54 protein-coding genes (2 of these 54 only partly in view) are annotated in these 56,740 nt (G+C 59.5%); 31 read left to right on the forward strand and 23 right to left on the reverse strand.

The window, feature by feature from the left end:
- From CKW38_RS21740 to pcaR, 4 genes are all read right to left on the reverse strand, one after another.
- A protein-coding gene (locus CKW38_RS21740) for a CoA-transferase subunit beta (protein ID WP_176472360.1) crosses the window boundary here: on the reverse strand, positions 1–218 show its 5' portion. Its footprint begins 565 nt before the window's first position; only the first 218 of its 783 coding nucleotides appear in the window; its start codon is at positions 216–218; its stop codon lies off the left edge, out of view.
- Entirely contained in the window at positions 215–1,072 is an 858-nt protein-coding gene (locus CKW38_RS21745; RefSeq protein ID WP_007917105.1) for a CoA transferase subunit A, read from the reverse strand. The genes CKW38_RS21740 and CKW38_RS21745 overlap by 4 nt, the downstream gene beginning before the upstream one ends.
- Before the next feature lie 262 nt (positions 1,073–1,334).
- On the reverse strand, positions 1,335–2,681 hold the full coding sequence (locus CKW38_RS21750) for an MFS transporter (RefSeq protein WP_095113837.1): 1,347 nt from the start codon (positions 2,679–2,681) through the stop codon (positions 1,335–1,337).
- A 294-nt stretch (positions 2,682–2,975) separates the two neighbouring features.
- Entirely contained in the window at positions 2,976–3,818 is an 843-nt protein-coding gene (gene pcaR, locus CKW38_RS21755) for a pca regulon transcriptional regulator PcaR (RefSeq protein WP_007917109.1), read from the reverse strand.
- A 650-nt stretch (positions 3,819–4,468) separates the two neighbouring features.
- Between pcaR and CKW38_RS21760 the strand changes: the two genes are divergently transcribed.
- Both CKW38_RS21760 and CKW38_RS21765 read left to right on the forward strand, forming a co-directional pair.
- Positions 4,469–4,669 carry a hypothetical protein gene (locus tag CKW38_RS21760; protein WP_008080067.1) on the forward strand — a complete coding sequence of 67 codons (201 nt, stop codon included), beginning with the start codon at positions 4,469–4,471 and terminating at the stop codon, positions 4,667–4,669.
- Between the two features lie 374 nt (positions 4,670–5,043).
- Positions 5,044–6,519 carry an inorganic phosphate transporter gene (locus CKW38_RS21765; protein WP_007917114.1) on the forward strand — a complete coding sequence of 492 codons (1,476 nt, stop codon included), beginning with the start codon at positions 5,044–5,046 and terminating at the stop codon, positions 6,517–6,519.
- 1,233 nt (positions 6,520–7,752) lie between these two features.
- Here CKW38_RS21765 and ccoM read toward each other — a convergent pair.
- The 3 genes from ccoM to CKW38_RS21775 form a co-directional block, all read right to left on the reverse strand.
- Positions 7,753–7,866, reverse strand: coding sequence for a cytochrome c oxidase subunit CcoM (gene ccoM / locus CKW38_RS30545; RefSeq protein WP_003222396.1), 114 nt, complete (start codon positions 7,864–7,866; stop codon positions 7,753–7,755).
- A 146-nt stretch (positions 7,867–8,012) separates the two neighbouring features.
- Positions 8,013–8,174, reverse strand: coding sequence for a hypothetical protein (locus tag CKW38_RS30230; protein WP_007918490.1), 162 nt, complete (start codon positions 8,172–8,174; stop codon positions 8,013–8,015).
- 96 nt (positions 8,175–8,270) lie between these two features.
- The gene (locus CKW38_RS21775) at positions 8,271–8,612 is read right to left on the reverse strand and encodes a hypothetical protein (RefSeq protein WP_003222394.1); all 342 of its coding nucleotides are present in this window, start codon (positions 8,610–8,612) and stop codon (positions 8,271–8,273) included.
- A gap of 252 nt (positions 8,613–8,864) precedes the next feature.
- Between CKW38_RS21775 and rapA the strand changes: the two genes are divergently transcribed.
- Complete coding sequence (gene rapA / locus CKW38_RS21780; protein WP_095113838.1) at positions 8,865–11,711, forward strand: RNA polymerase-associated protein RapA; 2,847 nt, start codon at positions 8,865–8,867, stop codon at positions 11,709–11,711.
- 186 nt (positions 11,712–11,897) lie between these two features.
- Here rapA and CKW38_RS21785 read toward each other — a convergent pair whose 3' ends face one another.
- A complete protein-coding gene (locus tag CKW38_RS21785) occupies positions 11,898–13,247 on the reverse strand; it encodes an MFS transporter (protein ID WP_095113839.1) in 1,350 nt (449 codons plus the stop codon).
- A 301-nt stretch (positions 13,248–13,548) separates the two neighbouring features.
- Here CKW38_RS21785 and CKW38_RS21790 point away from each other — a divergent pair, with 301 nt between their 5' ends.
- Both CKW38_RS21790 and CKW38_RS21795 read left to right on the forward strand, forming a co-directional pair.
- On the forward strand, positions 13,549–13,917 hold the full coding sequence (locus tag CKW38_RS21790; RefSeq protein WP_007918504.1) for a YkgJ family cysteine cluster protein: 369 nt from the start codon (positions 13,549–13,551) through the stop codon (positions 13,915–13,917).
- 149 nt (positions 13,918–14,066) lie between these two features.
- On the forward strand, positions 14,067–16,349 hold the full coding sequence (locus tag CKW38_RS21795; RefSeq protein ID WP_095113840.1) for a bifunctional diguanylate cyclase/phosphodiesterase: 2,283 nt from the start codon (positions 14,067–14,069) through the stop codon (positions 16,347–16,349).
- Here CKW38_RS21795 and CKW38_RS21800 read toward each other — a convergent pair.
- Positions 16,240–17,136 (reverse strand): NAD(P)-dependent oxidoreductase, encoded by an 897-nt coding sequence (locus CKW38_RS21800; protein WP_176472359.1) that lies wholly within the window; start codon positions 17,134–17,136, stop codon positions 16,240–16,242. The two genes, CKW38_RS21795 and CKW38_RS21800, sit on opposite strands and share 110 nt — an antisense overlap.
- A 197-nt stretch (positions 17,137–17,333) precedes the next feature.
- On the opposite strand from CKW38_RS21800, the gene CKW38_RS21805 reads away from it, so the two are divergent.
- Positions 17,334–19,532: a hypothetical protein gene (locus tag CKW38_RS21805; RefSeq protein WP_064119773.1), complete on the forward strand. Its 2,199-nt coding sequence runs from the start codon at positions 17,334–17,336 to the stop codon at positions 19,530–19,532.
- Between the two features lie 303 nt (positions 19,533–19,835).
- On the opposite strand, the gene CKW38_RS21810 is transcribed toward CKW38_RS21805, so the two are convergent.
- Complete coding sequence (locus tag CKW38_RS21810; RefSeq protein WP_095113841.1) at positions 19,836–20,156, reverse strand: DUF2288 domain-containing protein; 321 nt, start codon at positions 20,154–20,156, stop codon at positions 19,836–19,838.
- Between the two features lie 352 nt (positions 20,157–20,508).
- Here CKW38_RS21810 and CKW38_RS21815 point away from each other — a divergent pair, with 352 nt between their 5' ends.
- The 9 genes from CKW38_RS21815 (at position 20,509) to CKW38_RS21860 (ending at position 28,250) form a co-directional block, all read left to right on the forward strand.
- Positions 20,509–21,636, forward strand: a complete 1,128-nt coding sequence (locus CKW38_RS21815) for a branched-chain amino acid ABC transporter substrate-binding protein (RefSeq protein WP_007918518.1) — start codon at positions 20,509–20,511, stop codon at positions 21,634–21,636.
- A 231-nt stretch (positions 21,637–21,867) separates the two neighbouring features.
- On the forward strand, positions 21,868–22,791 hold the full coding sequence (gene livH, locus CKW38_RS21825) for a high-affinity branched-chain amino acid ABC transporter permease LivH (RefSeq protein ID WP_007918526.1): 924 nt from the start codon (positions 21,868–21,870) through the stop codon (positions 22,789–22,791).
- The gene (locus CKW38_RS21830; protein WP_038358181.1) at positions 22,788–24,044 is read left to right on the forward strand and encodes a high-affinity branched-chain amino acid ABC transporter permease LivM; all 1,257 of its coding nucleotides are present in this window, start codon (positions 22,788–22,790) and stop codon (positions 24,042–24,044) included. Before livH ends, CKW38_RS21830 begins: the two co-directional genes overlap by 4 nt.
- Positions 24,041–24,808, forward strand: a complete 768-nt coding sequence (gene livG / locus CKW38_RS21835; RefSeq protein ID WP_007918535.1) for a high-affinity branched-chain amino acid ABC transporter ATP-binding protein LivG — start codon at positions 24,041–24,043, stop codon at positions 24,806–24,808. Before CKW38_RS21830 ends, livG begins: the two co-directional genes overlap by 4 nt.
- Positions 24,809–25,510 (forward strand): ABC transporter ATP-binding protein, encoded by a 702-nt coding sequence (locus CKW38_RS21840; RefSeq protein WP_007918536.1) that lies wholly within the window; start codon positions 24,809–24,811, stop codon positions 25,508–25,510.
- A 293-nt stretch (positions 25,511–25,803) separates the two neighbouring features.
- Positions 25,804–26,109 (forward strand): DUF2282 domain-containing protein, encoded by a 306-nt coding sequence (locus CKW38_RS21845; RefSeq protein WP_007918537.1) that lies wholly within the window; start codon positions 25,804–25,806, stop codon positions 26,107–26,109.
- A gap of 25 nt (positions 26,110–26,134) precedes the next feature.
- Positions 26,135–27,022: a DUF692 domain-containing protein gene (locus CKW38_RS21850; RefSeq protein ID WP_095113842.1), complete on the forward strand. Its 888-nt coding sequence runs from the start codon at positions 26,135–26,137 to the stop codon at positions 27,020–27,022.
- Entirely contained in the window at positions 27,019–27,777 is a 759-nt protein-coding gene (locus CKW38_RS21855; protein ID WP_095113843.1) for a DUF2063 domain-containing protein, read from the forward strand. The genes CKW38_RS21850 and CKW38_RS21855 overlap by 4 nt, the downstream gene beginning before the upstream one ends.
- Positions 27,774–28,250 (forward strand): DoxX family protein, encoded by a 477-nt coding sequence (locus tag CKW38_RS21860; protein WP_095113844.1) that lies wholly within the window; start codon positions 27,774–27,776, stop codon positions 28,248–28,250. The genes CKW38_RS21855 and CKW38_RS21860 overlap by 4 nt, the downstream gene beginning before the upstream one ends.
- 115 nt (positions 28,251–28,365) lie before the next feature.
- Here the strand turns inward: CKW38_RS21860 and CKW38_RS21865 are convergent, their stop codons facing one another.
- Entirely contained in the window at positions 28,366–29,280 is a 915-nt protein-coding gene (locus tag CKW38_RS21865; RefSeq protein WP_095113845.1) for a LysR family transcriptional regulator, read from the reverse strand.
- A gap of 104 nt (positions 29,281–29,384) precedes the next feature.
- Between CKW38_RS21865 and CKW38_RS21870 the strand changes: the two genes are divergently transcribed.
- From CKW38_RS21870 to CKW38_RS21880, 3 genes are all read left to right on the forward strand, one after another.
- Positions 29,385–29,984 (forward strand): short chain dehydrogenase, encoded by a 600-nt coding sequence (locus tag CKW38_RS21870; RefSeq protein WP_095113846.1) that lies wholly within the window; start codon positions 29,385–29,387, stop codon positions 29,982–29,984.
- Positions 29,985–30,043: 59 nt separating this feature from the next.
- Positions 30,044–30,697, forward strand: a complete 654-nt coding sequence (locus CKW38_RS21875) for a COG3650 family protein (protein WP_007918549.1) — start codon at positions 30,044–30,046, stop codon at positions 30,695–30,697.
- Between the two features lie 97 nt (positions 30,698–30,794).
- Positions 30,795–32,408, forward strand: coding sequence for an NAD(P)/FAD-dependent oxidoreductase (locus tag CKW38_RS21880; protein ID WP_095113847.1), 1,614 nt, complete (start codon positions 30,795–30,797; stop codon positions 32,406–32,408).
- Between the two features lie 115 nt (positions 32,409–32,523).
- Here the strand turns inward: CKW38_RS21880 and CKW38_RS21885 are convergent, their stop codons facing one another.
- The gene (locus CKW38_RS21885; RefSeq protein ID WP_095113848.1) at positions 32,524–33,618 is read right to left on the reverse strand and encodes a PLP-dependent cysteine synthase family protein; all 1,095 of its coding nucleotides are present in this window, start codon (positions 33,616–33,618) and stop codon (positions 32,524–32,526) included.
- A gap of 251 nt (positions 33,619–33,869) precedes the next feature.
- Here CKW38_RS21885 and nhaA point away from each other — a divergent pair, with 251 nt between their 5' ends.
- From nhaA to CKW38_RS21905, 4 genes are all read left to right on the forward strand, one after another.
- Positions 33,870–35,054, forward strand: a complete 1,185-nt coding sequence (gene nhaA, locus CKW38_RS21890; protein ID WP_095113849.1) for a Na+/H+ antiporter NhaA — start codon at positions 33,870–33,872, stop codon at positions 35,052–35,054.
- 171 nt (positions 35,055–35,225) lie between these two features.
- Complete coding sequence (locus CKW38_RS21895; protein ID WP_095113850.1) at positions 35,226–36,455, forward strand: S-type pyocin domain-containing protein; 1,230 nt, start codon at positions 35,226–35,228, stop codon at positions 36,453–36,455.
- 8 nt (positions 36,456–36,463) lie between these two features.
- Positions 36,464–36,718, forward strand: a complete 255-nt coding sequence (locus CKW38_RS21900) for a colicin E3-like toxin immunity protein (protein ID WP_007918564.1) — start codon at positions 36,464–36,466, stop codon at positions 36,716–36,718.
- Positions 36,719–36,727: 9 nt separating this feature from the next.
- Entirely contained in the window at positions 36,728–36,961 is a 234-nt protein-coding gene (locus CKW38_RS21905; protein ID WP_007918565.1) for a hypothetical protein, read from the forward strand.
- A gap of 60 nt (positions 36,962–37,021) precedes the next feature.
- Here the strand turns inward: CKW38_RS21905 and CKW38_RS21910 are convergent, their stop codons facing one another.
- Positions 37,022–37,486, reverse strand: a complete 465-nt coding sequence (locus tag CKW38_RS21910) for a glycine zipper 2TM domain-containing protein (protein ID WP_007918566.1) — start codon at positions 37,484–37,486, stop codon at positions 37,022–37,024.
- A gap of 180 nt (positions 37,487–37,666) precedes the next feature.
- Here CKW38_RS21910 and CKW38_RS21915 point away from each other — a divergent pair, with 180 nt between their 5' ends.
- Positions 37,667–37,903, forward strand: a complete 237-nt coding sequence (locus CKW38_RS21915) for a hypothetical protein (RefSeq protein ID WP_007918567.1) — start codon at positions 37,667–37,669, stop codon at positions 37,901–37,903.
- Between the two features lie 5 nt (positions 37,904–37,908).
- On the opposite strand, the gene pdxH is transcribed toward CKW38_RS21915, so the two are convergent.
- The 5 genes from pdxH to dinG form a co-directional block, all read right to left on the reverse strand.
- Positions 37,909–38,556, reverse strand: a complete 648-nt coding sequence (pdxH, locus tag CKW38_RS21920; RefSeq protein WP_095113851.1) for a pyridoxamine 5'-phosphate oxidase — start codon at positions 38,554–38,556, stop codon at positions 37,909–37,911.
- Positions 38,557–38,579: 23 nt separating this feature from the next.
- On the reverse strand, positions 38,580–39,686 hold the full coding sequence (locus CKW38_RS21925; protein ID WP_095113852.1) for an OmpA family protein: 1,107 nt from the start codon (positions 39,684–39,686) through the stop codon (positions 38,580–38,582).
- A 113-nt stretch (positions 39,687–39,799) separates the two neighbouring features.
- Positions 39,800–40,945, reverse strand: a complete 1,146-nt coding sequence (locus CKW38_RS21930; protein WP_095113853.1) for a serine hydrolase domain-containing protein — start codon at positions 40,943–40,945, stop codon at positions 39,800–39,802.
- Between the two features lie 189 nt (positions 40,946–41,134).
- The gene (locus CKW38_RS21935) at positions 41,135–43,615 is read right to left on the reverse strand and encodes a beta-galactosidase (RefSeq protein ID WP_095113854.1); all 2,481 of its coding nucleotides are present in this window, start codon (positions 43,613–43,615) and stop codon (positions 41,135–41,137) included.
- Between the two features lie 95 nt (positions 43,616–43,710).
- Positions 43,711–45,855 carry an ATP-dependent DNA helicase DinG gene (gene dinG / locus CKW38_RS21940; protein WP_007918588.1) on the reverse strand — a complete coding sequence of 715 codons (2,145 nt, stop codon included), beginning with the start codon at positions 45,853–45,855 and terminating at the stop codon, positions 43,711–43,713.
- A 99-nt stretch (positions 45,856–45,954) separates the two neighbouring features.
- Here dinG and CKW38_RS21945 point away from each other — a divergent pair, with 99 nt between their 5' ends.
- Entirely contained in the window at positions 45,955–46,419 is a 465-nt protein-coding gene (locus CKW38_RS21945) for a CopD family protein (protein WP_095113855.1), read from the forward strand.
- A gap of 208 nt (positions 46,420–46,627) precedes the next feature.
- Here CKW38_RS21945 and CKW38_RS21950 read toward each other — a convergent pair whose 3' ends face one another.
- The 4 genes from CKW38_RS21950 to CKW38_RS21965 form a co-directional block, all read right to left on the reverse strand.
- Entirely contained in the window at positions 46,628–47,386 is a 759-nt protein-coding gene (locus CKW38_RS21950; RefSeq protein ID WP_007918591.1) for a hypothetical protein, read from the reverse strand.
- Positions 47,379–47,660, reverse strand: coding sequence for a DUF1145 domain-containing protein (locus CKW38_RS21955; protein WP_038358130.1), 282 nt, complete (start codon positions 47,658–47,660; stop codon positions 47,379–47,381). The genes CKW38_RS21950 and CKW38_RS21955 overlap by 8 nt, the downstream gene beginning before the upstream one ends.
- A gap of 163 nt (positions 47,661–47,823) precedes the next feature.
- Positions 47,824–48,546 carry an OmpA family protein gene (locus CKW38_RS21960; protein ID WP_007918595.1) on the reverse strand — a complete coding sequence of 241 codons (723 nt, stop codon included), beginning with the start codon at positions 48,544–48,546 and terminating at the stop codon, positions 47,824–47,826.
- A 91-nt stretch (positions 48,547–48,637) separates the two neighbouring features.
- A complete protein-coding gene (locus CKW38_RS21965; protein ID WP_007918596.1) occupies positions 48,638–49,333 on the reverse strand; it encodes an OmpA family protein in 696 nt (231 codons plus the stop codon).
- Positions 49,334–49,532: 199 nt separating this feature from the next.
- On the opposite strand from CKW38_RS21965, the gene CKW38_RS21970 reads away from it, so the two are divergent.
- The 4 genes from CKW38_RS21970 (at position 49,533) to CKW38_RS21985 (ending at position 51,331) form a co-directional block, all read left to right on the forward strand.
- Positions 49,533–50,030: a DUF6231 family protein gene (locus CKW38_RS21970; protein WP_095113856.1), complete on the forward strand. Its 498-nt coding sequence runs from the start codon at positions 49,533–49,535 to the stop codon at positions 50,028–50,030.
- A 4-nt stretch (positions 50,031–50,034) separates the two neighbouring features.
- Positions 50,035–50,511 carry a YchJ family protein gene (locus CKW38_RS21975; protein ID WP_007918599.1) on the forward strand — a complete coding sequence of 159 codons (477 nt, stop codon included), beginning with the start codon at positions 50,035–50,037 and terminating at the stop codon, positions 50,509–50,511.
- 122 nt (positions 50,512–50,633) lie between these two features.
- Positions 50,634–51,128, forward strand: a complete 495-nt coding sequence (locus CKW38_RS21980; protein WP_095113857.1) for an LEA type 2 family protein — start codon at positions 50,634–50,636, stop codon at positions 51,126–51,128.
- Entirely contained in the window at positions 51,125–51,331 is a 207-nt protein-coding gene (locus CKW38_RS21985; RefSeq protein WP_007918601.1) for an SEC-C metal-binding domain-containing protein, read from the forward strand. Before CKW38_RS21980 ends, CKW38_RS21985 begins: the two co-directional genes overlap by 4 nt.
- A gap of 148 nt (positions 51,332–51,479) precedes the next feature.
- On the opposite strand, the gene CKW38_RS21990 is transcribed toward CKW38_RS21985, so the two are convergent.
- The gene (locus tag CKW38_RS21990) at positions 51,480–52,037 is read right to left on the reverse strand and encodes a cysteine hydrolase family protein (RefSeq protein WP_095113858.1); all 558 of its coding nucleotides are present in this window, start codon (positions 52,035–52,037) and stop codon (positions 51,480–51,482) included.
- 146 nt (positions 52,038–52,183) lie between these two features.
- On the opposite strand from CKW38_RS21990, the gene CKW38_RS21995 reads away from it, so the two are divergent.
- From CKW38_RS21995 to CKW38_RS22005, 3 genes are all read left to right on the forward strand, one after another.
- Positions 52,184–52,828, forward strand: a complete 645-nt coding sequence (locus CKW38_RS21995; RefSeq protein WP_095113859.1) for a glutathione binding-like protein — start codon at positions 52,184–52,186, stop codon at positions 52,826–52,828.
- Positions 52,829–53,053: 225 nt separating this feature from the next.
- Positions 53,054–55,504, forward strand: a complete 2,451-nt coding sequence (locus CKW38_RS22000) for a penicillin acylase family protein (RefSeq protein WP_007918605.1) — start codon at positions 53,054–53,056, stop codon at positions 55,502–55,504.
- A 411-nt stretch (positions 55,505–55,915) separates the two neighbouring features.
- Positions 55,916–56,740: the 5' portion of a ligase-associated DNA damage response exonuclease gene (locus CKW38_RS22005; RefSeq protein ID WP_007918606.1), read on the forward strand. It continues 210 nt past the right edge of the window; the window shows 825 of its 1,035 coding nt (coding positions 1–825); it begins with the start codon at positions 55,916–55,918; the stop codon falls past the right edge of the window.

Raw genomic sequence — 56,740 nt, forward strand, 5'->3', positions numbered from 1 at the left:
TCAGCGAGTTCGCCGTCACCGATCGACAGCGGCAGCACACTTGGCTTGGCGCCAATCGGACCCGATTCGTAGATCAGCACCACGTCCGGCGAAGAAGTCAGGCGCGCAAGGTTGGCGGCTTTCGACGGCAGGCCGATGCCGACGAAGCACACCGAGCCGTTCTTCAGGCGACGGGCCGCGGCGACGGTCATCATTTCATTGGTGGTGTAAGTCATTATTTGGCCTCCGAAGCAGCGGCCAACTTGGCCTGGAACGCGCTGAAGTCAGCGCAGCCATGGATGTATTCGTTGATCCACGCAGTAAACGTCTCACGGTCTCGGGCGATCGGATCCCACGCCTGATAGAAACGATTGTCGCGCTCGTTGTAACCGTGGGCGTAGGAAGGATGTGCGCCGCCGGGAACATGGCAGACCGCGCTCAAGGCCCAGGTCGGCAATACACAAGAGTTCATCGGCGCGTTGAGGTCATCGACGATTTCTTCAACCGTGACGATGCAGCGCTTGGCGGCCAGTGCGGCTTCTTTCTGCACACCAAGAATGCCCCACAGCAACACGTTGCCCTGGCGGTCGGCTTTCTGTGCGTGGATCACGGTCACGTCCGGACGCACCGACGGCACCGCCGCCAGTACTTCACCGGTGAACGGGCAGGTCACTGTTTTGATCAGCGGATTGACCTTCGGCAGGTCAGAGCCAGCGTAGGCACGCAGCACCGCGAATGGCAGGCCGGAGGCGCCTGCGACGTAGGCATTGGCCAGGTCGGCGTGGCTGTGCTCTTCGATTTCGAGAGCGTGCGGCCATTGCTTCTCGACCGCGTCACGCAGACGGTGCAGCGAACCCACACCCGGGTTGCCGCCCCAGGAGAAAATCAGTTTGCGTGCGCAACCGGCGCCGATCAGTTGGTCGTAGATCAGGTCAGGCGTCATCCGCACCAATGTCAGATCTTTCTTGCCCTGACGAATGATTTCATGACCGGCGGCCGTAGGGATCAGGTGAGTGAAGCCTTCGAGTGCGACGGTGTCACCGTCGTTGACGAACTGCTTCACCGCGTCGTGCAGCGAAAGGATCTCAGCCATGGAGCGGGCTCCTGTTTTTGTAATGAATCGCCAGTGATAAAAAGGCGCGAGGTTCAGCGCCGGAGTGACTGAAGATTAAGCCTGGGAAAATTACCAAACAATCCGATAATCGACTGAGCGTTCGTTTATCGAACAGATTGTTGTCAACCTATCGGTTCGTGTTGCCTGCAAAAGATCGCAGCTTTCGGCAGCTCCTACAGGGTTACGCGTTCACATGTAGGAGCTGCCGAAGGCTGCGATCTTTTCGCTTTACATCGAAATATCAGGTCGCATCCGCATGACTGACCATGCCCTTGATCACTACCGCCGTCGTCGCCAACGCCGCCGGAATCACCAACGCCGTCAGCACCTGCTCGAAATTCCAGCCCAGGCCCAACAACGTCGCGCCCATCCACGCCCCGAGAATCGCACCAAAGCGGCCAATCCCCAGCATCCACGAGACCCCGGTCGCCCGCCCTTGGGTCGGATAAAACCGCGCCGCCAGTGACGGCATCGCCGACTGTGCACCGTTCACGCACATCCCCGCCACCAGCACCAACGTCGCCAGCAACGTGATATTGCCCAGGCTCTGCCCCACCGCGTAGGCAAACACCCCGGCCAGCAGGTAGAACGTGCCGATGACCTTGTGCGGATTGAAGCGGTCCATGGCCCAGCCCACCGCCACCGCACTCAACACCCCGCCAAACTGGAACAACGCACCGATAAACGCGGCTTGTTCCATGCTCGCGCCACTGTCACGCATCAGCGTCGGCAGCCAACTGGTCAGCAGGTAAACGATCACCAGGCCCATGAAATAGGTCAGCCACAGCAGCAAGGTGCCAGTGCTGTAAGTACCGGAGAAAATCACCGCGAACACGTTTCGCGCCTTGACGGTTTTCTGCTCCGGCACGCTGAAGCTGGAAGCCTGGGCCACAGTGAGCGGATCAATCGGCGCGAGGGTTTTGCGGATTTTGTCAGTGCCACGGTTGCGGACTACAAGGTAGCGCGCCGATTCCGGCAGCCAGAACAGCAGCACTACGGCGAGGATCAGCGGCAAGATCCCGCCGATCAGCAGCAGGCTGTGCCAGCCGAACGCGGGGATCAGCTTGGCGGAAATAAACCCGCCACCGGCCATACCAAGGTTGAAACCGCAGAACATGCTGGTCACCAGCAGCGATTTCTTGCGCTCCGGGGTGTATTCCGAGAGCAGCGTGGTGGCGTTGGGCATGCCGGCGCCCAGACCCAGACCGGTGAGGAAACGCAACACCAACAGTTGTTCGACGTTGGTGCTGTACGCCGACGCCAGGCTGAAGGCACCGAACAGCACCACAGCGCCGACGAGTACGACTTTTCGCCCGAAGCGGTCAGCCAATGGACCGGAACCCAGTGCGCCGAAGACCATACCGATCAACGCCGCACTCATCACCGGGCCAAGACTGGCGCGGTCGATGCCCCAGTCCTGCGACAGCGCCGGGGCAATGAAGCCCATCGCGGCGGTGTCGAGGCCATCGAGAAAGACAATCAGGAAACACAAGATCACCACCCGCCACTGATAGCGCGAGATCGGTTGGGCATTGATGAAGGTCTGCACGTCGAGGCAGTTACCTACAGCGGACTGAGGCTGGTTCATTATTTTTATTCCACGCAAAAAACGCAGTCGAACGGCGGCCGGCCAGAGAGAGGCACGGTCACAAGAATAGAAGGTCTGGATCAGGCGTTGCGGGAAACCCGGCAACAGCGGGTGGAGCGGAGACAGTCGGAGAGCGTGCGCATGGTGAGTTGCCTCTTGTCATTATTATGGGAGTCGACAGTCCGGCGGGCTCATTCACATCAGCGCCGGATGACGCTGCCGCGACATTAATGATCCGAGGGTTTTAGCGTCAATTCGATAAACGCAACACTGTGCGTTTATCGAACAGCTTCATCAGGCGAACAGCTGTGCGCTGAGGTCGCGACTGGCACTGAGCAAGCCCGGCAGGAAGCGCTGCTCCAGCTCGGTCCGACTGACGCGACCGGCGTGGGTACTGACGTTGAGCGCCGCCACCACTTGGCCCGAGGCATCGTAGACCGGCACGGCAATCGAACGCAGGCCTTGTTCCAGTTCCTGATCGACAATGCACCAGCCTTGCTGCCGCACTTCCTGCAGACATTCGAGCAACGCATCAGGGGTATGGATCGTGCGACTGGTCTTGGCGACCAGTTCGGCGTGATCGAGGTACTCACGCAACGACGTATCGTCGAGGGCTGCCAGCAGAATCCGGCCCATCGATGTGCAATACGCCGGCAACCGACCGCCCACCGACAGATCCACCGATATCAGCCGTTGGGTGGTCGCCGAACGCGCGATGTAGAGAATGTCGTCGCCTTCAAGCGTGGCCATGTTGCAGGCTTCGTGCAGTTGCTCGCTCATGCGGTCGAGGTAGGGCTGGGCGGACACCGCCAACGGCGTCGACGACAGATACGCGTGGCCGAGGGTCAGCACTTTGGGCAGCAACGAATAGGTGCGCCCGTCGGTGGTGGCGTAGCCGAGTTTGATCAGCGTATGCAGACACCGGCGCACAGCGGCGCGAGGAATTTCCGTGCGGTGACTGATTTGGGCGATGGTCAGATGACGCTTGCGCTCCTGAAACGCCTGCACCACCGCCAAGCCCCGGGCCAGCGAGGTCATGAAGTCCGGATCACCGGTCAACGCCTGGATGCGTTTGGCCGGCGAGGCGACGATCGGCGGCGCCACGGAGGTGAAAGAGTTGCGCATTTGATCGTTCATTTCTTGTCCTTTTATCCGGCACGGATCAATGGGCTATACAAGCGGCTCGCCAACAAATGCACAAGCGTCGGACCTGCAAGATTGGGCGATTATCGAACCGCGGGCCGATAATCGCAATCAGCCATGCGGCTCGCGTCAACGCTCCCAGGGTTCGGCTGAACTTTGGCTTTTATCTGAATCACGGCCTTAGTTGTTCGACTAAATGGCGCCAAAAACAGATCGCTCGCTAAATAGTGGGCGTCTGCACTTCAACTAGCGAGAAAAGTTGCGAGTCACAAAACAATCACACATTCAGAACCGTTTTTAACTTGGCAAAGATAGTCATTCCTGAATCGACCGCTATAATGCACCTCAGTGGCACCTCGTTTTTAAACGCCGAGGTCGTCACCCGCTGCGGCGATGTCCATCGCCAACAGCCCGGCCAGCGCCTGACGCGCATCACTCATGCAACGCCTGCGCTCGCTGAAACAGGAAACTGATGCTGCGTCAGTTTTTATCTGGTGCCGTAGCCGCCTGTAACACGGAAGTCTTGATCGCCCCACCGATTACACCAATGCCTGTTCAGGTGCTGGATGCTCGGTGGCTTCGTTCAATCGATTCGTTGCAGTGCGTTTCACCAGACACTTAACTCAACTCATACAGGTAGCACTGTGACGAAAGACGAACTGCGCGCGGAACTTGAGCGCCAGGAACAACGTTACAAGGAAGTTTACGGCGGGGAAGTCACCACCTACGCCGCTCAGCCCGAACCGGAACGCAAAGCGTGGCGTAAACGCCCGACCGTTCAGGATCAGGTCTTCAAGCAAGAAATCGAAAAGATCGAAAAGGAACTCAAAGCCGAAGAGCCTTGAGCCACAGTTTTTCGATCGTTGAAGGTTTTACGTCCACACCGGTTACAAGCGCGGTGGAACGACGAGGCCTTGCGCGCCCGCTACCCGCGGGCAGCGGCCATCATCCGATCTGGCAGACTGAGGACGGGCGTCCTACAGGTTTCACAGATATTTCAGACAAGCGTTCGAGACCTCTCCGCGACGATGAAATCGCTTGCGAAATGAGCCTTTTACTATATAAATCAATGACTTGAAAAACCCTGTGCTGTGCTGGGTTTTCATGCGCTGCAACAAATTAAATCGAAGAAGTGTGTAACCGATGAGCAGGTAGGGGATCGATTTCCAGTCTTTTCTGGCATAATCGCGCCCCCTTACGACCGGGTCAGAAAACCTTCATGATCGATTTATTCAGCGGACTGGATGCTTGGGTGCTTGTGAGCCTCTTGCTCGCCCTGACGTTTGTCCTCGCCTTCGAGTTCATCAATGGATTTCATGACACCGCTAACGCGGTAGCCACTGTTATCTACACCAAAGCCATGCCGCCCCACCTGGCGGTGTTCTTTTCCGGTGTGTTCAATTTCCTCGGCGTGCTGCTGGGCGGCGTTGGCGTGGCGTATGCCATTGTCCATTTGCTGCCGGTTGAACTGCTGATCAATGTGAACACCGGCCATGGCCTGGCGATGGTGTTCTCGTTGCTCGCCGCGGCAATCGCCTGGAACCTGGGCACCTGGTACTTCGGTATCCCGGCTTCCAGCTCGCACACCTTGATCGGCTCGATCCTCGGTGTTGGCCTGGCCAACGCCCTGATCAACGACATTCCGTTGGCCGACGGCGTGAACTGGCAGAAAGCGATCGACATCGGCGCCTCGCTGGTGTTCTCGCCAATGGCCGGCTTCCTGATCGCCGCGCTGATTCTGATCGGCCTGAAATGGTGGCGTCCGCTGTCGAAGATGCACAAGACACCGGAACAGCGCCGCAAGATCGACGACAAGAAGCATCCACCGTTCTGGAACCGTCTGGTCCTGGTGATCTCGGCGATGGCCGTGAGCTTCGTGCACGGCTCCAACGATGGTCAGAAAGGCATCGGCCTGATCATGCTGGTGCTGATCGGTATCGTCCCGGCGCAGTTCGTCCTCGACCTGAACAGCACCACGTATCAGATCGAACGCACCCGCGATGCGACCCTGCACCTGAGCCAGTTCTACCAGCGCAACGCCGATTCGCTGGGTGAATTCCTGGCCTTGGGCAAGAGCGTGGAAGGCGACCTGCCGGAGAAATTCCGCTGCAACCCGCAGCAGACCGAACCGACCATCAGCGCCCTGCTGCACACGCTTAAAGGCGTAGCGGACTACCACTCGCTGTCGTCGGAAAGCCGCATCGAAGTACGTCGCTACCTGCTCTGCCTGGACGACACCGCGAAGAAGGTTGGCAAACTGCCTGGCCTGGAAGCCCGTGAAAAGGCTGACCTCGACAAGCTGCGCAAAGACCTGACCACCACCACTGAATACGCGCCGTTCTGGGTGATTCTGGCGGTTGCACTGGCCTTGGGCCTGGGCACCATGGTTGGCTGGAAACGCGTGGTGCTGACCATCGGCGAGAAGATCGGCAAGCAGGGCATGACCTATTCCCAGGGCATGTCCGCGCAGATCACTACTGCCAGTTTGATCGGCATGGCCAACATCTTCAGCCTGCCGGTGTCGACCACTCACGTGCTGTCTTCGGGCGTGGCGGGCACCATGGTCGCTAACAAGAGCGGCCTGCAGGGTGGCACGGTTCGCACCATTCTGTTGGCTTGGGTGTTGACCTTGCCGGCGACTGTGGCGCTGTCCGCTGGGTTGTTCTGGCTGGCTTCGAAGGCGCTGGGTAGCTGATAGATAGCGGGACATGAGAAAGGCGCGATTCGAGAGGATCGCGCCTTTTTTTGTGTTTGGGGGTTTGGAATTGGGGGGGGCATATCCGTTGCTGCGGGTGTTGCCGCTGGCGGTTTCGCTCTTACAGCGAGTCACCTTTTCCAAACGCCGAAAAGGTAACCCAAAAGGCTTTGCCCCGGCGTACGGCACTTCGCTGAGGCTCAGTGTTCCCTCGCTACGGTGTCCATCCGGGGCATCGCCTACGGGTTGCTTCGCTGCACCTCCTCTCGATGTATGCGGCTGCGCCGCACGGCGCTGCGCGCCTAACCCCCGGATGAACACCTCCGCTCGGCCTGCCGAAGGGGCAAAAGATCAAAAGCCAAAGCCAGAGCAAGATCAAAAGCCCCTCACCCTAGCCCTCTCCCAGAGGGAGAGGGGACTGACCGAGGTGTTTGGGAGAGGCACGCCGACGTGAAATACCGTGCCGAACTCAGATTTTGAAGCCTTGAAGCAAGAGCCCCTCACCCTAACCCTCTCCCAGAGGGAGAGGGGACTGATCGAGGTGTTTGGGAGAGGCGCGCCGACGTGAAATACCGTACCGAACTCAGATTTTGAAGCCTTGAAGCAAGAGCCCCTCACCCTAGCCCTCTCCCAGAGGGAGAGGGGACTGACCGTGGTGTTTGGGGAAGGTACGCCGACGTGCGATACCGCGTTGAACTCAGATCTTGAAAAGCCCACAAATCGGCTCCCTCTCCCTCGGGAGAGGGCTGGGGTGAGGGGCAAACCCACCACAAATCCAAAGCCGACCACGCCCCGCTCTTCACCACTCAATAGGCCGAGTGTCAGCTCGCCTGCTCTTGATCTTGATCTTGATCCACGGGCGACGTCGGAAGGCTGAGTGGAGGGATTGATCCGGGGGTGGGAGCGCAGCGACCGTTTGGCGAAGCCAAACACAGCGAGAGGAGGTGCAGCGAAGCAAACCGTAGGCGCTGCGCCCGGATCGATCCCGCAGCGAAGGAACCCCGAGCCCCAGCGAGCGGGCCGCACGCAGGAGCAAGCCTTTTCGGTTACCTTTTCGGCGTTTGGAAAAGGTGACCCGCCGTAAGGGCGGAACCCTAAGCCGCCGTTACCGCAGCAACGGATATTCACAAAGCACACCCAAAGCATGGTCGGCCCAAAGGCCGCCAAGACACAAAAAAAAGGGGCAACCGAAGTCGCCCCAAAATGCCTTGCGTGCTCATCAATCCAGAAGAATCACTTCTTGCGCTTATTCGCATCCTTCCAGATAAAAAATCCAAACCCTGCAAAAAACAGAACCATCAGCCCTACAGTCAGGACCCCGGCAAACACCACGTTATCGAAAAACATGACTGGCCTCCTGGGCCTCTGCTCTGCTGCGATGGAACTAAGTTACCAAACACACAGGCGCACAAATTGACCGGGATCAATACCAGCAACGAAGGAGAGTAAAGGAGGGAAATTAAATGACCTGCATCAACGGATGCAGGCAGAGATCAACGCTTTTTCGGCTTGTTTTTCGACTTTTTCTTGGCTTTTCCCAACGGCATCGCCTGTTCGAACGCCTGGCGCACTTCGTTCAGCCGCTTCTCTTTAATGTCATGCACGCGCTTGGCGCGTTCAGTACTGAGGTCAATCAGTTTGTCGTCTTGGCTCATGGCGTCAGTAAATCACTTGAAAGAATCACAACTGCCACATCACCGGCAGGACTGCGCCAATAATGCAACGTCACACCAGCGCTGACCAGCCGAAGATCAGATCTCGATATCGACCCATAAGCCCTGACGCGGCTGATCTTCCATCAGCGGCACCACCGGCACGGTGTTATCGGCGTTCAACTCGGTGCCGGGCACGGCCAGGTGTTCTTCCGGGTCTTCATCGGCTTCGCGACGACGGCGATCACGTTCTTGCTGACGGCGCTGCTCTTCACGCGCCAGCAGTCGATCCTCTTCAGGATCGCGCTTTTGCAAATCGATCGTGCTTTCGTTGGAGCTTTCCTGCACCGGCACCACCGGAGGAATGTCCGGCCGCTGGCGGATCGGATCCTGCTGGGAAGTGATCGGCACAGCGCTCAGGGGGAGCATCGGTGGCAACATATAAAGGGTCTCCTGTCTGCAGGCTATCGGCTGCGGCAAAGGCGCCTTGAGCCATCCGTCGCAAATCTGTGACGCACTTGGCACGTGTAGGAGCTGCCGAAGGCTGCGATCTTTATCAGACAGCTCAAACCTCAAGGGTTCTCAAAGATCAAAAGATCGCAGCCTGCGGCAGCTCCTACGCCAGTAATCTTTGGCCCTGAAGCCCTCATTCCGTTAAGATAGCCCGCTTTTTCAAGGTGGGAGTCAGGCAGCATGGCGCAGCAGTATCAACCGGGGCAACGCTGGATCAGTGACAGCGAAGCAGAGCTTGGTTTAGGCACCGTTCTGGCACAAGACGGCCGCTTGTTGACCGTGCTTTACCCGGCCACTGGCGAAACCCGCCAGTACGCGCTACGGAATGCGCCCCTGACCCGCGTGCGGTTCTCGCCGGGTGACAGCATCACCCACTTCGAAGGCTGGAAGATGACCGTGCAGCAAGTCGACGATGTCGACGGCCTGATGGTCTATCACGGTCTCAACGGGCAGAACGAAGCCGTCACCCTGCCCGAAACCCAGCTGTCGAACTTCATCCAGTTCCGTCTGGCCAGCGACCGTCTGTTCGCCGGCCAGATCGATCCGCTGGCGTGGTTCTCGCTGCGTTACAACACTCTCGAACACACCAGCCGCCAGTTGCAATCATCGCTCTGGGGCCTGGGTGGCGTTCGCGCGCAGCCAATCGCGCACCAATTGCACATCGCCCGTGAAGTCGCCGACCGTATCGCCCCGCGCGTTTTGCTGGCGGACGAAGTGGGTCTGGGTAAAACCATCGAAGCCGGTCTGGTGATCCATCGCCAACTGCTCTCGGGCCGCGCCAACCGCGTGCTGATCCTCGTCCCGGAAAACCTCCAGCACCAGTGGCTGGTGGAGATGCGCCGCCGCTTCAACCTGCAGGTCGCGCTGTTCGACGAAGAACGCTTCATCGAAAGCGATGCCACCAACCCGTTCGAAGACACGCAACTGGCGCTGGTCGCGCTGGAGTGGCTGGTCGATGACGAGAAGGCTCAGGACGCACTGTTTGCTGCCGGTTGGGATCTGCTGGTGGTCGACGAAGCGCACCACTTGGTCTGGCACGAAGAAAAGGCCAGCCCGGAATACTCGCTGGTCGAGCAACTCGCCGAAGTCATCCCGGGCGTGCTGCTGCTCACCGCCACCCCGGAACAACTCGGTCAGGACAGCCACTTCGCCCGTCTGCGCCTGCTCGACCCGAACCGTTTCCACGACCTGGCTGCCTTCCGCGCCGAGAGCGACAACTATCGCCCGGTGGCCGAAGCCGTGCAGGAACTGCTCGACAAGGGCCGACTCTCGGCCGAAGCGCACAAAACCATTCACGGCTTCCTCGGCAACGAAGGCGAAGCCCTGCTGACCGCGGTCAACGATGGCGACACCGAAGCCAGCGCCCGCCTCGTGCGCGAACTGCTCGATCGCCACGGCACCGGTCGCGTGCTGTTCCGTAATACCCGCGCCGCCGTGCAGGGTTTCCCGGAGCGCAAACTGCACCCGTACCCGCTGCCGTGCCCGGACGAATACCTCGAACTGCCGCTGGGCGAACACGCTGAGCTGTACCCTGAAGTCAGCTTCCAGGCCCAGCCGGACGCCAGCGAAGAAGAGCGCTGGTGGAAATTCGACCCGCGTGTCGAGTGGCTGATCGATCAGCTGAAAATGCTCAAGCGCACCAAAGTGCTGGTGATCTGCGCCCACGCCGAAACCGCGATGGACCTGGAAGACGCCCTGCGCGTGCGTTCCGGCATCCCGGCCACGGTGTTCCATGAAGGCATGAACATCCTTGAGCGTGACCGCGCCGCCGCTTACTTCGCCGACGAAGAGTTCGGCGCACAAGTGCTGATCTGCTCGGAAATCGGCAGTGAAGGTCGCAACTTCCAGTTCGCTCACCACTTGGTGCTGTTCGATCTGCCGTCGCACCCGGACCTGCTCGAGCAGCGTATCGGTCGTCTCGACCGGATCGGCCAGAAGCACATCATCGAACTGCACGTGCCGTACCTGGAAACCAGCCCGCAAGAGCGCCTGTTCCAGTGGTACCACGAAGCGCTGAACGCGTTCCTCAACACCTGCCCGACCGGCAACGCCTTGCAGCATCAGTTCGGCCCGCGCCTGCTGCCGTTGCTCGAAGAAGCCGACGACAGCGAGTGGCAAGCGCTGATCGACGAAGCGCGCAGCGAGCGCGAGCGTCTGGAAGCCGAGCTGCACACCGGTCGCGACCGTTTGCTGGAGCTCAACTCCGGCGGTGCTGGCGAAGGTGAAGCGCTGGTCGAGGACATCCTTGAGCAAGACGATCAGTTCGCCCTGCCGATCTACATGGAAACCCTGTTCGACGCGTTCGGCATCGACAGCGAAGACCATTCGGAAAACGCCCTGATCCTCAAGCCGAGCGAGAAGATGCTCGACGCCAGCTTTCCGCTGGGCGACGACGAAGGCGTGACCATCACCTACGACCGCAACCAGGCGCTGTCGCGCGAAGACATGCAGTTCATCACCTGGGAACACCCGATGGTGCAGGGCGGCATGGATCTGGTGCTGTCCGGTTCGATGGGCAACACCGCCGTCGCGCTGATCAAGAACAAGGCGTTGAAGCCAGGCACCGTGCTGCTCGAACTGCTTTATGTCAGCGAAGTGGTAGCGCCGCGTTCGCTGCAACTGGGCCGTTACCTGCCGCCGGCCGCCCTGCGCTGCCTGCTTGATGCCAACGGCAACGACCTGTCGGCGCGCGTCTCGTTCGAAACCTTGAACGATCAGCTGGAAAGCGTGCCACGTGCCAGCGCCAACAAGTTCATCCAGGCCCAGCGCGATCAGCTGACGCCACGGATCAACGCCGGTGAAGACAAGATCGCCCCGCGTCACGCCGAGCGCGTGGCCGAGGCGCGTCGCCGTCTGGCGGCCGACACCGACGAAGAACTGGCGCGCCTGACCGCGTTGCAAGCGGTCAACCCGACCGTGCGCGACAGCGAACTGGTGGCGCTGCGTGAACAGCGTGAGCAAGGTCTGGCGATGCTGGATAAGGCTGCGTTGCGACTGGAAGCGATTCGGGTGTTGGTGGCGGGTTAAACCACCCTGCTCCAGCGCTGAAAACAAGAAGGCCCGCAGCGATGCGGGCCTTTTTTGTTGCCTGTGATTTTTCAGCTGATGCTGATGGCCTCATCGCTGGCAAGCCAGCTCCCACAGGTTTCGGGTCGTTTACAGATTATGTGTACGACTCGGTCACTGTGGGAGCTGGCTTGCCAGCGATGACGGCTATGCGGTCGCCGCAGCAACCTCTGGCTCAACCACAGCAACCAAGCCCTCCTTCATCCGCTGCGCATCGCGCACAAAACACCGCGCCGCCAGAAACAGAAACACCATGGTCAGAAACAGCGCCACCGGAATCAGGTACATCGCATCATGCAGGCCGACTGCCTTAAAGGCCTCGGTCATCTGCTCCGCACCGGCCGCCAACATCGCCGTGTGTGCAAAGTGATCCGATAAGCCACCAACAACCACCGGCCCCAACCCACCGCCGAGCAGATACAACCCGGCAAAGAACAACGCCATCGCCGTGGCCCGCAGGCGCGGTTCGACCACGTCCTGAATCGCTGTATAAACACATGTGTAAAAGTTGTAGGCAAACAGCCAACCAACACTGAACACCGCGACAAACACACCAATCTCGATACGCCCCGAATGCAGCGCCCACGCCGTACACAGCGTCGAGATAATCAGACTGAACGCGGCAAACAGCAGCCGCCCATTGGCCACGCGCTGGTGAATCTTGTCGGCAATCCAGCCGCCCAGGGTCAAACCGACCAGTCCGGTCACGCCGACAATCATCCCGGTCGCCACCGCCGCTTCCTGCAACGGCATGAGGAAATAGCGTTGCAGCATCGGCACCAGAAACGAGTTGCAGGCATAGGTGGCGAAGTTGAAGCACAACCCGGCCATCACCAGCCAGAGAAAGGTCGGCACCGCCAGAATCCGGCGGATCGGCTTGTCGACTTTCTCTTGCGAAACCTGCACGGTCTCCGCTGCGCCGCGCTTCGGCTCTTTGATAAAGAACATGAAAATCGCCAGAAGCAGACCCGGCACCGCTGCAATAAAGAACGGCGCACGCCAGCTGTCGAACGCCTTGACCATCCAGCCGATGGTGAAGAAAGCCAGCAACAGGCCCAACGGCAAACCGAGCATGAAAATGCCCATGGCCCGCGCCCGCCGATGAGCCGGAAACAGATCGCCAATCAGCGAGTTGGCCGCCGGTGCATAACTGGCCTCACCAATGCCGATGCCCATGCGCACGATCAGGAAACTCCAGAAACTGCCGACCAGACCGTTGACCGCCGTCAGCGCACTCCACGTCGCCAGGCCCCAGCCCATCAGTTTGCTGCGCGAACCGGTATCGGCCATGCGCCCCAGCGGCAGGCCGGCGATGGCGTAAACAATGGTGAATGCGGTGCCGACGATCCCCAACTGGAAGTCGCTGAGGTGCCATTCCATGCGGATCGGCTCGATGATGATCGCTGGAATGGTGCGGTCGAAGAAGTTGAACAGGTTGGCGAGGAACAGCAGGAACAGAATGCGCCAGGCATTCGCCGCTTGGGTCGAGTTCTGCATGGGTCCGTCTCTTTATTGTTATAGGGCTTCACTGCCAACGCATCCGAGCCCGGAACCTGCAATCTAGTCAGCCACGCAAAGGCTGTCTGTGATCATTCGTCTGCCTGATATCGGCCCATGGCACTGTAACGAAACGTAAGCCCTTGATAAGTCTGTAATCCCCCGAAAACCGGGGCTTTTGCGGCAAAACCTTGCCACAAAAAAATAGTTTCGCGCCCCCCTTCCCAAGTCTGCGGCAAAGCCTAGAATGGCCGCCGGATCCGTCCGGATCTCCCGATCAATCCCTTTGATACCCTCGCCCATGTCTGAAGTCAGTCCGTGTCTGAATTGCGGTGCCTGCTGTTCCCATTTTCGCGTGTCTTTCTTTTGGGGTGAGTGCTCATCTTCCGGCGGCACGGTGCCTGATGAACTGGTCACACAGATCAGTCCAAGCCGGGTGGCGATGAACGGCACCGACTGCAAGTCGCCACGTTGCACGGCGCTGGTCGGTGAAGTCGGCAGCGAGGTGAAGTGCTCGATTTATGAACTGCGCTCCAGCCCCTGCCGTGAATTCGAATCTTCATGGGAAAACGGCGAACAGAATGTCGACTGCGACAAGGCCCGTGCACGTTTCGGCTTGCCGCCGCTGCAGCCGGACTGGGCGCAAATCCCTTTCGAACAGATCGCGTAAGCCTTTAGCGCCAATCGCTATGGCGCTAATGCCGAAATCATTAGCGCCAATGTGCCACTACCACTTGCACCCCGAAATCGGCCTCTATACTCCTGACATTCAACTGCGTTCAACGCGCACTCGGGACGACTTCAGAGACGGGGCATGCTATGGAGTGGCTTGGTTTGCAGTTTGTTACCGAGCTGCCGGAGAGCGGGCAGGTCATTTTAGATTGCACACATAATCCCTTGTTGGTACTGGTGGCCTATCTGGTCGCCTGTGCGGCGAGCTTTGCCACTCTCGACATGGCCGAACGGGTCGCGCACGCAGAAGATCTCGGCTCGCAACGGCTCTGGCGCTGGATCGGCGCGACCTGCCTGGCCGGCGGCATCTGGGCCATGCACTTCATTGGCATGCTGGCGTTCCAGGCGCCGATCGAAATCCATTACGATTTGTCCATCACGCTGTTCTCCCTGCTGATCGCCCTGCTCGCCTCATGGCTGGCCATGCACACGCTGAGTGAAGCGCAGCCCAGTCTTTTGCTGTACCTGAAAACCGCCATCGTCATCGGCCTGGGTATCGCCGGCATGCATTACGTCGGCATGGCGGCGATGGAGTCGAGCGCCACGGCCTACTACCAGCCAACGCTGTTCGTGCTGTCGATCGCCATTGCCATCGGCGCCAGTTTCGCCGCGCTGTGGGTCGCCGGATATTTGCGTGAAAACAGTGGCCTGTTCCATCAGATGCTCAGGTACAGCGCGGCCCTGCTTCTCGGCGCCGGCATCTTCAGCATGCATTTCACCGGGATGGCCGCGCTGAATCTGGTCTTGCCCGAAAGCAGCCTGCCGATACCGGTAGCCGAAACCAACCATCTGCAATTGGGCCTTACCGTAGCGCTGATTACCTTGCTGATCCTTGGCAGCGCGATCAGTGCGGCGCTGGCCGACAAGAAACTGCAGAACAAGGAAGAAGACCTGCGCCGCGTCAACGCCCTGCTCAGCCAGCTCGATCAGGCGCGCATGTCGCTGCAACAAGCGGCCAACTACGACGCCCTGACCAACCTGATCAACCGCCGCGGGTTCAACCAGATCTTTGCCGAGAAACTCTGCCAGAAAGCCACCGAGGGCGGCATGCTCGCGGTGATGTTTCTCGACATCGACCACTTCAAGCGGATCAACGATAGCCTCGGCCATGACGCTGGTGACGAGCTGCTCAAGGTCATCGCCAATCACATCAAAGGTTCGGTGCGCAGCCATGAAGACGTGGTCGCGCGCTTCGGCGGCGACGAGTTCTGCATCCTCATCAACCTGCATGACCGCGAAGAGGCCCGCAACATGGCCCAGCGCATCATGCTCAAGATGAAGGAGCCGATCGAGCTGGCCGGGCGCCGCATGGTGATGACCACCAGCATCGGCATCAGTCTGTTTCCGGAGGACGGCACCACCTGCGAAGAACTGCTCAAGCACGCCGATCTGGCGTTGTATCAATCCAAGGGCGCAGGACGTAACGGCCTGCACTTTTTCAGTTCCAACCTCAAGACCCGCGCCAGCTTCGAGCTGCAACTGGAAGAAGAACTGCGCCATGCCCTGCGCGAAGAAAACGGTTTGATGCTGTATTACCAACCGATCTTCGAACTGAAAACCGGCCGCGTCACCAAGCTTGAAGCGCTGATTCGCTGGCAGCATCCGCTGCATGGCTTGCTGACCCCGGATCGTTTCATCTCGATTGCCGAAAACAACGGCTTGATCGCCGAACTGGACAACTGGGTGCTGCGCCGCGCGTGCAAGGATCTGGGTGAACTGTCGCGCCATGGCTGCGAAGAACTGAAAATCGCCTGGAACTGCTCGCCACTCAACCTCACCCGGGAAGAGTTGGCCAACGAAATCGAAAGTGCCTTGCGCACCGCCGGGGTGGCACCGGAGCGGCTGGAACTAGAAGTCACCGAAAACGCGCTGATGGGCAACATCGCCAACACCCTGGTGTTACTGCGGCAGATTCGTGCCCTGGGTGTATCGCTGTCGATCGACGACTTCGGCACCGGCTACTCGTCGCTGGCCTACCTCAAGCGCCTGCCGCTCAACACCTTGAAGATCGACCGCTCGTTCATCCTCGATATTCCCACGGCGACCGCCGACATGGAGATCGTCCAGGCGATCATCGTCATGGCGCACACCCTGCATTTGCAAGTGGTCACCGAAGGCGTGGAAAGCCTGGAACAGTACGAATTCCTTGAACGCTCAGGCTGCGACTTCATTCAGGGTTACCTGCTCAGCCGTCCGGTGCCGCTGGACGAGCTGCGCCCGGTGCTGGAAGAAATCAATCAGCGCAAACATTCACACGCGGTCAATCCGTTGATTCTGGCGCGCGGTACATTTGCACCAGTGTCGCTGGATCCTGCGCCAAATAACCTTGCGCCCCATGCAGGCGCATCAGTTGTGCGGCCAATCCGCTGATCGGCGTCGCCGAACCCTGTTCGCGGGAAAACTTCACTGCCGTATCAAGATCCTTGAGCAAGGTGCGCACGTGCCATTTGATCGGTTCGAAACGGCTTTCGGCCATTTGCGGGGCGAGGATCTGCAACGGTTTCGAATCGGCAAAACCACCCGCCAGCGCCTCGGCGATCAGACTCGCATCGACCCCAGCCTGTTCGGCGAGTGCCACCACTTCAGCGATGACCAAAGCATTGCAGGCGACGATCATCTGGTTGCAGGCCTTGGTCACCTGTCCCGCGCCGATGCCGCCCATGTGCGTGACGCGCTGACCGAGGTTGAGCAGCACCGCACGCACGCGCTGAAGATCTGCGGTATCGCCGCCGACCATGATCGCCAGGCTGCCCGCCTCCGCACCGACCACGCCGCCGGACACCGGTGAATCCAGCCAGGCCATGCCGGTTTTCGCCAGCAGTTGCGCCGCCATCTCGCGAGTGGCCGTTGGTTCAAGGCTGGAAAAATCCACCAGCAACTGGCCGCTTTTCGCGCCTTCGGCGATACCGCCCGCGCCAAACACCACCTCGCGAACCACTGCCGTATCGGCCAGACACAACATCACCACGTCGGCGTGTTCGCACAATTCAGCGGCAGTCGCCACCTGCCGGGCACCGGCCTCGACCAGTGGCGCGCACTTGGCCGGGTTGCGATTCCACACGGTCAGCGGGTAACCCGCCGCCAACAAACGGCGGCACATGGGCAGGCCCATCAGACCGATTCCGGCGAACCCCAACGAAGGTAGCGTTGACATCATTTTGCCTCTTTTCGATTAAAGATCGCCGAATAATGGCCGATTCATCAACGATCAGGAAAGGATTCCCCCCAGCGACAGTCAGGCCAAAACCCTGACGCTCGGGCTCAATTCGCGCAATTAAAAGACGCGAGATCTTATTCCGTGAGGTTCGCAGGCAACTGGCCAGCGAGCCAACCAGTCCAGGTATATGGCGCACAATGACTTCTAAAAATAATCCCGCCACTGCGGTATCCGATCTGACTTTGAGCCCCGCCGCCAACAGCCCGTCATCGTCGAAGCCATTGGTCCCGTCGCGCCCGCTGTCAACCCAGCAATACCTGTACTTCACCGAAACCAATACCGACCGCATCCTCGACAACCTCGACGGCCTGCGTGATCTGGTGTTCCCGCGCCCACCGCACCTGGAAGGCGACAACGAACAGCACAACGACCAGGAATTCCCCTCGGTGTGCCTGATCGGCCTCGGTCGCTGCGGCTCGAACATCGCCCTTGATGTCGCGGAGCTGGTGTACAACGCGCGCAAGTTCTACCTCAACGAATTCAATAACGAAGACCGCGCGGCGGATCGCCGACTGGCCGACAAGGGTTACAGCCCGGCGCAGTGGATCAAGAACAACCTGCGCATCGGCCCGAACAAATCGACCAAACCGGTGTTTCTGGTCGAACCGCTGGTGATGCTCGGCGACCTCGACAAGGACATCGCCGGGCGCATCCGTTTCTCGCGCAAGGGCGAGAAAAGCGGCTTCCTGCGCGACTACAGCAAAATGAAGATCATGGACTTGTCCGAAGTCCACGCCGGTGGCGCCGGTAACGCGCCGATCCTCGGCCAGTACCTGGCGAAGATCATCCTCAACAAGGACACCCAGCGCTTCTCCAGCCCTGACTGGAAAATGATCCACTCGTACCTGATCGACAGCTGCGGCATCAAGGCCAACCAGTCGCGCCTGTATTTCTCGATCTTCAGTGCCGGCGGCGGTACCGGTTCCGGCATGGCTTCGGAGTTCGGTCTGGCCCAGCAGCACTCGTACATGAACAAGACGTTCGACACCAAGCCGATGGACGAACATGACGGCAAGAGCGGTCATTCGTTCGTGTTCGAGCCGATCTTCACCAGCGGCATCTGCGTGCTGCCGAACATTTCCGATCACCGCAGCGAAATGTCCGAGGCGCTGCACATCAACGCCGGGCGCCTGCTGTGCAAATACCTTTCGGAAGAATGGGATTTCTCCTACAACTTCGCCAATGAAGACAGTAGCGAAGCCAGCGTCATGGGGCGTATCCGCCCATGGAACGCAATGATGCTGATCTCCAACGACATCATGCGTTACGCCGAAGAAAGCGATGACGGCAACATCCAGAATATTGATGTCAATGCGATGGAAAAGCACGCCAACCAGTACATCTCGCAGCAGATCTTCAACATTCTCACGGCGCAGGCAGTCACCACTGACTACGACCAGAACTACTTCCGCCGCGCCGGCATCGACATTGGCGAAACCATTCGCCTCGACGCCAACGACCTGTTCATGAGTCTGGCAGGCCCGGTGGCGATTGCCTACGCAGAATCGGTGGTACCGGAAACCCCGCCGCCGAGCAGCGACAAATTCAAGGTGTTCGATAAAGAGCCGCAGCGTCTGAACATCGATGACCTGTTCTTCCGCTCGATCGATCTGCCGCATTTCAACAAAGTGACTCAGGCCATCGAAGGCATCAGTCTGCTGCCGATCGAGTCCAAGCGTTATCGCGCTTCGCTGGAGCAGTACAAGAACTCCGGCTACGACGCCGCGGCCCTGCACGACCTGCACTTCTTCAAGAACTGCTCGTCGGTGGTCTCGATCGTTTCGCTGCCGAAAGACTACAAGCTGTCGTACATGGACCTGAACCGGTTGAAGACGCACCTCAACAGCCTGTTCCCCAACACCACGCTCAAGCGTTACGCACTGGTAATCGGCGCCTCGGCCAACCTGTCGCTGACCACGTTGATTGCGAAGAGCCCGTGCCTGTCGGACGACTTCCTGACCCTGATCGTCGCGTTTATCAAGCGTTGCTTCGCGAAGAACCCGTACCGCTTCGACGAGACCCTCGACAACTCGATTCTTGATTTCATCATCAACGAAGAATTCGACGAAGATCGCATCGACGACCTGCTCAACGAATTCGAGAACCCGGCGAAGATCCTCGACACCAACTGGTACGCGATCAAACCGATGTACGAGAAGAAGTACCGCGAGCTGATCAACGACAAAGAGAAGTTTGTCTCGATCAATGACATTCGCCTGTCGCGTGATTGCGTGAAGAAGTCGATCAAGTATTTGCGCGAGATCTATCGTCACCGGATTGGCAAGACCAAGGTTATTTCGCTGAATAACCATACCGGCAAGTCGTTTACGGTCTGATCGAAGGCCGAGTCGCCGCCATCGCTGGCAAGCCAGCTCCCACAGGGTCCGGGTGAACACAATTATTGTGTAAACCACAAAACCTGTGGGAGCTGGCTTGCCAGCGAAGAGGCCCTGAAATTCACTGAAGATTTCAGCCTTTCCAATATCCAGAAACAATTAAGCAGCCGTTAGGCTGCTTACTAAACTGTTCCCGTTACGTTTACGTCACCGTGAGGTCACCCGCGCTTGTGGCGATTCTTCACGGCAACGTGCCATCACGCTACTCCGCTACACACTTTCCGCTGACGGCCGGTCGCACCATCAAGGTGCGACGCCAGCAGCGACCGCCCTTTCCTGGATCAGAATCCACGGCGAAACCACCACTGCCCACAGCTGTGGATCACGTTCGAAAAGATCCAGCGCCCGCGATTCAGACAGCTTGGCGACTTTGTCTGCGGCCAGCCAGGCAGCCACTTTCTCGCCTTCATCCGACGCCACGGCCTCGGCAGCGGCGATCAAATCGAGCGCGGGGTCGACCCACAATAGGGCACCCTTGGCGAAGAACGGCTCCAACTCTTTCCAGGTAATAGATGCGGTTTCACCAAGCAGCTTGGCATAGAGGGTGCTAGGTTCTTGATTCATGGGAGCTGTCCGGAAAAGAAATCGACGCGAATAATAACGTCGGTGGTCCGTCAGCAAAACCCGGTTGCAAATGGCTGTACCGAACGAAAAGAGCAGGAACGCCAGGGAATGCTGCTGATTGGGCTATATGCCCACCAACGCCCCGCCGCAATTCTGTCTTTTTCATTCAAAAATGCGACACCCCCAAGTTTTGCCCCTCGGCGCCCGCTTCCCAGGCTGACAACCGGCGCTCTACACTGTACCGGTACAGTTGCCGGGGGCATTTCCGGAGGGTATCGCAAAGATATCTGACCCGGTTCTGCTGCTACGGCGCCAGAACTCAAAAAAATTACAACAGTAAGAGTGGAGCACTATGACTAAGGCTACTAAGCAGATTTCCAAACTGTTTGCCGCTATGGTTCTGGCCGGGGTTGCCAGCCATTCGTTCGCAGCTGACACCATCAAAATCGGTATCGCCGGTCCTAAAACCGGTCCAGTAGCCCAGTACGGCGACATGCAGTTCAGTGGCGCAAAAATGGCCATCGAGCAAATCAACGCCAAGGGCGGCGTCGACGGCAAGAAACTTGAAGCCGTTGAATACGACGATGCCTGCGATCCAAAACAAGCGGTAGCGGTTGCGAACAAGGTCGTCAACGACGGCGTCAAGTTCGTCGTCGGTCACCTGTGCTCCAGCTCCACTCAACCGGCTTCGGACATCTACGAAGACGAAGGCGTGATCATGATCACCCCGGCTGCCACCAGCCCGGACATCACCGCCCGTGGTTACAAAATGGTCTTCCGCACCATCGGTCTGGACAGCGCCCAGGGCCCTGCCGCCGGTAACTACATTGCCGACCACGTGAAACCGAAAATTGTCGGCGTCCTGCACGACAAGCAACAGTACGGTGAAGGCATCGCCACCGCGGTGAAATCGACCCTCGAGAAGAAAGGCACCAAAGTTGCCGTGTTCGAAGGCGTCAACGCCGGCGACAAAGATTTCTCGGCGATCATCGCCAAACTCAAGCAAGCCAACGTCGATTTCGTCTACTACGGCGGCTACCACCCGGAGCTGGGTCTGATCCTGCGTCAAGCACAGGAAAAGGGTCTGAAAGCCAAGTTCATGGGTCCGGAAGGCGTGGGTAACGACTCGATCACTCAGATCGCCAAGGACGCGTCCGAAGGCCTGCTGGTGACCCTGCCGAAATCCTTCGACCAGGATCCAGCCAACATCGCCCTGGCCGATGCCTTCAAAGCGAAGAAAGAAGATCCAAGCGGTCCGTTCGTGTTCCCGTCCTACTCGGCGGTTGAAGTGATTGCCGAAGGCATCAAGGCAGCCAAGTCCGAAGACGCGACCAAAGTGGCTGAAGCCATTCACGCCGGTACCTTCAAGACCCCGACTGGCGACCTGAGCTTCGACGCCAAGGGCGACTTGAAAGACTTCAAATTCGTGGTCTACGAGTGGCACAACGGCAAACCTAAAACTGAAGTATCGCCTCAGTAAGGCGCTGCCTGACTGACTGCCAATAAAGCCCACGGCGTGCCGTGGGCTTTGTTTTACGAATGTATTGGGCCGCGCTGGCGTGATCCGCCAGTCTCCCCACCTGAAAATCTCAAAACCGTCATCAGCGGTTCGCTGGCAAAACCCGGATTCGAAGTGGATAAAGATCCACGGGGCCGGGCGGGAAAATGACTCCACCAGTGAAATGCGTATCAGGTTTTTAGGAGCGCTGTAATGCCTGACATCTATCACTTCTTCCAACAGCTGGTTAACGGCCTGAACGTTGGCAGCATGTATGCCTTGATCGCCATCGGCTACACGATGGTTTACGGCATCATTGGAATGATCAACTTCGCCCACGGCGAGGTGTACATGATCGGCTCTTACGTGGCGTTCATCGCCATCGCCGGGTTGACCATGATGGGACTCGACAGTGTCCCGCTGTTGATGACGGCGGCGTTCATCGCCAGTATCGTCGTCACCAGTTCCTACGGTTACAGCATCGAACGGATCGCCTACCGCCCCCTGCGCGGCAGCAACCGTCTGATTCCGCTGATTTCCGCGATCGGTATGTCGATCTTCCTGCAGAACACGGTTCTGCTGGCGCAAGACTCCAAGGACAAAGCTATCCCCAACCTGATTCCGGGCAACATTGCCTTCGGCCCAGGTGGCGCACAAGAAGTGCTGATTTCCTACATGCAAATCGTGGTGTTCGTGGTGACCCTGATCGCCATGCTCGGCCTGACGCTGTTCATCTCCCGCTCTCGCTTGGGTCGCGCCTGCCGCGCCTGCGCCGAAGACATCAAGATGGCCAACCTGCTCGGCATCAACACCAACAACATCATCGCCCTGACCTTCGTCATTGGTGCCGCGCTGGCAGCCGTTGCGGCTGTGCTGCTGAGCATGCAATACGGGGTGATCAACCCGAACGCCGGTTTCCTCGTCGGCCTCAAAGCCTTCACCGCTGCGGTACTTGGCGGTATCGGCAGCATCCCCGGCGCCATGCTCGGCGGGCTGGTGCTTGGGGTGGCAGAAGCCTTTGGTGCCGATATCTTCGGCGACCAGTACAAGGACGTCGTGGCATTCGGCTTGTTGGTTCTGGTGCTGTTGTTCCGTCCGACCGGCATTCTGGGCCGTCCGGAGGTTGAGAAAGTATGACTAGGAATCTTAAACAGGCACTGTTCAGTGCCTTGCTGGTGTGGGCCGTGGCCTACCCGGTACTCGGTTTGAAACTGACCATCGTCGGCATCAACCTGGAAGTGCACAACACCAGCCCGACCGTGCTGGCGACCATCGCCATCTGTTCGGTGCTGATGTTCCTGCGCGTGCTGTTCAACCAGCAGATCAGCAAAGCCTGGCGTGCGTCGCCGGGCCTGCCGCTGATTCCGGCCAAGGCGAGCAACTTCCTCACCCTGCCAACCACCCAGCGCTATTTCATCATTGCGCTGATCCTGGTGGCGCTGGTGTGGCCGTTCTTCGGCTCCCGTGGCGCGGTGGATATCGCGACGCTGATCCTGATCTACGTGATGCTCGGCCTCGGTCTGAACATCGTCGTCGGTCTGGCCGGTCTGCTCGACCTCGGTTACGTCGGTTTCTACGCCGTCGGCGCCTACAGCTACGCGCTGCTGTCGCACTACTACGGCCTGAGCTTCTGGATCTGCCTGCCGATTGCCGGCCTGATGGCGGCGACGTTCGGCTTCCTGCTGGGCTTCCCGGTGTTGCGTCTGCGCGGTGACTATCTGGCGATCGTGACCCTCGGCTTCGGTGAGATCATCCGTCTGTTCCTGCGTAACCTGACCGACATCACCGGTGGCCCGAACGGCATCAGCAACATCGAGAAACCGACGTTCTTCGGTCTGACCTTTGAACGCAAGGCTGCGGAAGGCATGCAAACCTTCCACGAGTATTTTGGCCTGCAATACAACTCGATCAACAAGGTGATTTTCCTCTACCTGGTTGCGCTACTGCTGGCGCTGGCGGCGCTGTTCGTCATCAACCGTCTGCTGCGCATGCCGATCGGTCGTGCGTGGGAAGCGCTGCGTGAAGATGAAATCGCTTGCCGTGCACTGGGTCTGAATCCAACGATCATCAAGCTCTCCGCGTTCACTCTCGGCGCTGCATTCGCCGGTTTCGCCGGTAGCTTCTTCGCTGCGCGTCAGGGTCTGGTGACGCCGGAGTCGTTCACCTTCATCGAGTCGGCGATCATCCTCGCCATCGTTGTGTTGGGTGGCATGGGCTCGCAGTTGGGCGTGATCCTGGCGGCCGTGGTGATGATCCTGTTGCCGGAAATGATGCGTGAGTTCAGCGAGTACCGCATGTTGATGTTCGGTGCCCTGATGGTGTTGATGATGATTTGGCGTCCACAAGGTCTGCTGCCGATGCAACGCCCACACATGGAGTTGCGAAAATGAGCCGCGAGATCCTTAAAGTCGAAAACCTGAGCATGCGCTTCGGCGGTTTGCTCGCGGTCAACGGTGTGGCCCTGACAGTCAAAGAGAAACAGGTGGTTGCATTGATCGGGCCGAACGGCGCGGGCAAGACCACCGTGTTCAACTGCCTGACCGGTTTCTATCAGCCCACCGGCGGCAGCATCCTGCTGGACGGCGAGCCGATTCAAGGCCTGCCGGGCCACAAGATCGCCCTCAAAGGCGTGGTGCGTACCTTCCAGAACGTGCGCTTGTTCAAGGACATGACGGCGGTCGAGAACCTGTTGATCGCCCAGCACCGTCACCTCAACACCAACTTCCTGTCCGGCCTGTTCAAGACCCCGGCGTTCCGCAAAAGCGAGCGCGAGGCCATGGAGTTTGCCGAGTACTGGCTGGAAAAGGTCAACCTCAAAGAGTTCGCCAACCGTACCGCCGGCACCCTGGCCTACGGTCAGCAACGGCGTCTGGAAATCGCTCGTTGCATGATGACCCGTCCGCGGATCCTCATGCTCGACGAACCGGCCGCTGGTCTGAACCCGAAAGAAACCGAAGACCTCAAGGCGCTGATAAGCGTGCTGCGTGAAGAGCACAACGTCACCGTGCTGTTGATCGAACACGACATGAAACTGGTCATGAGCATTTCCGACCACATCGTCGTGATCAACCAGGGCACGCCTCTGGCTGACGGCACGCCGGAACAGATCCGCGACAATCCTGAAGTGATCAAAGCCTACCTGGGGGAAGCGTAAATGCTGCAGTTCGAAAACGTTTCCACCTTCTACGGCAAGATCCAGGCCCTGCACAACGTCAACGTCGAAGTCCGTCAGGGCGAGATCGTGACCCTGATCGGCGCCAACGGTGCCGGCAAGTCCACGCTGCTGATGACGCTCTGCGGTTCGCCGCAGGCGCACAGCGGCAGCATCCGCTACATGGGTGAGGAACTGGTCGGCCAGGACTCGTCGCAGATCATGCGCAAGAGCATTGCCGTGGTGCCGGAAGGTCGTCGGGTGTTCGCCCGTCTGACCGTTGAAGAAAACCTGTCCATGGGCGGCTTCTTCACCGACAAGGGCGACTATCAGGAGCAAATGGACAAGGTTCTCGGCCTGTTCCCGCGCCTGAAAGAACGCTTCAACCAGCGCGGCGGCACCATGTCCGGCGGCGAACAGCAGATGCTCGCCATCGGCCGTGCGTTAATGAGCAAGCCGAAACTGCTGCTGCTCGACGAGCCGTCGCTGGGCCTGGCACCGATCATCATCCAGCAGATTTTCGACATCATCGAAATGCTGCGCAAGGATGGTGTGACGGTGTTCCTGGTCGAGCAGAACGCCAACCAGGCGCTGAAAATCGCTGACCGCGCCTACGTTCTGGAGAACGGCCGCGTGGTCATGCAAGGCACCGGTGAAGCGCTGCTGACCGACCCGAAAGTACGCGAGGCGTATCTCGGCGGTTGATGCATGTCGCCAAACAAACAAACGGCCTTCGGGCCGTTTTTTTGTGCCTGCACAATTTTCAGATTCTCCAAAAATCCCTTGTAGGAGTGAGCCTGCTCGCGATGGCGTCGTGTCATTCAACATCGCCAGTATCTGACATGACGCCATCGCGAGCAGGCTCACTCCTACAGGGTTTTGCGTTTTTCCAAAAAAGATTATGAGCGGGCTGTAACGCAACGCCACCTCGTTTCTCTAGAGGGACAAGCAAGCGCAAACGCGCTTGTAAAAACCCTGACCAAGACTGGAGAAACATCATGACTGCTACCACTCGCACCCTGTCCGCCACCGCCCTGGTTCTGGCCCTCGGTTCTGCCCTGAGCATGGCTGCTGTATCGACCGTCCACGCCGCTGACGCCGACATGGAAAAATGCTTCGGCGTGGCCATGAAAGGTCATAACGATTGCGCCGCCGGTGCAGGCACTACCTGTGCCGGCACGTCGAAAATGGACTATCAGGCCAATGCCTGGAAACTCGTTCCAAAGGGCACCTGCGCCACCACCGAGAGCAAGACTTCGCCGACCGGTTTCGGTCAGATGGAAGCCTTCAAAGCCAAGTCCTGATCGTTGGTCTGCCTGAGTGACGATCATGCTCACAATCAACGACCATGTTCCCTCCGGCACTCAGGCAGCCCGCACCGGGCTCCCGTCCCGTGCCGGGCTGGGACTCAAGACCGGGCACTTTCGTGAAGTGCTCGGCTCACAACCGGACATCGGTTTCTTCGAAGTCCACGCCGAAAACTACATGGTGGCCGGCGGTCCGTTTCATCATTTTCTCGGTTTGATCCGCGAGCAGTATCCGCTGTCGCTGCACGGTGTTGGCTTGTCCATCGGTGCTGAAGGGCCGCTGGATAAACAGCATCTCAAGCGCCTTGCCGAACTGATGCGGCGCTATCAACCGCAAGCCTTTTCTGAGCATCTGGCCTGGTCGAGCCACGGCCCGGTGTTTCTCAATGACCTGCTGCCACTGGCCTATGACACGCCGACGCTGAACCGCGTTTGCGAGCATATTGATCAGGTGCAGAACACACTCAAACGTCCCATGTTGCTGGAGAATCCAGCGACCTATCTGGCCTTTCAGCGTTCGACCATCGATGAGCCTGACTTCATCGCCGAGGTCGTACACCGCAGCGGCTGTGGACTGTTGCTGGACGTCAACAATGTCTACGTTTCCTGCGTGAACCATCAGCGTGATCCACTGGCGTATCTCGATGCGCTGCCATTACACACGGTGGGTGAAATTCATCTGGCCGGGTTCGCCGAAGATAGCGACAGCCTTGGCGATCGCTTGCTGATCGACGATCACGGCGCGCCGATCGATCAAGCCGTCTGGGGTTTGTACCGGCAAGTGCTGCAACGCATCGGTCCGGTGGCGACGTTGATCGAGCGCGACAATCAAGTGCCGGCGTTTGCGGTGCTGCTGGCGGAAGCTCAGCAAGCTGATGCACTTTTGCTGGATGCTGGAGCACGCACATGAGTACTCAACGCGCTTTCGCTGCCGCGCTGATCGACACCCGGTTACCCTGCCCCGAAGGCCTGTGCAGCGCCAACGGTGCTGATCCGGCGAGCCGTTTCGCGGTGTATCGCAACAACGTACAGGCTTCGCTGATCAATGCGTTGAGCGACAGTTGCCCGGTGGTTGCGCAATTGGTCGGCGATGAATTCTTCCACGCCATGGCGGCCGTTTTCGTACAACAGCTGCCGCCGCAGAGTCCGTTGATGAGTCGCTACGGAGAAACATTTGCGGACTTCATTGCAGCGTTTGAACCGGCCGGCGGCGTGCCTTATCTGGCAGACGTGGCGCGTCTTGAGCACTTGCGCACCCTCGCCTACCACGCGGCCGACGCCCTGCCCGTGCGCGCGGAACAGATCACGGCAGCACTGGCTGATGCGCAAACGCTGAGTGAGCTGCGCCTCAACCTTCATCCCTCCCTTCACCTGCTCGACTCAGCCTATGCCGTAGTCGCGATCTGGGGCGCACATCAACACGACTCGACGCTGGAGGGGATCGACATCAACCAAAGGCAACACGCGCTGGTGTTGCGCAACGGCCTGGACGTCGAAGTGTTTGCCCTCGACCCCGGCGCCAGCAGGTTTATCCGCAACCTGATCGAGGGCCAGCCACTGCTGGCAGCGGCTGAAAACAGCCCTGAGTTCGACCTCGCGCAAACCCTCGGCTTGCTGATCGCGCGCAACGCCATTACCCAATTGAATAACAAGGAACTGCCATGAAAACGCTCATCACCCGCGCCATCGCGCTGCTGGAAAAAATCCCCCACAGCCTGATCGCGTTCATTGCACGTTTCTCGATTGCCGCGGTGTTCTGGAAATCAGGGCAAACCAAGGTTGAAGGCCTGGCCATCGATCTGATCGACGGCAGCTTTCAACTCGGCTGGCCACGTCTCGCCGACTCGACGATTCCGTTGTTCAAGAGCGAATACCACGTACCGCTGCTGTCCCCAGAGATTGCCGCACACATGGCGGCGTTCGCCGAGCACTTCTTTCCGATGCTGATTCTGATTGGCTTCGCTACGCGGTTTTCGGCGCTGGCGTTGTTGGGCATGACCCTGACCATTCAACTGTTTGTGTATCCCGATGCCTATCCGACTCACGGCACCTGGGCGGCGGTGTTGCTGTATTTGATGGCGACGGGGCCGGGCAAGTTGTCGATTGATCATCTGATCGCCCGCCACTTCACCAACTGAACGCCGACCTGTAGGCGCTGCCGAAGGCTGCGATCTTTTGATCTTGCTTTGAAAAAAACAAAATCAAAAAATCGCAGCCTTCGGCAGCTCCTACATGGGGTTTATATTCATATGATCAGTGCTGAAGTCGATCCAGCGCCTCGCCGCTGCGCTTGAACCAACCGATCAGATAATCCGCGAGCACTTGCGTGCGTTTTGGTAATCCACCCTGATACGGATGCACCAGGTACATCGGCATACGTCGGGTCTGAAAGTCACGCAGGAGCCAGCGCAATCGGCCGTCAGCCAATTCCGCCTGCAGCAAGTAGGAAGGCAACCGCGCAATCCCGGCGCCACTGAGTGCGGCTTTCTTCAGCAAGTTGTAATGGTTGCTGGCAAACGGTCCTGATACTCGCACCCGTAACAATTCATGCTGCTGGTGATACAGCCATTCCTCACGTCCGCTGTAGTGGCTGTTGAGCAAGCAGCGATGCTCGGCCAGAGCCTGTGGCGTCAGCGGTTCACCGAAACGCTCGAGATACGCCGGGCTGGCGCAGGTCATTTCCTGCCAGGCCAACAACGGCTTGGCCACCAGCCGTTCGTCATTGGCCACCTCACTGCGGATCGCCAGATCAAAGCCGTCCCGTGACAGATCGCGGTAACTGTTGTTCAGCTCCAGCTCAATCTGCACCTCAGGGTATTGATGCGAGAACTCCAGCAACAAACCATCGAAGAAGGTTTCCCCCAACGAAACCGGCACCGTCATGCGCACCGGGCCGGCCATATCGTCCTTCAACCGCGCTAAGGCCTGACGCGCCCTTTCCACCTGGACGACCAGCGCCTGCGCTTGTGGTAACAATGCTGCGCCGGCAGCGGTCAGGCTCAAGCGTCGAGTGGTGCGTTGCAGCAACACCACAGAAAACCGCGCTTCGAGCTGGCTGATGCGCTTGGACAACTGCCCTTTGCTACAGCCCAATTGCTGCGCCGCCAAGGTAAAACTGCCCGCTTCGATCAGCACCGCGAACGCCGCCAGATCATCCATTTCGCTCATGGATTGTTTCCATTTGAAAACCAAAGGTTGCCTATTAGCGCGCTTATCCACAGAAAAAACCACTCTAGACTGAAACCTCGTTCAATCACTTGAGGTACAGCTCGATGAAGATTCTGTTGATAGGCGCTGGCGGCACCATTGGTTCGGCGGTGGACAAAGAACTCTCGGAACGCCACGAAGTCATCCGCATCGGCCGCAACAGCGGTGACTTGCAGGTGGATATCAGCGACAGTGCATCGATCCGCAAGCTGTTCGAAAAAACCGGCAAGTTCGACGCACTGGTGTGCGCCGCCGGCAACGTCACCTTCGCACCGCTGGGTGAGATGACGGAAGACAGCTTCGCTCTCGGCCTCAAAGACAAACTGATGGGCCAGGTCAATTTGCTGCTGATTGGCCGCGAGTTCGCCAACGACGGCGCGTCATTCACCTTCACCACCGGCGTGCTCAGCCACGATCCGATCCGCAGCGGCGCATCGGCAGCGTTGGTCAATGGTGCGCTGGACAGTTTTGTACGCGCAGCGGCCATTGAATTGCCGCGTGGCCTGCGAGTGAACTCGATCAGCCCGACCGTACTGCTCGAAGCCATGGGCAGCTACGCTCCGTATTTCCGTGGTTACAAGCCGGTTCCTGCGGCAGATGTGGCATTGGCCTACGCGAAAAGTGTCGAAGGCCTGCAGACAGGTCAGACATTTCACGTGGGCTAAACCCTTGTGATGAACGGTCAGGCTGCGTAACGTGGCGGCACTTGTCTGGAGAGCCGAAGATGCGTGTTGCCCGTTCGTTAGTCCTTGTTGCCCTGCTGCCGTTGTTTGCCGCTTGCCAGTTGCTCGATGGCCAGCGAGAAAGTGCCTCGCACGTCGGGCAGACACGGATGCAGGGTCAACTGACCGCCGCTGACGGCAAACTGGTGTTCCAGCCATGCCAGGATCAGCGCCAACTCGTCGTCAATGACATTGGTGGCACCAGCATTCTGCAAGAGGCTGCAACCCTCGCCGACGAGCAAGGCAAACTGTTTGCCGACGTTCGCGGCAAAGTCGCCGGTGATCGACTCGACCTGACGCAGCTGTATCGCGTCGAGCGTTCCGGCACTGCCTGTGATGATCCGAATTTCAAACTGCTGATCCTGCGCGCCGCCGGTCATGGCCCGGAATGGAATGTCAAAGTCAGCGGCAAAGGCATGGTCATCGACCGCGCAGGTCAGCCGCCACTTGCCGTGCCGTATATTGAAGATCAATTGGGCGACGGTCGCTTCAATCTGAGCAGCGAAGCCAACAACCAGCGCATCGAATTGTGGGTCGCGCCGCAACGCTGCGTCGACAGCAGCACCGGTAGCGTGCAACACATGAGCGCCGAGTTGCGCATCGACGGTCAGGTGCAACGCGGTTGCGGGTATTTCGGCGGATCGCGCAACGACTGAGCGTTTTAGCCTCACCGGATCCGGCCTTTGCGGCTTATAATCGCGGCCTTCAAACGCCCTGGCGCAGTTGTGCGCCCCGCGAACCCGGATCCTCGCCATGTTACGAATCACTGAACTCAAGCTGCCAATCGACCATCCCGAAGAAGACCTGCGCGTTGCCATCGTGCAACGTCTGGGCATCGCCAGCGATGATCTGCACGATTTCACCTTGTTCAAGCGCAGCTACGATGCGCGCAAAAAGTCCTCCGAACTGTGCTTCATCTACACCGTCGACCTCGAAGTGCGCGACGAGGCCAAGGTGTTGGGCAAGTTCGCCGACGACCGTAACGTCAACATGGCGCCGGATGTCAGCTACAAATTCGTCGGCGAAGCGCCGAGCGACCTGAGCCAGCGCCCGATCGTTGTCGGTTTCGGCCCGTGCGGCATCTTCGCTGGCCTGCTGCTGGCGCAAATGGGCTTCAAGCCGATCGTCCTCGAACGCGGCACCGAAGTCCGCCAGCGCACCAAAGACACTTGGGGCCTGTGGCGTAAAAGCGTGCTCAACCCCGAGTCCAACGTGCAGTTCGGCGAAGGCGGCGCGGGCACGTTCTCCGACGGCAAGCTATACAGCCAGATCAAGGATCCGAAGTTCCTCGGCCGTAAAGTCCTGCACGAGTTCGTCAAGGCCGGCGCGCCGGAAGAAATCCTCTACGTCAGCAAGCCGCACATCGGTACATTCCGTCTGACCGGCATGGTTGAAAACATGCGCGAGCAGATCCGCGAACTGGGCGGCGAAGTGCGCTTCCAGGAACGCGTCACCGACGTGCTGATCGAGGACGGCCAATTGGTCGGCGTACAACTGGCCAGCGGCGAAACCCTGCATTCGAAACACGTGGTTCTGGCCCTCGGCCACAGCGCCCGCGACACTTTCCGCATGCTCCACAGCCGTGGCGTGTTCATGGAAGCCAAGCCGTTTTCGGTGGGTTTCCGCATCGAACACCCGCAATCGCTGATCGACCGTGCACGTCTGGGCAAATACGCTGGCCACCCGAAACTCGGGGCTGCCGACTACAAACTGGTGCACCACGCCAAGAACGGCCGCTCGGTCTACAGCTTCTGCATGTGCCCGGGCGGCACCGTGGTCGCGGCGACTTCCGAGCCGAATCGCGTGGTCACCAACGGCATGAGCCAGTACTCGCGTAACGAGCGCAACGCCAACTCCGGCATCGTCGTCGGCATCACCCCGGAAGTCGATTATCCGGGTGGCCCGCTGGCAGGGATCGAGTTGCAGGAACGCCTGGAATCCCACGCGTTCATTCTGGGTGGCAGCGATTACAAAGCACCGGCGCAACTGGTTGGCGACTTTATCAACGACATTCCTTCGACCGAGCTGGGTGAAGTCGAGCCGTCGTACAAACCGGGTGTGGCGCTGGGCGATCTGGCCCTGGCCTTGCCGGACTTTGCCATCGAGGCAATCCGCGAAGCCTTGCCGGCGTTCGAGAAACAGATTCGCGGGTATTCGCTGCATGATGCGGTGTTGACGGGGATCGAAACGCGTACTTCGTCACCGCTGCGCATCACTCGTAACGAAACGCTGCAGAGCATGAACGTGAAGGGCTTGTTCCCGGCCGGTGAAGGCGCGGGTTATGCGGGCGGGATTCTGTCGGCAGGTGTTGACGGGATTCGCATTGCCGAAGCCGTGGCACGCGACATCCTCGGCCTGACTGACTGACACAAAACCCTGTAGGAGTGAGCCTGCTCGCGATAGCGGTATTCCATTCAACATCAATGTTGAATGTTATTACGCCATCGCGAGCAGGCTCACTCCTACAGTTGATTTCGGTGTGTCAGATATTCGCGCGTAGCACTGAGGTCGGCAGCGGCTCACCGCGCTCGGCACTCGCCGCCACCGCTTCGATCAACCCATTCAATTCATACCCCTGCGCCTTCAGCCAATCCTGATCGTAATAAGTGTCGGCATACCGCTCGCCGCCATCGCACAGAATCGCCACGATCGACCCCGACTCCCCCGCCGCTTTCATCTGCTGCGCCGCCATCAAGGCGCCGATCAGGTTGGTCCCGCTCGACCCACCGACATGCCGCCCCAGCCGCTGCGCCAGATAATGCATGGCCGCCAGCGACAAGGCGTCGGGCACTTTGACCATTGCATCAATCACCTTGGGCAGGAACGACGCCTCAACGCGTGGCCGGCCAATGCCTTCAATGCGCGAACCGCACTCCAGGCGCAAACCGGCGTCGCCGGTCTGGTAGTAATCGAAGAACACCGAACGCTCGGCATCCGCGCACAACACGCGGGTGCAATGCTGGCGATAACGCACATAACGACCCAGAGTCGCGGTGGTGCCGCCGGTGCCGGGGCTGGAAATCAGCCAGCTCGGTTCCGGGTGCTTCTCGTAACGCATCTGCTGGAAGATCGATTCGGCAATGTTGTTGTTCGCGCGCCAGTCGGTGGCGCGTTCAGCGTAGGTGAACTGGTCGATGAAGTGGCCGCCATGCTCGCGGGCCAAACGCTCGGATTCGGCGTAGATCTGCGTCGGATCTTTCACCAGATGGCTCTGACCACCGTAGAACGCGATCTGGGCGATTTTCTCTTTCGAGGTGGTCGCCGGCATCACCGCTATAAACGGCAAACCGAGCATCCGTGCAAAGTACGCCTCGGAAATGGCTGTAGAACCGCTGGACGCCTCGATCACCGGGGCGCCGGGCTTGAGCCAGCCGTTACACAATGCATAGAGAAACAGCGAACGAGCCAGGCGATGTTTAAGGCTGCCGGTTGGATGACTGGACTCATCCTTGAAATACAACTCGATACCCGCAAAACCTGGCAGCGGCAAAGGGATCAGGTGGGTGTCGGCGCTGCGCTGAAAATCCGCCTCGATGATGCGGATGGCTTCGCGGGCCCACTGTCGGTTGTCGCTCATGGTGATGGTTCTCGTTGAATCGGGCAGGAGAGGAATCTATTCGAAAGGCTCGCTCATCAGCTTAGGAAAAATCCTATAGCGCGCACAGATACAGCTGAGTCTCAATATGTCAGGCAACTGCTAGGCTCAGCGTGGCTTGCGCCAGACGCCTTGTAACGCCATATAACAAAAAAGAATATAACTTTTGTTTTAACAACTAACAGTACGGGTTAGGGTGTCCCACCTTTTTGACTATTCGATGGAGAGCGACCTTGCCTCTGCGTAGCACTTTCACGCGTTTCTTTCAGTTGGAAGCTGCCAGCGGTCTGTTATTGATCGCCGCTGCTGTCCTCGCCCTGATTATCAACAACTCGCCACTGTCGTGGCTGTACACCGGCCTGCTCGACACCCCGGTGGTGGCGCAGATCGGTGCGTTGAAAATCGCTAAACCTCTGCTGCTGTGGATCAACGACGGTCTGATGGCGATGTTCTTCCTGCTCATCGGCCTGGAAGTGAAACGCGAAGTCCTCGACGGCCAACTGTCAAAGCCTTCACAGATCGTCCTGCCCGGTGCAGCCGCTATCGGCGGCATGCTGGTGCCGGCGCTGATCTACTGGTTCCTCAACCGTGACAATCCGGCAGCCCTCGACGGCTGGGCGATCCCGACCGCGACCGACATCGCCTTCGCCCTCGGCGTGCTGGCCTTGCTCGGCAAGCGCGTGCCGGTATCGCTGAAGCTGTTTCTGATGACCCTGGCAATCATCGATGACCTCGGCGCCATCGTGATCATTGCGATCTTCTACTCCGGCGAACTGTCGACTCTGTCGCTGGGGCTGGCGGCAGCGTGCATTGCAGCGCTGGTGGCGATGAACCGGCTCGGGGTGGTCAAGCTCGGGCCGTACATGATCATCGGCTTGATCCTCTGGGTTTGCGTACTCAAGAGCGGCGTCCATGCCACATTGGCCGGCGTGACCCTGGCCTTCTGCATTCCATTGCGCACGAAAAACGCGGAGCCGTCGCCACTGCTGACCCTCGAACATGCGCTGCACCCATGGGTGGCCTACGGCATTCTGCCGCTGTTCGCCTTTGCCAACGCTGGCCTGTCGCTGAGCGGCGTCACCGTGGAAAGCTTCACCCATCACGTGCCGATGGGCATCGCGGTGGGCCTGCTGTTGGGCAAGACGGTCGGTGTTTTCGGCCTGACATGGCTGGCCGTGAAGATCGGCATCGCCACCCTGCCCCAAGGCGCCAACTGGGGCCAGGTCATGGGCGTAGCTATCCTTTGCGGTATCGGCTTCACCATGAGCCTGTTTGTCGGTTCGCTGGCGTTTGAGCCGGGTGTGAGTGACTACGCTGGCATGGACCGGATGGGCATTTTGACCGGCTCGATTCTGGCGGCGCTGATTGGTTATGCGGTGACGGCGGCGGCGAGTCGCAAGAACTCCCAACCGATATAACCTCTGTGGCGAGGGTCAAGCACCCTCGCCACAAACTTCCTGCGTTCTCGTTACACAGCGAACAATCCCCACGTCTTTAGCGACGCGTCCTACAGCCATCATTTTCCTGCTTCGTTAACGTTGCGCAGCCCTTTGCGAAGGGCTGTCGACGGATGAACGAAAGGACGATCAGTGGCTGGCAACAAGGACATTCCCCGGGTTTCCAACCCACCGCAAGGCGACGGGCATCACGTCACCTACCGCTACATGACGGCCACTGAACTGGCCGAGCGCGACGCCAGACAAAACGCTTACGACGCCATGCTGGCGCGGCAGGAGGCTTTCGAGCGCAGCCGTGAGGTGGCGGTCAAAAAGACAGAGCCCGTCCGTGCCGGCTGCGTATTCGCCAAGTCCTGCAAATTGCCGGATGCGATTATCGATTACTCCAGTCCTTCGGGGATGGTGCCGACCGACAGCCTGAAGGATTACGGCGACCTGATCCTGCTGGGCGCGCGTGAGGCCGATGAAAGCGGCGCAGTTCCTCTCAAGAAAATCGGTGCAACCGCTATTCCGGCTGGATTTGGCAGTCTGGTTTTGGCGGGATCGGTGTTTGAAACACTGCCCGCAGCTGTATCTAGTGCGGCTGTTGCGCCTTTAGTTGGTTTGGTTGCGCTGTTCATGCCATCGAGCCTTGGTGACAGCGCGCTCTATACCGACGAACAACTGCGTGGACTTGAACAGGCGCGAACGCGTGTTCGGTTGAGGGTCGAACAGCAGGCCGACGGCAGCCTGAAGGGCTACGGCTTCTACACCGGCAAGAATCGCGATTGGGAAATGGTTGATGTCGTGCAGTTCACCGTGCGAGACAGCCAGTTCATTGCGGATCTGGGCGAAGGCGTCGAGCTGATCTGGACGCCCGCCGTGGATGGCTCAGACATCCTCGGTATTCCCGCGCTGGAGGCTGCACCGCAGGCACCGCACATCTGGGTTTATCCGCCGACGAAAGCGGCGGATGGAATTCTGGTGAATCCGGTTTATCCGCCAGAGTATCGGGATTTCATTTTGGTGTTTCCGGCTAATTCGGGTGTTAGGCCGGTATACATCGTAGTCAGTACATCATCACGTAAAGGCTTACCGTCCGCGGGGCATAGTTATCATAGGCCTCCAAAAGCAGAGGAAATCACTGCATTTCCCGGACTGATAAAGGTGCAGAAAAAGAATCCTATACAAGGAGGCGGAGGACTTCGGGAACGGTGGAAAGATGCGAAAGGTAGAAAAATCTACGAGTGGGACTCGATGCACGGAGAGTTGGAGGTTTACCGAGCAAGTGACGGAACTCACCTAGGCGCGTTTGACCCTTTTACGGGGGAGCGACGCGAAGATGCGAAAGATGAAAGAAGCATCAGAAAAAAATATTTGTGAGGTTGATGATGGGATTAAAACTGAGGCTAGAGTGGTACGACAAGCAAACTGATCTGTGCGAAGGCGAAGAGTATTCCAAGGATTTAGGGGATGATGAGGGCGTTTTGAATGCCTTGGGAATACCGGTGGAAAACAACATAAACAATGGCGGTTTCAATGTTTTCGAAGAATGGGTTCCAATCATTCAGCCGTATTTTCAACATGGCATCGTCTTCAAAACTTACGATTATCAGATCTCTTTTGACTACAGCGATGTCTGGTGACGGTCTCTTATGATTTATAGGATTGAAGCATTCGATAGGAAAACAGAGTTTCTCGTTTTTGAAGAAGACCTGCCTAGCGGATGCGACGAGAACTTGGCTGCCATCATGAATTGGTCTTGTAAGCAGGAAGGCTGGGAGGGTTACGATCTTTCAAATGATCAGCTTGCCGCGCTGGAGAAACTGCTGGGAAGGAATGTCTTCGATCCGAAGGTCACCTTCCAACTGACGTGCAATGGACGTTGAAACGCATTAAAAAACCCCGACCAGTCACCTGATCGGGGTTTTCTTTACCCTGAATTCCGCTTAGTGCGAAACGCGGCTGGTCCCGCCAACGGTGGAGATGCGTACCCGCTCGCCAACGCGGAACACTTCATTCTCCTGCACCTGCTGCACATAGGCACGCATGCTGCCGTCGTCTTCACGCACGGTGATTTCCACACCCTGGGTACGGGTCAGACCTTCTTCGGTTGCCGAACCGATCAGACCGCCCGCCACCGCACCGATAACGGCTGCAACGATGCTGCCCTTGCCGCCGCCGATGGCGCTGCCGCCGACGCCGCCGACCGCTGCACCAGCGAGGCCGCCGATCGGGGTTTTGGTGCCTTCGATTTTCACCGGGCGCAGGGATTCGATGGTGCCCATGCGAATCGTCTGCACGCGACGCGCTTCGTCACGGGAGTAGGAGTCACCGGTCAGGCTCGATTGGCAGCCGGTAAGCAACATCGCCATCGTGGAAAAGGAAGCAACCAGCAGAACAGACTTACGCATAGCATCAACTCCAAAGAAACATATAGTCATTAAACTCCGTGGCTTGACGCCTGTCACGACACTGCCCGGATAAATTGGCTTTCATTCAGGCGCGGTACAGACACCTGCACGCTCTCCCTGACGTAGCCCCTACAGTAGCGCCAAATTGGCAAATCTGCGCCACCGACACCAAGGATTTTCATGGATTACTTCATCATCGTCGTCACCACTGCCGCCGGTTTGTACTTCCATGGGTGGTTGTACGTGCGGATCAAACGCTGGATGGATCGCGACCTGGCGCTGTCATTGGCCGGCAAGGACGAGGGCAAACGTGCCTTCATGCTCGAACAACTGGCTCGCGCTCAGGCGCAAAAGATCAAGCGCCGGGATCTGCCGAAGTGGCTGGAGGCCGCCGCGGCAGACTATCCCGCTCGGTAGACTGCTCAGGGTGCCAGACGTTCAAGAATCCAGTCGGCGCCCTGCACACGGTAGTTGAGGCGATCGTGCAGACGGCTCGGACGGCCCTGCCAGAATTCGATGCGCTCAGGCAGCAAGCGGTAACCGCCCCAGTGTTCCGGGCAGTCGGGCTGAGTATCGGAGAAACGCTGCTCGGTGGCCCTGAGCAAATCTTCCAGTTCACCGCGCCCGTTGATCACCCGGCTCTGCGGTGATGCCCAGGCACCGAGACGGCTACCCAGCGGACGCACCTGATAATACGCATCGGACTCCGCGGGCGTGACCTTCACCACCCGCCCTTCGATGCGCACCTGACGTTCCAGGGTCGGCCAGAAGAAGGTCATGGCGGCGAACGGGTTGGCCGCCAGGTGCTGGCCCTTGGCGCTGTCGTAGTTGGTGAAGAAGGTGAAGCCCTGCTCGTCCAGGCCCTTGAGCAGCAGAATGCGACAGTGCGGTCGCCCATCCTGGTCGACCGTGGCCAGGGTCATGGCGTTGGCTTCCACCGGCACCTGTTCGGTTTTCACCGCGTCGGCGAACCACTGGTGGAACAGCGCAAAAGGCTCGACCGGGGCTTGCGCCTCGGTCAGACCATCCCGGGTGTAATCACGACGCATATCTGCCAGAGCCTGGGTCATGGCGCATTCCTTTCGTTAGCGGATCACTTCTTGGTGGCATCGGTCGCGGCGACTTTCTTGTCGGTCGCGGCGGCTTTGGCTGGCGCAGTCTTTTTCGCTGGGGCCTTGGCCGGGGCCTTTTTAGCCGGCGCCTTGGCAGCAGCTTTTTTCACCGGAGCTTTTTTGGTCGCTGGCACAGCTGCTTTTTTCGCGGCTGGGGCCGGGGTCACCGGTTTGGCGGCTGGCTTGACGTCTTGCGCGGCGACCATGGTCACTGGCTTCGGTGCCGGCATGTTGTATTTGCTCAACAGGGCAACCATGGTGTTCTGCGGGGTCACCAGCAGTTCAACGCGACGGTTCAGGGCACGCCCCTCAACGCTGTCGTTGGCGGCACGCGGCGCTTCGGAACCCATGCCGCGCAGCATCAGGCGATCACGCTGCAGGCCGCTGAGACGGAAGATCGCCGCAATCGATTGGGCACGTTCCTGGCTCAGCTTGATGTTGGCAGGCGCAGCACCACTGGAATCGCTGTGACCAAGGACCAGCACGGCCGTTTTCGGGTCGGCTTCAAGGATTTTCGCCACGCGGGTGAACGGGCCGAGGGTGACCGGCAGCAACATGGCTGGACGATCCGGGTTGAACGAGCCTTCGACCGGTGCAGTCACGACCAGCACGTTGTCACGGCGTTCGAGTTGCAGATTGCTGTCCTTGACCGCTTCGCGCAGGCGCGGCTCGTAGTCGTCGAGCCAGGCTTGAGTGACTTTCGGATCGGGCATCGGCACGGCTTTGGTGGTTGGCTGATCCTTGCCGCCAAACGGCCACCACCATTTGCCACCCGCGTCGGCTTCAGCTTTGGCCACGGTTGCCGGTTTTTTCGCTTCCGGGGCGACTTCAGCCTTCATGTCGGCTTTGACCGCTTCATCATCAGAACCGAACGGCCAGTACCACGGGTTGCTGCTTTCAGTCTTGGCCACGGGTGCGGTGGCCGCAGGTTTCAGAGGGGCTGGAGCCGGTGCTGGCTCCTTGGCCGCAACCTTGTCGGAAGAACCGAACGGCCACCAACTGCCGCCGTCCGCATCGTTTTTCGGGGTCTGTGCACAACCGGTGATCGCTACACACAGGGCCAGGGCGAGGGTCTTTTTAGATGACATTGAAAATCCACAAAATGAAGTAATGAAAAATCAGAGCACTTTCGCCCGGATAAACAGCCGTTTTGAAACGAAAAACCGCTTGAGGTTCCGACCCTGGGACCTCGGATGCAACTTTACAGACAAGTGGCAAGCACCCGCGCGAGCTTCTGTGCGCGCGGATCCATCAAGACGTACGGCCCAAGGGTATTTGTCACAAAACCGAAGGCAACATCATGCTCAGGATCAGCGAAACCGATGGAACCGCCCGCACCCGGATGACCGAATGCACGAGGGCCGAGACCGTAAGTGGCGTTGGGCACATCCGGTTGATCAAGCATGCAGCCCAGACCGAAACGGGTCCGGGTCAACAGTGTCTTGTCTTCGCCGAGGCTGTGTTCGCGGGTCAGCTCTTCGAGCATGTCGCTTTCGAGGAGGCTGCCATCGAGCAGGCCCGCGTAGAAACCGGCCAGACTGCGCGCATTGCCGTGGCCATTGGCCGCCGGTTGCTGCATGCGCCGCCACTCCGGCTTGTTGGTGCTGGTGAGCACTGAAGGTGGGTTGGTAAAAGCGCGGGTGGTCATCGCGGTGGGCTCGCGCATGGTCACCTGCAGCAGACGTTGCGCGGCGGCATCACCGGCGTTGCCCTTGCCGCGCGCGATGTGCGCCACGCGGTGGAACTCTTCGTCAGCCAGACCGACGTGAAAATCCAAACCCAGAGGTTTAGCGACACGAGCGACGATGGATTCGCCCGGCCCACGACCGTCAGCGCGGCGCAGCAACTCGCCGATCAGCCAGCCATAAGTGATCGCGGCATAACCATGACCAGTACCCGGTGTCCACCATGGTGCTTCGGCCGCAAGGGCATCGACCATGGCTTGCCAGTCGTAGAGGGCTGCCGGCGCCAGCAGCTCGCGCAGCGCCGGCAAACCGGCCTGATGACAAAGCAATTGGCGCAGGGTCACGGACTCTTTGCCGGCGGCGGCGAATTCCGGCCAGTAGCGGGCGACCGGAACATCCAGTTGCAGCTTGCCTTCACCGACCAGTTGCAGGGCGGTGACAGCGGTAAAGGTTTTGGTGCAAGAGAACAGGTTGGCGATGGTGTCGCTGTGCCAAGCCTCAGCACCATCCTTATCGGCAGTACCGGACCAGAGGTCGAGAACGGTTTCTCCGCCGACCTTGATGCACAGGGCTGCGCCGCGTTCCTGGGGATCGTCGAACAGTGCGGCAAAAGCTTCGCGCACCGCTTCGAATTGAAGCTCGTAATGTCCCTGAATCTGCACCCGCAACTCCCCGCAAAAACGCTCTACAAAGTGGCCCGCATTGTTCCAGCCCCAGAGGGATTTGGGAACAGCTGCGGGCCAGACGGTTGAAAGCCAAGTCAAAAGATCGCAGCCTGCGGCAGCTCCTACATGGATTGCGTTTCTCAGTAGGAGCTGCCGCAGGCTGCGATCTTTTTAAAGCGTCACGCGTTAATGACCATTCCCCGAATGCCCACCGGCATGCCCTGCCCCCGGCCCTTTGCCGGCCTCGCCTTTGCGCCCGCCCTCAGCCTCATGCCCCGCCGCTGCGGCCGCTTTCTCAGCCTCTTTGCCAAGCTGATCAATCGCCTGCAAGTTGCTCTTGCGCACCGATTCGACAAAGCCCTGATACGGCAGATCCGTCACCCCGACCAGACCGAAATGACCGTTCTCACCATCGAGCAAACGCCCGGTCACCGGTTGATCGAGATACTGGAACCAGTGCACGCCGACAATCGACGGTTCACTCAAGGCCTGCTTGAGGAAGTTGGCGTACGCCGTGCCGCGATCTTCTTCCTTGGCCACTTGCGTAACACCGCCCCAGAACGGGCCACGATCCGCTGAGCCGAAGTTGAATTCAGTGATCAATACCGGTTTGTCCAAAGCGCCCAGCGCGGCAAAGTCATAACCATCCTGCGGCTTCAGCGTGTACATGTTGAAGCTCAGCACGTCGCAATACTGCGCGCAGGAGGCCACAGCTTCCGGCGTACTGATGGCGAAACGGCCGCCGAGCAGCAACTGGTTCGGCGCGTGCCATTTCAGCGAGTCGGAAATGGTTTTGAAGTAGGTATCAGCGAAGACTTTCTGGAAATATTTGAAGTCAGCTTCGATTTCCGGATGTTCCGGGCTCGGCAGCGGAGGCACAAAACCCGGGTCTTCCATCAATTCCCACGCCGGCAGATCGATGCCCCATGCCTTCGACAGCCCGGCCTGATTGCGGTATTTGTCGCGCAGTTGCTTGAGGAACGCGCGTTTGGCCGGCACGTCGGTGGTCATTTTCAGCGTGCCATAGGCCAGCGCGTAGCGGGATTTCGGATCGTCACCGGGACCGGCCCACGCCAGTTCATTGTCGGCGTAGTAGCCGATCAGCCACGGATCGTCGCGGTGATCGCGGGCAGCGATAGCGACGGCGCGCTCGGTGGCCATGGCGAAACGCGGATCGAACGGATCTGGCATGCCGCCCCACCAGTCGCTGCCGGTGCTGATGCTGGTGTAGTCGCCAACGATCGACAACGGCAAGGTGTACGGCACACGATCTGCATCACTCAGCGAATCGGCACTCCAGTTGCCAACCGTGTTGAAGCCCCAGGCTTGCAGACGATCAAGCGTGTGGCTGGCCCACTGTTGCTCATCGATGGTGGCCTTGCACGGTTCGGCAGCTTTTTCTGTTGTCGCTTGTACGGTTTCGGTTTTGGCCGCTTCAGCGACGCCGGACTTCGGCTCGGCAGGTACTGGGGCAGGCTCGGCGGCTTGGACGGCGGCCGTTTCAGCGGCTGCAGACTTCGCCGCTTCCGCTACCCCGGACTTGCTTTCACTGTCGGCTTTGCACGGCTCACCGTACACGCGCTGCAGGTTGGCGCCGTAGAAGTCGTACCAGCGCCCGTTGCCATAACCGCGGCCCTGATCAACACCATTGCCGCCACGGTTGTCACCCTCGCCAAAGTGCTTGGCCAACGGGTCTTCAGGTTTAGGCAAGGATTCGAACATGTATTCACGACCGGCCACGTAGGTCTGGTTGACCTGCGGGCTGACGGTGTTCACGCCCAGCGAGTAAAACGGATGCCCTTCAGGCGTGACCAGATACCAGCGGCCATCACGTTTTTCGGTGCGGAAGAAACCGCTGGCCTTGAACGCCGGGCCTTTGTTCCAGCCACCGAATTTGTCCAGCGAGGACTTCTCACGCTCGGCCAGCCAGGTTTTCAGCTGTTGCTGTTCCTTGGCGGCGGCGGATTTCAGTTGTTCATCGTTGCTGACCTTTTCCGGCCACTTGCTGCGGGTCGATTGCCCGTAGGCGTCGACCAGATTGCCGTACACCGCTTGGGTGACCGAATCGCCGTCCTGCACGCCGAAACGCTCCAACAGCAAGCTCTGGGCGACTTTCGGCTGATCCATCGACAGGCTCACCGAGACCACTTGGCTGCGATCGATTTCGCCGCTGCTGGCGGCCAGCAGGATCCGCTGACCATCGACTGTCATCGGCATTGGCGGCCCGGCTTTCATGCCCTGACTCAGCGGCGTCGATGCCACTAGCGGTACCAACAGGGTTTGCGCAGGACCTGCTGGCAAGTCGACGCGACTGACCAGTGTCCGACCGTCGTTGCTCTGAATCTGCACGTAGACCGTCACCGCCCAGTCCATTGCGCTCTGCAAACGCAAGGTCATCATGCCTGACTGCGACCAGTCCCAGGCGCCAGTCTGCGGCGTCAGGCGCAAGGTCGGGCGGGCCACCGGATTGAACGTCACCCGGCGCAGCACTTCACCTTCCGGTGTCTGTTCGGCGTTGGCCTGCGGCAGATCCGCGTTTTCGGTGGCGATTTTCACCACGTCGGCAGGACGGACAAAGTTGAACAAGGTCTGCTGACCCGCAGGCGCCGCGAACAGCGGCGTGGCGAAGATCAAGGCGAATACGGCAGGCAACGAACGGCGGATCATAAGAACGGAGTTCTCCCTAACGACCAACAATGGCCAATGGAAAAGCGATAGCAGAGAGATAGACAACACGGCGGGCAAAACTGCCCACCGTTGTCTCAGGATATTTCACGACGGAAAGGAGGCAACGCATTGAGGATCGCCTTGCCATAGCGCTGAGTGACCAGGCGCCGATCAAGCAAGGTGATGGTGCCGCGGTCTTCTTCGGTACGCAGCAGACGCCCGCAAGCCTGAACCAGCTTCAGCGAAGCATCGGGCACGGAGATTTCCATGAACGGATTGCCGCCACGGGCTTCGATCCATTCCGACAGCGCCGCTTCGACCGGATCATCCGGCACCGAGAACGGGATCTTGGCGATCACCACGTGCTCGCAGTAGGCACCCGGCAAGTCGACACCTTCGGCAAAACTGGCGAGACCGAACAGCACGCTGGAATCACCGCCATCGACCCGCGCCTTGTGCTTGTTCAGGGTTTCCTGTTTCGACAGGTTGCCTTGAATGAACACTTGCTTGCGCCAGTCGCGGTCGAGGCCGTCGAACACGTCCTGCATCTGTTTGCGCGAGGAAAACAGCACCAGGGTGCCGCGCGAACCTTCGACCAGATCGGGTAACTCACGAATGATCGCTGCCGTGTGGGCCGCCGCATCGCGCGGGTCGGCCTTCAGATCCGGCACGCGCAACACACCGGCGTCGGCGTGATGGAACGGGCTCGGCACGACGGCGGTAACGGCTTTTTTCGGCAGGCCGGCGCGCATGCGGAAGCGGTCGAAGGTACCCAGAGCGGTCAGCGTTGCCGAAGTCACCAGACAGCCGTAGGCCACGTTCCACAAGCTACGACGCAAGGTTTCCGCCGCCAGAATCGGGCTGGCGTTGACCTCGATGTCGAATAGCGAACCGCTTTCGGCCAACGTCAGCCAGCGCGCCATCGGCGGGCTGTCTTCCGGATCTTCGGCGGTAAAGGCTGTCCACAACTCCCAGTTGCCCGAAGCACGGGACAACAGGCTGCCGAACAGTGGGTACCACTCTTCGGCCTGATTGCTGGCGATGCCGATGTTGACCTCGCCGTCCATGCCTTCCTTGAGCAGGTCGGTGAGGCGCGTGAACAGATCGTTGAGACGGGCAAAGCCTTTCTTCAGCTCGATGCCCATTTCGCGCATGTGCTCGGGAATCACCCCGGCGACGAAACGATGGCGTGGACGCTCACGGCCCTCGACGTCTTCGCCCGGTTTGAAATCGGCGACCTGCTCGCAGGCGCTGAACATGAACTGCTGCTGGGCCTTGATCTCCCGCGCCAGCTCCGGCACTTGTTCGATCAATTTGCCGAGGTCGCCCGGCAGCGGGTGCTGGGCCAGCAATTTGGTCAGGTTCTTCGCGGTGGTTTCCAGCCAGTCGGCGGTGGAACGCAGGCGTGTGTAGTGGGCGAAGTGACCGATCGCCTTGTCCGGCAGGTGGTGACCTTCGTCGAACACGTAAATGGTGTCGCGCGGATCCGGCAGTACCGCGCCACCGCCCAGCGCCAGGTCAGCCAGGACCATGTCGTGGTTGGTGACGATGACGTCGACCTTGCCCATGCCTTCGCGGGCCTTGTAGAAGGCGCACTGGCCGAAGTTCGGGCAATGCCGGTTGGTGCACTGGCTGTGATCGGTGGTCAGGCGCGCCCAATCGGCGTCTTCCAGCGCATTCGGCCAGCTGTCACGGTCGCCGTCCCACTTATTGCCGGCGAGTTTCTCGATCATGCTGGTGAACAGCTTCTGACTGGCCTCATCGACCTCGATCTTGAAGCCTTCTTCTTCGAACAGCTGGGCAGTGGCGGTTTGCGCGTGGCCTTCCTGCAACAGCATGTCGAGCTTGGACAGGCACATGTAGCGGCCACGGCCCTTGGCCAGCGCAAAGCTGAAATTCAGCCCGCTGTTGCGCATCAGGTCGGGCAAGTCCTTGTAGACGATCTGCTCTTGCAGGGCGACGGTCGCGGTGGCGATCACCAGGCGCTTGCCGGCCAGTTTCGCGGTGGGGATCGCGGCCAGGCTGTAGGCGACTGTCTTGCCAGTACCGGTGCCGGCTTCCACCGCAACAATCGCGGGGTCGCCACTGCGCCGGCCTTCGTCGTCGGTGTCGATATCCCCGAGGACTTTGGCGATTTCAGCGATCATCAGGCGCTGGCCGTAACGCGGCTTGAGGCTCTTGGCCTCTAGAAAACGCGAGTAGGCGCCCTGGATCGTGGTTTTGAGTTCAGTGCTGATCATTGAGTGTCGGGCGCAAAAAACGCTGGATAAATTTTCAGTGGTTTGGATCGGCGGCTATCATACCCCGCGAATCGATCCTGCGCAGAACGGAGTAACCCAATGACACTTTTTAGCCTCGTCTACCCGCTGCATGTCTTGTCCGCCCTGGTCTGGGTCGGCGGCATGTTTTTCGCCTGGATGGTCCTGCGCCCGGCGGCTGTGAAGGCCCTCGACGGCCCAGCCCGCCTGACCTTGTGGGTGGAAGTGTTTCAGGGTTTTTTTCGTTGGGTCTGGGTTGCGGTGATCCTGTTGCCGATCAGCGGTGTGGGCATGTTGCATTTGCAGCAGGTCGGTTTCGAGACCGCGCCGAAATATGTGCAGGTAATGATGGGCTTGTATGTGGTGATGACGGCGCTGTTTATCCGCATTCAGGGCTTGATGCTGCCTGAACTGCGTACGGCGGTGGAAGCGAAGGACTGGCCGGCGGGTGCGGCGGTGCTGGGGCGGATTCGCCGCGTGGTGGGGCTCAATCTGATTGTCGGGTTGGTGTTGGTGGCGATTGCGGCGGCAAGACCGATGATCTGAAAATCAAAAGCCCCTCACCCTAGCCCTCTCCCGGAGGGAGAGGGGACTGAATGGGGGATATTGAAGAGTTACGCCGACCTGAAGGATTAGCTTTGAATCCATAATCGACACGGTTTTTCAGGTCGATGGATAGCCTGAGTCACCTCGGTCGGCCCCCTCTCCCTCCGGGAGAGGGCTGGGCGGGCGGCGTTCCGATGAGGGTCTGCCTTTAAAGGCGTTGCACAGTCACAGCCCCCGCCGCCCCCACTGGCCCTGGCTGTCCATCCGCCCCGGCCTTGCCGTTCTTGCCGCCATCGGCGCGATACACCAGGCAGCCCTTGGACTTGCCACCCTTCCCTGCTTTGCCGCCAACACCCGCCGGACCGCCAGCACCGCCCGCGACATTGACCTTGATCAGCTCGGCCGGAAACTCGCGCGGTACTTCAAGGCGCACCAGCGCTCCCGGTGCACCCGGTTGGCCGTCGCTGCCGTTACTGCCATCAAAACCGTGCCCGGCCGAACCGTAGGTGCAGCCCGGGTCTTCGCCATTACCGCCATCGAGGCCGACAAACCCCGGCGCACCGGTGCCGCCACGGGCATCGACCAACAGTTGCGGCGCGTTCAAAGCCTTGAATTGCAGATTCAGATTGCGCCCGGCACGGGCGGCTTTCTCATAAGTCCCCGGTGCACCCCGTGCAGTAATCCGGCTGCCATCGCTCAGCTCTGCACGAGCTACCTTCATCTCCAAAGCGTTCTCGCTCGGAACGATCGCGATACGGGCTTCATGGCCAAGACGCAACTCGCCCACGGTCAGTTCGGTCACGTTGGCAGGAATCAGCAACGTGCCGTAATCGGCCACTTCGAGTTTTTCCAGCTGCAACGTGCTGGCGGTGTTGGGCAAACGCATCAGCGAGTTGGTTTCAACGCTGACCACTTGGGCACAGGCCAATGGGCTGATAAATGCAGCGAGCAGGCAAAGTTTACGCATGGGAAGAAGCCTCCGGAGCGGCCGGGGCCGGGATGGATTGCAAGTGGAATACGCCGAACAGCAGGATGCGGCCACGGTCACGCCAAGGGTGCGGACGGCCTTTGAGGCTGCGATTGCACAGCAGCACTTCGAGTAGATGAATCAGCAACAGCAGGCCGCCGGCCAGATTGACCAGCAGATGCAGCGGATGTACGAACGGCACCAGCTGATTGGCCAGCACCACGCAGCAGAACAGCAGGGTCAACAACCGCCCCAGCCCCCAGAACACTTTCATACGCTCCCCCGTGTTGCGAATTATTCTTTGGGCGCACAGTAACGGCTTCTGCGGGGGATAAGCCAGAGGCACAAATGAAAAAACTTCGCCGCGCCGCCAAATGGCTGCCGGAACGACTTTGATAATCGTCCGGCAGCTCTAGCCTGCGCCCTACAGAGGCGTCCTAGCGATTGATATGCAACTCCACGCGACGGTTCTGCGCGCGCCCTTCATCGGTTGCGTTATCGGCCACCGGTTCACTTTCTCCGCGCCCTTCGCTGGTGAGCTTGTTCGGCGCCAGCCCCTGACTCAGCAGATACGCCGCGACACTACTCGCCCGCCGTTCCGACAAGGCCTGGTTGTAGGCATCCGAACCTTTGCTGTCGGTGTGACCAATGACCTTGATGCTGACCACGTCGGCATTGCGCAGCTTGTCCATCAGCGTATCGAGCTGGGCTTTCGCCGCCGGGGTCAGGTCGGATTTGTCGAAATCGAACAGCACGTTGCCGGCATCGCTGAGGGTGATGACTTCAGTTTGCGGCGCAGGCTCCGGCACTTTTTCCGTGACCGGGTATTGCGGTAGCGGGCAACCACGGTGATCGACCGGGGTATTTTCCGGGGTGTCCGGGCAACGGTCGCGGCGGTCGAACACGCCGTCGCCGTCTTCATCGCCGTCCTGGGCATAACAGATCAGTCCGCCGGTAAGAATCCCCAGCGCTGCGCCGCCACCGGCCCAGCCGCCACTTTCAATGGCGCCGAGACCGCCACCGACCAGCCCGCCGATAAGGCTGCAGATCGGCCACGTACGTTGATTGAGGGGTGCAGTGCCATCGCTGTGGGTGGCGCAACCGGTGAGCAAGCTGCCAAGCAGTAGCACCGGCAAGACGGACCTTGAGAAAACAGTCATTGTGAAAGCTCCTGTGTCACCGGCCCATACCGGTTACACAGGAGTAAAGACCCGCATCCGCGACTGCACAAGCCGCGGATGCGAGAGGGGCTTAACGCTGGATTTTGATTTCGGTACGACGGTTTTGCGCGCGACCGTCAGCGGTTTTGTTGTCGGCCACTGGCTGGCTTTCACCCAGACCGGACACCGAAACGAAGCTGGCGCGTGGCACACCTTGCTGGATCAGGTAATCCACCACCGAATGCGCACGACGATCCGACAGTTTTTTGTTGTAGGCATCGCTGCCCACGCTGTCGGTATGACCGGTCACGGTAAGTTGCGCCGTCGAGGATTCCTGTTTCAGGCGGGTGGCGACCTTGTCGAGCACTTGCTTGTCAGGGCCGGTCAGCGTCGCTTTGTCGAACTGGAAGTGCACATCACGGATGACAATGGTTTCTTCCTTGACCACTACCGCTTCTTCAACCACCGGCGCAGGGGCTGGTGGAGGGCAACCGTCAGCGTCGACCTGTACGCCTTTAGGCGTGCCCGGGCACTTGTCGCGACTGTCCGGCACACCGTCGCCGTCTTCGTCGCCATCACCGTGAACCCAGCAATAGGCCGCTGCCGTGCCGCCGACCAGCAACGCACCGTAGCCGGCCCACGCCGAACTTTCGGTCGCGCCGAGACCGGCACCGACAACACCACCGACCGCCGCACAGGTCGGCCAGTCGGTTTTCTGTAAACCTGCGCAACCAGTCAACACACTGGTTAGCAGAATCAAAGGTAATGCTGTCCGAACTATGCTCATCTGGTTTTCTCCTGAGGGATCGGCTTAAAACCGATTCAGGGAGTAAAGACCGGAGTTTTAATCTCCGCCAGCAATAGGCCACCGCTGTTTGCGAGCCTGTTCACAGGACTTCGGCACATTTGCCGCAAACGGGCGGAACAGGGCTCTTTGCCCGCACCGTCAGGCAGGCTAGTCTTGGCGGTCTGATTGAGGAGCTTTGATGAACGTCGCCATTTCTTCCCGCACGCCGCAACAGGCGCTGGCCGCTTTGCTGGATCGCTACGCCCCGGCGCGTCTGCTGCTGATCGGCGCCAGTGAGTTTCCGGCCTTGAGCGCTTTTAAACAGGCGCATCCAGACACCACCGTGGCCCATGCCGCGCCGGGCCCATTGCCTGCTGAACTGGCGGCGCAGCGTTTCGACCTGGCGCTGGTGGTCGATTGTCTGGAACATTTGCCCAAACGCGATGGCCTGAACCTGTTGGGCGGGATTCGCAATCTCAACGCCAGCCGCATCGCCGTGCTGGCAGACCTGTCAGCCAGCGGCTGGCAGGAAACCGACTTCTATTCGCTGGCGCTGCAAGCCAGTGAACGTTTTCAACGCGACGATCAAGTGCTGACACTGTTCACCTATGATCTGCTTGACTACAAACAAGTCCCCGACTGGCTCAACTCACGGTTCTGGGCCAATCCGGAAAACTTCGGGAAATACTGGTGGTAATGCAATGAGTACAGCCATTTGCCCGTGCGGCAGCGGCAATCTGCTGGAGGCCTGCTGCGGCCACTATCACGACGGCCACCCGGCGCCGTGCGCCGAAGCGCTGATGCGTTCGCGCTACAGCGCCTATGTGCTGGGTTTGATCGATTATCTGGTGGCGACCACCCTGCCTGCTCAGCAAGCGGGACTGGATCGCCAGTCGATCAGTAACTGGAGCGCGCAGAGCACCTGGCTTGGCCTTGAGGTCGAGAGTTCGGAAGTGCTCGGCGGTCAGCCAGAACACGCCTTCGTCACTTTCACCGCGCGCTGGCACGATGATCAGGGTGAGCACAGCCACCGCGAGCGCTCCTCGTTCGTGCAGAACGCCGGGCGCTGGTACTTCATTGATCCGACGGTGCAGTTGAAGCTGGGGCGCAACGACAGTTGCCCGTGCGCCAGTGGGCAGAAATTCAAGAAGTGCTGTGCAGGGTATTTCGGCGCTTGAGGTTGAAGATCAAAAGATCGCAGCCTGCGGCAGCTCCTACACAGGATTTGCGTTTCCCCTGTAGGAGCTGCCGCAGGCTGCGATCTTTTAGCGTCTAGACTGGCACCAAAGGGAGTTAAACCATGCTCGGTCGTCGGCGCACCTGCCAATGCTTCATTCTGATGCTGATGCTCAATCTCGGCGGTTGCGCGTCGTGGTTCAGCGATGACAGCGTCGACCCCGCCGTGCATCTGGTCAAAGTCGAAGTGGTGCGCGCCAAACTGCTCGAACAGAAATTCATCCTGCACTTTCGCATCGACAACCCCAACGACAGCGACCTGACCGTGCGCGGCCTGGACTACCGCATTCATCTGGCCGACATGCTGCTGGCCGAAGGCGAGCATGAACACTGGTTTACGGTCGGGCCGAAACGCAGTGCCTACTTCAAGGTGCCGATCCGCACCAACCTGTGGCCGAAGGTAAAAGACGTGGTGAAAATGCTGAAAAATCCGAATCAGCAGATTCCCTATCGTTTGCAGGGTGAGATGGAAACCGGTTTATTCATCGCTCACTACGTGCACCTTGAGCGCAATGGCGTGATAATCCCCGCCGATTTAATTCCGGAGCAACACCGATGACTCAGCAACCTCATGTCCATGGCCCTGACTGCAACCACGATCATGATCATGACCATCACGATCATGACCACGGCCACGTTCACGGCCCGAACTGCGGCCACGCCCACCAGGAACCGGTGCGCAACGCCCTGAAAGACGTCGGTCGCAACGACCCTTGCCCATGCGGCAACGGCAAGAAATTCAAGAAGTGCCACGGCGCTTGATGCTCGGGGCGAAGCCCCTCTTCGCCTGACAGACCGCTTTCGCGAGCAGGCTCGCTCCCACAGTCAATCGAGTTCCTTCAGTTGGAATACGGCCCACTGTGGCAGCGAGCCTGCTCGCGAAGGGGCCGGCACATACGACGAAATTTTTTCAGCCAGCCTTTAGAATCTGCGCAGCACTGACCACCGTCGCATACTCCCCGTGCAAATTCCCCAGCGACATCCCGTGCACCTCTTCAGCGGTACGCAGCGTGCCGAAATAGTCGGCCTTGTCGAAGGTGAAACAGGCATCCTCCGCGACCCACGCATCGAACCCCAGATTGCCCGCCGTGCGCGCCGTGGATTCCACGGAGTTGTTCGTCGCCACGCCAACAATGATCAACTGCCCGATCCCCGCCTCACGCAACCGCGCCTCTAACCCGCTAGCACAAAACGCATCGGGCACCTGTTTCTGAATCAGCCATTCACCGTCCTGCGGCAAAAACCGCTGCTGAAACTCCACCCCCTCCTGTTCCGGCCAAAATACCGAATCCGGCTCGCGCGACAAATGCTGCACATGCACCACCGGCCGACCGCTACGCCGCCAAAGCCCCAGCAGATCAAGGATTCGCTCCTCCGCTTGAGGATTATTCCTTCGCCCCAAACGCGGCTGCAGGATGCCTTTTTGCTGGTCGATGATGATCAGTGCAGCGTTGGCCTGAAGCTCCATGGCGATTTTTCTCACGCGGGGTCATTGAATTCTGCGCAGTTCAGCATCACCTCTTCCTACTAAGCAAGCTATCGAACGCACACGGGACGACCTGACGCCGGCGTTTGCTGTCCGCACACACGTCCATTTCTGCTTTGGAGTTTTCCATGATCGATCTGTATTACTGGACCACCCCCAACGGCCACAAGATCTCCCTGTTCCTTGAAGAAGCCGGCCTGCCGTACAACGTCCATCCGATCAACATCAGCCAGGGTGAGCAGTTCCAGCCGCACTTTCTGAAAATCGCGCCGAACAACCGCATTCCGGCCATCGTCGATCATGAACCGGCCGATGGTGGCGAGCCGCTGTCGCTGTTCGAATCCGGGGCGATTCTTTTGTATCTGGCGGAGAAAACCGGAAAGTTTCTGCCCAAGGACCTACGCGGTCGACAAACGGCGCTGCAATGGCTGTTCTGGCAGATGGGCGGACTGGGGCCGATGGCCGGACAGAATCACCATTTCAGCCAGTTCGCACCGGAAAAAATCCCCTATGCAATCAAGCGCTACATTGATGAGACGGCGCGGCTGTACGGCGTATTGAACAAACAACTGGCCGATAACGAATTTGTCGCCGGCAGCGAATACAGCATTGCCGACATGGCGATTTATCCGTGGATCGTCTCGCACAAATGGCAGAGTCAGAATCTCGAAGACTTCCCCCATGTGCAGCGCTGGTTCAACCACATCAAGGATCGCCCAGCGACAGTGAAGGCCTACGCGCTGGTGCAGAAAATCAATCCACCGAAGTCCTAAATCGCCGTGATTCTGATCGTTCCCACGCTCAGCGTGGGAATGCAGCCCGGGACGCTCCGCGTCCCTTCAAAGCCGAACGCGGAGCGTCCGTTGAGGCATTCCTTTGCTGCGCGCTGAAACGATCGTCGAGAACTGAAGAAATAACTCTGTCGCCCGCTTGCGCGGCACCCTCCTGCTCACTAACGTAGCGCCTTTACTGACGCTACCCCCCGCAGGAGCTTTGCCATGGCCTCGCCAGCCCTCACACATTTTCTTCCCCGGTTCGGCGTTGCCGCAGCAGTGGCCGGTGTTTTGGGCCTGTCCGGTTGCCAGACCTGGAACGCTCAGGACACCCTCCCGCCGACCTCCGGCGTGCAACCGCTCAAGGGCCTGGCGCAGAACGTGTCGGTACGCCGCAATGCCATGGGCATGCCGTTGATCGAAAGTAATACTTTCCACGACGCGCTGTTCAGCCTCGGCTATGTGCACGCCAGCGACCGCATCAACCAGATGGTCACCTTGCGCCTGCTCGCTCAGGGCCGTCTAGCGGAAATGTCCGGCGCGTCGATGCTCGACGCCGACCGCTACATGCGCGCGGTCAATCTGAAGAAAAGCGCCGGCGAGCTGTACAAAGCCTCGTCGCCACGCCTCAAGCGTTTCTTCGAAGTCTATGCGCGGGGTGTCAACGCCTACCTGTTCCGCTACGCCGACAAGTTGCCGGGCGATCTCGCCTCCAGCGGTTACAAGCCTGAATACTGGAAGCCGGAAGATTCGGCACTGATTTTCGCCCTGCTGAATTTCAGCCAGTCGGCCAACCTGCCGGAAGAAATTGAATCCTTGGTGCTCGCGCAAACCGTGACCAGCGACAAACTGGCCTGGCTGACGCCGTCCGCGCCGGACGAAAACCTGCCACTGGCCGAGGCCGACAAGCTGCAAGGCCTCAAGCTCAACGGGCAAATCCCCGGTCTGACCGAGCTGAGCAACGCCAGCCAGCAACTGTCGGCGCTGAACCTGCTGGGCACCACGTCTTCAAACAACTGGGCGATCGCCCCGCAACGCAGCCGCAGCGGCAAGAGCCTGCTGGCCAGCGACGCCCATGGGCCGCTGGCCGCGCCGTCGCTGTGGAGCTTCGTGCAGATCCGCGCGCCGAAATATCAGGCGGCGGGCGTCACCGTCGCCGGTTTGCCGCTGGTTCTCGGTGGCTTCAACGGCAAAGTGGCGTGGAGCACGACCAGCGTGCTCGGCGATAACCAGGATCTGTTCCTGGAAAAAATCCGTCGCCAGGGCAGCAGCCTGACCTACGAGGTCAACGGCAAATGGCAACCGCTGGGCGTGCGCAACGAAACCTACTTCGTCAAAGGCCAGCGACCGATTCGCGAAGCGGTGTACGAAACCCGTCACGGCGCGTTGCTCAACAGCGCTCAAGCGGCGGCGCAAGGCAGCGGTTTCGGTCTGGCCTTACAAACCCCGAGCTTCACTGACGATAAATCGCTGGACGCATTTTTTGACCTGACCCGCGCACAAACCGTCGAGCGCGCCTCGGATGCCAGCCGCGAGATCCGCGCCATCGCCCTGAATCTGGTATTCGCCGATGCGAGCAACATTGGCTGGCAAGTCACCGGGCGTTTCCCCAATCGGCGTGAAGGCGAAGGTTTGCTGCCATCGCCGGGCTGGGAAGGTCGCTATGACTGGGACGGTTACGCCGACCCGATGCTGCACCCGTACGATCAGGACCCGGCACAAGGCTGGCTCGGCACCGCCAACCAGCGCGTGATTCCACACGGTTACGGCATGCAGTTGTCGAACTCCTGGGCGGCGCCGGAGCGTGGCGAGCGTCTGGCGGAGCTGGCCGGCAGCGGCAAGCACGACAGCCGTAGCGTGATCGCCATGCAATACGACCAGACCACCACCTTCGCCGCCAAGTTGAAGAAAGTCTTCGAAGCACCGGGCATGAAACAACCGCTGAAACAGGCGATTGACGCTCTGCCGGAAGCGGATCGCAGCAAGGCGCGTGAAGCGTTCACGCGGTTGATGGCGTTCGACGGCAAGCTCAGCCCGACCTCGGCGGATGCGGCGATCTATGAGTTGTTCCTGCAGGAAAGCATGAAGCAGATCTTCCTCGACGAACTCGGCCCGGAATCGAGCGCGGCGTGGAAAGCGTTTATTGCCAATGGTGATTTGTCCTACGCAGCGCAGGCCGATCATTTGTTGGGACGCGAAGACAGTCCGTTCTGGGATGACATTCGCACGCCACAGAAAGAGGACAAAGCCGTGATTCTCGCCCGCAGCTTTGCCGCAGCGATCAGCGCTGGCGAGAGTCAGTTGGGTGGCGATCACAGAACCTGGCAGTGGGGCAAATTGCACAGCTATGTGTGGAAGAACAGCAATGGACAGATCGTGCGCGGGCCGCTGGCGGCCGGTGGCGATCACACGACGTTGAACACTTCGGCGTTCGCTTGGGGTCAGGACTTCACCACCACCCGCGCGCCGTCGATGCGCTTCATCGTTGACTTCGGTCAGGCTGAGCCGCTGATGGGCCAGAACGGTACGGGACAATCCGGGAATCCGGTCAGCCCGAACTACCTGAACGGGATTGATGCGTGGCTGAAGGGGCAGTACATCGGCTTGCCGATGCAGCCGCAGAACTTTGATCGGGTCTATGGCAAAACTCGTTTGACCCTAACTCCCGGCAAATAAGCTGAACGGCAAAAGCCCCTCACCCTAACCCTCTCCCAAAGGGAGAGGGGACTGACTGGGGATGCTTGAGTCATACGCCGACCTGAACGTGCACTGCCGAATCCAGAATCAACTCGGTTCGTGCCTTGCCGAATCCGTAATCGACTCGGTCTTACAGGTCGATGTAGCTGGCCAGACACCTCGGTCAACCCCCTCTCCCTCCGGGAGAGGGCTGGGGTGAGGGGCTTTTGATCTGGTCCAGAATCTGTGCTCGACTCGGTTTTTTCAGGTCGATGTCAATCGCCAGACACCTCGGTCGGCCCCCTCTCCCTCTGGGAGAGGGCCGGGGTGAGGGTTGCTCTTCAAAGTCGATAGAACTTCCGGACACGCGCCAGCCTCATAGCTAACAAGCCCCCCATTTCTGGTAACGACATGGACCTTGTTATCGCCCGCCCCGAAGGCCTTTATTGCCCTGCGGGAGATTTCTACATAGATCCGTGGCGCCCCGTCGAGCGCTCGGTCATTACCCATGCCCACGGCGATCACGCCCGTACCGGCAACCAGCATTACCTCGCCAGCAGCGCCAGCGAAGGGATTTTGCGCGCGCGTCTGGGGCAAGACATCAACCTGCAAACCCTCGCCTACGGCCAGCGCCTGACGCACCACGGTGTCACCTTGAGCTTTCATCCGGCCGGCCACGTGCTCGGTTCGGCCCAAGTGCGTCTGGAATACGGCGGCGAAGTCTGGGTCGCGTCCGGCGATTACAAGATCGAACCGGACGGCACCTGCGCCCCGTTCGAACCGGTGCGCTGCCACACCTTTATCACCGAATCGACCTTCGGCCTGCCGATCTACCGCTGGCAGCCACAGGCGCAGGTGTTCAGCGAGATCAATCAGTGGTGGGCGGCGAATATTGCCGCCGGCAAGGCCAGCGTGTTGTTCTGTTACTCGTTCGGCAAGGCCCAGCGGATTCTCCACGGCATCGATGAATCCCTCGGCCCGATCCTCAGCCACGGTGCGGTCGAACCGCTGAATCGGGTCTACCGCGAGGCTGGTGTGTACCTGCCGCCGACGATCTACGCCGGCGACTTGAAAAAAAGCGATCCGATCATGCGCCAGGCCCTGGTCATCGCTCCGCCCTCGGCCGGAGGCAGCACCTGGATGCGTCGCTTCGGCGAGTTCAGCGACGCGTTCGCCAGCGGCTGGATGCGTTTGCGCGGCACCCGGCGGCGGCGCGGCGTCGATCGTGGTTTCGTG

The organism is Pseudomonas sp. Irchel 3H7, assembly GCF_900187605.1.
Taxonomy (GTDB): domain Bacteria; phylum Pseudomonadota; class Gammaproteobacteria; order Pseudomonadales; family Pseudomonadaceae; genus Aquipseudomonas.

Excerpts from the sequence above, each read along its gene's own strand:
- CKW38_RS21745 (WP_007917105.1), bottom strand. The coding sequence starts at position 1,072 with ATGGCTGAGATCCTTTCGCTGCACGACGCGGTGAAGCAGTTCGTCAAC.
- CKW38_RS21750 (WP_095113837.1), bottom strand. The coding sequence starts at position 2,681 with ATGAACCAGCCTCAGTCCGCTGTAGGTAACTGCCTCGACGTGCAGACC.
- pcaR (WP_007917109.1), bottom strand. The coding sequence starts at position 3,818 with ATGAACGATCAAATGCGCAACTCTTTCACCTCCGTGGCGCCGCCGATC.
- CKW38_RS21765 (WP_007917114.1), top strand. The coding sequence starts at position 5,044 with ATGATCGATTTATTCAGCGGACTGGATGCTTGGGTGCTTGTGAGCCTC.
- ccoM (WP_003222396.1), bottom strand. The coding sequence starts at position 7,866 with ATGTTTTTCGATAACGTGGTGTTTGCCGGGGTCCTGACTGTAGGGCTG.
- CKW38_RS30230 (WP_007918490.1), bottom strand. The coding sequence starts at position 8,174 with ATGAGCCAAGACGACAAACTGATTGACCTCAGTACTGAACGCGCCAAG.
- CKW38_RS21775 (WP_003222394.1), bottom strand. The coding sequence starts at position 8,612 with ATGTTGCCACCGATGCTCCCCCTGAGCGCTGTGCCGATCACTTCCCAG.
- rapA (WP_095113838.1), top strand. The coding sequence starts at position 8,865 with ATGGCGCAGCAGTATCAACCGGGGCAACGCTGGATCAGTGACAGCGAA.
- CKW38_RS21785 (WP_095113839.1), bottom strand. The coding sequence starts at position 13,247 with ATGCAGAACTCGACCCAAGCGGCGAATGCCTGGCGCATTCTGTTCCTG.
- CKW38_RS21790 (WP_007918504.1), top strand. The coding sequence starts at position 13,549 with ATGTCTGAAGTCAGTCCGTGTCTGAATTGCGGTGCCTGCTGTTCCCAT.
- CKW38_RS21795 (WP_095113840.1), top strand. The coding sequence starts at position 14,067 with ATGGAGTGGCTTGGTTTGCAGTTTGTTACCGAGCTGCCGGAGAGCGGG.
- CKW38_RS21800 (WP_176472359.1), bottom strand. The coding sequence starts at position 17,136 with ATGATGTCAACGCTACCTTCGTTGGGGTTCGCCGGAATCGGTCTGATG.
- CKW38_RS21805 (WP_064119773.1), top strand. The coding sequence starts at position 17,334 with ATGACTTCTAAAAATAATCCCGCCACTGCGGTATCCGATCTGACTTTG.
- CKW38_RS21810 (WP_095113841.1), bottom strand. The coding sequence starts at position 20,156 with ATGAATCAAGAACCTAGCACCCTCTATGCCAAGCTGCTTGGTGAAACC.
- CKW38_RS21815 (WP_007918518.1), top strand. The coding sequence starts at position 20,509 with ATGACTAAGGCTACTAAGCAGATTTCCAAACTGTTTGCCGCTATGGTT.
- livH (WP_007918526.1), top strand. The coding sequence starts at position 21,868 with ATGCCTGACATCTATCACTTCTTCCAACAGCTGGTTAACGGCCTGAAC.
- CKW38_RS21830 (WP_038358181.1), top strand. The coding sequence starts at position 22,788 with ATGACTAGGAATCTTAAACAGGCACTGTTCAGTGCCTTGCTGGTGTGG.
- livG (WP_007918535.1), top strand. The coding sequence starts at position 24,041 with ATGAGCCGCGAGATCCTTAAAGTCGAAAACCTGAGCATGCGCTTCGGC.
- CKW38_RS21840 (WP_007918536.1), top strand. The coding sequence starts at position 24,809 with ATGCTGCAGTTCGAAAACGTTTCCACCTTCTACGGCAAGATCCAGGCC.
- CKW38_RS21845 (WP_007918537.1), top strand. The coding sequence starts at position 25,804 with ATGACTGCTACCACTCGCACCCTGTCCGCCACCGCCCTGGTTCTGGCC.
- CKW38_RS21850 (WP_095113842.1), top strand. The coding sequence starts at position 26,135 with ATGCTCACAATCAACGACCATGTTCCCTCCGGCACTCAGGCAGCCCGC.
- CKW38_RS21855 (WP_095113843.1), top strand. The coding sequence starts at position 27,019 with ATGAGTACTCAACGCGCTTTCGCTGCCGCGCTGATCGACACCCGGTTA.
- CKW38_RS21860 (WP_095113844.1), top strand. The coding sequence starts at position 27,774 with ATGAAAACGCTCATCACCCGCGCCATCGCGCTGCTGGAAAAAATCCCC.
- CKW38_RS21865 (WP_095113845.1), bottom strand. The coding sequence starts at position 29,280 with ATGAGCGAAATGGATGATCTGGCGGCGTTCGCGGTGCTGATCGAAGCG.
- CKW38_RS21870 (WP_095113846.1), top strand. The coding sequence starts at position 29,385 with ATGAAGATTCTGTTGATAGGCGCTGGCGGCACCATTGGTTCGGCGGTG.
- CKW38_RS21875 (WP_007918549.1), top strand. The coding sequence starts at position 30,044 with ATGCGTGTTGCCCGTTCGTTAGTCCTTGTTGCCCTGCTGCCGTTGTTT.
- CKW38_RS21880 (WP_095113847.1), top strand. The coding sequence starts at position 30,795 with ATGTTACGAATCACTGAACTCAAGCTGCCAATCGACCATCCCGAAGAA.
- CKW38_RS21885 (WP_095113848.1), bottom strand. The coding sequence starts at position 33,618 with ATGAGCGACAACCGACAGTGGGCCCGCGAAGCCATCCGCATCATCGAG.
- CKW38_RS21900 (WP_007918564.1), top strand. The coding sequence starts at position 36,464 with ATGGGATTAAAACTGAGGCTAGAGTGGTACGACAAGCAAACTGATCTG.
- CKW38_RS21905 (WP_007918565.1), top strand. The coding sequence starts at position 36,728 with ATGATTTATAGGATTGAAGCATTCGATAGGAAAACAGAGTTTCTCGTT.
- CKW38_RS21910 (WP_007918566.1), bottom strand. The coding sequence starts at position 37,486 with ATGCGTAAGTCTGTTCTGCTGGTTGCTTCCTTTTCCACGATGGCGATG.
- CKW38_RS21915 (WP_007918567.1), top strand. The coding sequence starts at position 37,667 with ATGGATTACTTCATCATCGTCGTCACCACTGCCGCCGGTTTGTACTTC.
- pdxH (WP_095113851.1), bottom strand. The coding sequence starts at position 38,556 with ATGACCCAGGCTCTGGCAGATATGCGTCGTGATTACACCCGGGATGGT.
- CKW38_RS21925 (WP_095113852.1), bottom strand. The coding sequence starts at position 39,686 with ATGTCATCTAAAAAGACCCTCGCCCTGGCCCTGTGTGTAGCGATCACC.
- CKW38_RS21935 (WP_095113854.1), bottom strand. The coding sequence starts at position 43,615 with ATGATCCGCCGTTCGTTGCCTGCCGTATTCGCCTTGATCTTCGCCACG.
- dinG (WP_007918588.1), bottom strand. The coding sequence starts at position 45,855 with ATGATCAGCACTGAACTCAAAACCACGATCCAGGGCGCCTACTCGCGT.
- CKW38_RS21945 (WP_095113855.1), top strand. The coding sequence starts at position 45,955 with ATGACACTTTTTAGCCTCGTCTACCCGCTGCATGTCTTGTCCGCCCTG.
- CKW38_RS21950 (WP_007918591.1), bottom strand. The coding sequence starts at position 47,386 with ATGCGTAAACTTTGCCTGCTCGCTGCATTTATCAGCCCATTGGCCTGT.
- CKW38_RS21955 (WP_038358130.1), bottom strand. The coding sequence starts at position 47,660 with ATGAAAGTGTTCTGGGGGCTGGGGCGGTTGTTGACCCTGCTGTTCTGC.
- CKW38_RS21960 (WP_007918595.1), bottom strand. The coding sequence starts at position 48,546 with ATGACTGTTTTCTCAAGGTCCGTCTTGCCGGTGCTACTGCTTGGCAGC.
- CKW38_RS21965 (WP_007918596.1), bottom strand. The coding sequence starts at position 49,333 with ATGAGCATAGTTCGGACAGCATTACCTTTGATTCTGCTAACCAGTGTG.
- CKW38_RS21970 (WP_095113856.1), top strand. The coding sequence starts at position 49,533 with ATGAACGTCGCCATTTCTTCCCGCACGCCGCAACAGGCGCTGGCCGCT.
- CKW38_RS21975 (WP_007918599.1), top strand. The coding sequence starts at position 50,035 with ATGAGTACAGCCATTTGCCCGTGCGGCAGCGGCAATCTGCTGGAGGCC.
- CKW38_RS21980 (WP_095113857.1), top strand. The coding sequence starts at position 50,634 with ATGCTCGGTCGTCGGCGCACCTGCCAATGCTTCATTCTGATGCTGATG.
- CKW38_RS21985 (WP_007918601.1), top strand. The coding sequence starts at position 51,125 with ATGACTCAGCAACCTCATGTCCATGGCCCTGACTGCAACCACGATCAT.
- CKW38_RS21990 (WP_095113858.1), bottom strand. The coding sequence starts at position 52,037 with ATGGAGCTTCAGGCCAACGCTGCACTGATCATCATCGACCAGCAAAAA.
- CKW38_RS21995 (WP_095113859.1), top strand. The coding sequence starts at position 52,184 with ATGATCGATCTGTATTACTGGACCACCCCCAACGGCCACAAGATCTCC.
- CKW38_RS22000 (WP_007918605.1), top strand. The coding sequence starts at position 53,054 with ATGGCCTCGCCAGCCCTCACACATTTTCTTCCCCGGTTCGGCGTTGCC.